This is a genomic window from Desulfosporosinus sp. HMP52, from assembly GCF_000765145.1.
Lineage (GTDB): Bacteria > Bacillota > Desulfitobacteriia > Desulfitobacteriales > Desulfitobacteriaceae > Desulfosporosinus.
Window position 1 is genome coordinate 1 of the sequence record NZ_JMGA01000021.1, and the last position, 53,466, is coordinate 53,466.

A 53,466-nucleotide genomic window follows, 5' to 3' on the forward strand; every position below is an offset into this window, starting at 1 on the left:
AATATCTACTGCTAGAATTATTTGTTTTCCATAACATACTTACTCGGAAGTGAGATGTTTTGTTGTATGAGTTAATAGGATTCTGGATCGGCTAGTTGGTTAGGTTAAATCTTTCTTAGCTTTATAATCTAAATCTAGTAAAGAAAGGTAGATAGAAGTGTTCAGAAGAAGAGAGAATAGCAGCGTTACTCCGGAAAGTGAGTCTGAATTGACTGTGATAATTGAGATTCTTGATGCAGTGAGTAATGGAGATTTGAGTAAAAGAATTAGTTCCTTCGGATCAGGAAGGTCTCAACAAGTAACGGATTTAACTCAAAAAGTAAATCAGCTTATTGATAATTATGAGTTGGCATTTAAAAACACAACTCTAGGGCTTTCAAAAATCGTTTCAGCTACCTATGAAGAATTGAAAGTTATACGCCTGCAAAATGATGGTCTTCGAGATCAGGTTGAGGAGATTAAGCAAATTACCAACGCGGTGGTTAATACGGCTCAATCTATCGAAAGTGTAGCATCTTCAATAACTGAGGAGATAACAAATTCTGCTTCTGAGGCAAAAAACAATACCTATGCTAGTGTTGAAAATGTCAAAGAACTCCTCGCCCAGATAAGTACGATAAAAACTAGTTTTAATAAACTACGTTTTGAGAATGCAGAGCAAAAGGAGTATGTATCAAAAATTGGTGAAATTACTGATATGATTGGACATATCGCTAAGCAAACCAACTTATTAGCTCTTAATGCAGCTATTGAGGCTGCCAGAGCGGGAGAATCGGGACGAGGGTTTGCGGTAGTAGCAAAGGAAGTGGGTAAACTAGCCGAGAAAACCCAACAGTCTGTAAAAAATATTGCCAGCAAAGTCCAAAACTTGACAGAACAATCGTTGTTAACAACCTCGCATATTGAAGGTCTCAGTTGTTCTACTGAAGCTGCAGCAGCAAAAGCCGCTATTATAGAAGGGTCCCTTGATGGGTTAATAAGAAGTATAGAAATTACTGAGGAACAGGTAGATAATATTGCCCCGATGACAGAGGAGCAGTCTGCTACCTTTGATGAAATTGCTGCGACGATTGATAATGTTTCAGTTAATTATTCTAAAACTGTAGAAAAGTCTGTGGAATCGGCAAAAAAACTGAGCGAAATCGGAATACTTATTGAAGCAATGCGTAAAGATAATTTGCGCTTTAAAGTTAACCTTACACCTTCAGATATCATAAATTTGGCAATTACTGATCACCAATTATGGGTTTGGCGTATTGACTCAATGATTATGAATAATGATAAGATAGATCCTCAAGAAGCAGGTGATTATAATTCCTGCAGACTTGGTAAATGGTTAAATTCAGAACAAAGGTTTTACGGTCAGATTGATAGCCAATCGATAAAAGGCCTACATACTGATTTTCATGAACAGGCCAAACTGGCTGTTAATTCTATGAACATAGGTCAAAAAAAGGATGCAGAGCAACATCTAAGTAAAATGTATGTTCTTTCTGATCAACTAATTGAAATGCTTAATAGCTGTAAATGATCTGAAATGTGGGAAGAGAACCTAAAAAGTAGGTTCTTTTTACTTTTTGGTTTGAACTCGATATTTGACCATAGTACTAATCTGGACTATTATTGAAAGAATAGATTATTGAAGTATTACAATGGAAGGAATGTAAGAATAGCTTGATTTTACCCAAAAAAGTACATGATCGGAGAGACTACTTAACCAACAAATATTGGGTCATTATTATTGCCCTCTTCTGCGCTGTTCTCTGGGGGAGTGCTTTTCCAGTCTTGAAAATAAGCTATTTGGAGTTAAAAATAGCACCGGATGATCGTTCGGCGATTATTGTATTTGCAGGGATACGATTCTTTTTAGCCGGTATTCTGATATTCCTTATAACTATGATAGCACTAGGGCAAACACCGAAAGTAAGAAAAACGATACTTCCGCAGCTTATATTATTAGGCTTACTTCAAATTAGTTTGCAATACTTTTTTTTCTATAATGGGTTAGCTCATACCACCGGCATGAAAGCTGCCATTTTATCCTCGGCAAGTACTTTTTTTGTAGTAGTCTTAGCCCACTTCGTTTATAGAGATGATCGATTAAATGTTCGCAAAGTGGTTGGCCTGATAGCGGGTTTTTTGGGGATTATATTAATTAATTCAGGTCAAAACTTTAACCTCGATTTCTCCTGGCTAGGCGAAGGATTTATGATTTTATCTGGTGTAGTAAGTGCTTTAGGTACCATCTTAGCCAAAAGAATTTCGAAAGAGGTTCATCCCTTTGTTCTGACTGGGTGGCAAATGATATTAGGTTCATCGCTTCTAATAGCAGTAGGATTGCCGGGTTTGCAACCTCAGGCCATTGTTTTTTCCAATAAAGCCCTACTTCTCCTTGGCTATTCTGCCTTTCTTTCCGCCGCAGCCTTTTCTTTATGGTATGCTATATTAAAATATAATAAAGCAGGAGAAATTAGTGTCTATAAGTTTATGACACCCGTCTCAGGCACAATTTTATCGGCCTTATTAATTCCGGGGGAACATCTGGCAGTTAATATGTTTCTGGCATTAGCCCTAGTTGCTCTCGGAATAATTGTTGTCAATTATCAAAGAAAGGTACCAGAGGAGAATCACTTACGTTAAGAACCGCCTTAAAAGGAAACCAAGGTCAGTCAAATGGGATTGGCCGGGATGGTTCTCCTGGTAGATAAACAATAAGTTCTAATAAGAATATTAGTATGTAAAAAGGTAATGTTACAAATGCTCAATTATTTAAAAGATTGGAAGATTTGACATGGGAAAGACCTTAGTATTAACAGAGAAACCCTCCGTTGGTCGTGAAATTGCGAAAATTCTTAATTGTAATCAGAAGGGTAACGGATGCTTTATCGGCCCAAAATATGTTGTGGTTTGGGCACTGGGGCATTTAGTTACTTTAGCCGATCCTGAGGCCTATGACGAAAAATACAAATCATGGAAGGTGGAAGACTTGCCTATGCTTCCGCCTAAGATGGAATTAGTGGTAATGAAAGAGACCTCCAAGCAATTTGGGGTGGTCAAGAACCTGATGAAGAGTCCTGAGATTACAGATTTGATTATTGCCACAGATGCAGGGCGAGAAGGGGAATTAGTAGCACGCTGGATTATCAAAAAAGCCGGGTGGAGAAAGCCAATCAAGCGTCTATGGATTTCCTCTCTAACCGAACGTGCTATTAAAGAAGGCTTTAATCATTTAAAACCCGGAAAAGAATATGAGTCTTTATATGCTGCGGCGGAATGCCGTGCAGAAGCTGATTGGTTAGTGGGCTTGAATGTCACTAGGGCGTTAACTTGTAAATATAACGCTCAACTTTCGGCAGGTAGAGTGCAAACTCCTACCTTAGCAATGGTTGTTGAGCGAGAAAATGAAATAAAGAAGTTTGTTCCTAAAGATTATTGGACTATTAACGCTATGGCAAAGGGATTTACACTTCAATGGCAGGATCATAAAGGCCAAACTCGTATCTTTGATGAGAATATAGCTAACCAACTATTAGCTAAAATCTCTGGCAAAGCGGGGGAAGTAGTAGAAGTAAAGAAGGAAGCAAAGAAAGAATTCCCTCCTTTGGCCTATGATCTGACGGAGCTGCAACGAGATGCCAATCGAAAATATGGATTTTCGGCTAAAACCACATCCTCTGTGATGCAGCAATTGTATGAGAATCATAAAATAGTAACCTATCCCCGAACTGATTCCCGTTATATCAGTGAAGATATCGTGTCCACTGTACCTGAGCGCTTAAAAAGTGTTGCCTTGGGGCCTTATGTTGATTTGGCCCGAAGTATTTTGCGCAATAAGCCGATTATTACAAAAAGGTTTGTGGATGGTTCTAAAGTTTCTGATCACCATGCCATTATCCCCACCGAACAGCCACCAACCTTAGCTAGACTTAGTTCGGAGGAACTGAAGATTTATGATCTAATTGTTAAACGGTTTTTAGCCGTCCTTTCTCCGGCCTTTGAATATGAACAGACACTTATAAAAGTTGCTATTAATGGAGAAGGATTTACTGCCAAAGGGAAAATTGTAAAGCTTAAAGGCTGGCAGAAGGTTTATGAAGGGCAGAGTCGTCTTGGGAATGAGTCTGACAACTCAGATGAAGAAGATGAGCAAAACCTGCCGGAAATCGCCAAAGGGGATATGTTTCAGAATTTGGTCGTTAAATTGAAATCTGGCAAAACTAAGCCTCCTGCCAGACATACTGAGGCCACCTTGCTTTCAGCCATGGAGCATCCGGGGAAATTAATTGATGATCAAAAATTGAGGGAAGCAATGGATCAAAGTCACGGCCTGGGAACTCCTGCAACCCGCGCTGAGATTATAGAAAAATTGTTTAATTCCTTTTACATGTCTCGGCAAGGTAAAGAGATAGTCCCTACCTCCAAGGGTATTCAGCTGGTAGGTCTTGTTCCTGCCGAACTGAAATCTCCGGTGCTAACTGCCAGATGGGAACAACAATTAACGGAAATAGGTAAAGGGAAAGTCCAAAGTCAGTCCTTTCTGACAGGAATTCGAGGGTATACAACTCAACTTGTATCTACAGTAATCGGCAGTTCCCAGACATTTAAGCATGATAACCTGACGAGAAACAAATGTCCGGAGTGTGGCAAGTATCTTCTGCAAGTCAAAGGAAAAAAAGGAGAGATGCTGGTCTGCCAAGATCGAGAATGCGGCTATAGGAAAGGAATCTCACAGATTTCCAATGCCCGGTGTCCCGACTGTCATAAAAAGATGGAAATTAAAGGAGAAGGAGATAGTAAGCTGTTCTCCTGTGTCTGCGGGTATCGCGAAAAGCTGTCTTCCTTTACGAAACGCAAAGAAGCTGAGAAAGGGAATCTCAATAAAAAGGATGTCAGTAAATATCTGCAAAATCAGCAGGACAGTGGATTGATAAATACAGCGCTGGCCGATGCCTTAGCTAAGCTGAAGAAATAGTGTAAGGGGGACGGTCCTTTTAACACACTTTAAAAGTGTGTTAAAAGGACCGTCCCCCTTACACATTTAAACTAGGCCATACTGTTTGAGTTTGTAGTAGAGGGTTCCCCGGGAGATGCCAAGAAGTCTTGCGGCGGCTGTCTTGTTGCCGTTAGTTTTCTCTAAGGTTATGACAATGCGTTTCATTTCTCCTGAATCATCATGGTGGAGATTACGATGGATGATCTGGGAGGCTAAGGAAGTAACCGGAGAGGGTAAATCATAATTTAAAGATAATAGTTGGGGAGGAAGATACTGGCTATTAAGCATTTTTCCTTCGGCAAGAATAGCCAGCCGTTCTATGACGTTCCTAAGTTCTCTGATGTTTCCCGGCCAATCATACTTTAAGAAATTAATCATTATCTCAGGATCAAGGATAGGGATGGGTTTCTTATATTTGATTGTGAATTCTTTAAGAAAGGATTGTAATAAATCAGGAATATCCTCTGTCCGTTGGCGTAAAGGAGGGATTTCCAGAGCAATTACGTTTAATCGATAGTACAAATCCTCGCGAAAATCTCCGCTCTTAATCATCTTATCTAAGTCACGGTTTGTTGCGGCGATAATTCGCGTATCTACAGTTATTGGCTCCGTACCTCCCACCCGATAGAAGCACTTATCTTGTAAGACCCTTAGTAACTTAACTTGAAGCTGGATTGGTAACTCTCCGATTTCATCTAAGAAAAGGGTGCCTCCATGAGCCAATTCCATTTTACCGGGTTTGCCTTTGCGTTCAGCCCCAGTAAAGGCCCCGCCCTTATAGCCAAAGAGTTCACTTTCAAAGAGAGCAATGGGAATAGCTCCACAATTTACAGCAATAAACGGTTTAGTAGCCCGGGGACTATCCTTGTGGATTGCTTGAGCAAAGAGTTCTTTGCCAACCCCGCTTTCCCCGGTGATTAGAATCGTAGCCTCACTGCCGGCAACTTTTCGAGCGATAGATATTGTACGTTGGATCGGTTGGCTTTTGCCGATTATTCGAGTGAAGGGGTCCTTGGATGGGTCAGTCTTTTGTTTAAGGTCTAACAAAAGAGAGCTGGCATTTGAGAGTTCTTCGTTGAGACGAACTACTTGAGTTATGTCTTGTTCTGCAGAAATAGCTCCGATAATCTCACCTTCCAGAATAACGGGGGATGCATTAATCTGGACATGGGTTTCGGGACGTGGTCTGTGATAGGCTTGGCGGATGGGTCTTCCTTCATCAAGAATTGATAGAGTTGCTAGGGCGGTACGTTCGAAGAAATTGGAAATAGGCTTTCCGATAATTGATTGATCAGCAATGGAATACATAGCCTGAGCTTTCGAGTTCCAATGACTGACAACCCCGTCTTGAGTAACAACCGCGATAGCTTCGTTAACGGTATCAAGAAGGGTGTCAAAAAAGGTATTAATTATCTTCCATGAGTTAAACAAGCTCTGCATTAAAAGGATTGGGGTAACAATCCCGAGTATTTCTCCACTGGTACTCCTTACAACGACTGGTCGTAAATCATGAAGATGTTCCTGACAAAAAGCGATTGTATCCATCTCGGGCTCGATTATTAGTGGAGGGATCCACTGAAGGTTATGTAATAACTGACTGGAAGGCGAGATTAAAGCGGCTTGTTCTATAGTGAGGACACCGATAACCTGACTTTCAGAGACTACAATTAAATGATGAGTACTTGCCTTCTCCAAAGCGGTTTGCAGACTTTGGTTGGCTGGAATGACCAGCACGTTTTGATCCATTACTATTGAAAGGGATAAAGATTTCATAATCACCCACTCCTCGTATCTATTAATGTACCCTAAGAAGTGTTAGTTGACTAGAGGGCGTTTAAACATTTTTGCACAAAAGTGTATAAACATTGTCTAACATTTTATTAAAAAACCCCTAAAAATCAGAAAAAAATACAATATTATTCAAGTAGTACAGCAGGGATTTTTAAGAATCTGTCAAATAATACATACAGTTATATTTCAAGAAAAAAGGGGGAAAAAAATGTTTATCAAGAAGAGCAAAGCACTGGTAGTCTTAAGTCTCATTATGTCCGCTTTAATCCTAGTGAGTGGATGTGGGGCGAGTAAGCCTGCCGAAACAGCACCTAGCGGAGGAGAGAGCAAAGAGCCGATTAAAATCGGTTTCTTGGGTGCCAAGACGGGGGATGTGGCAATCTATGGATTGAACACATTAAAAGGTTTAAACATGGCAATCGAAGAACTTAATAAAGAAGGTGTCCTTGGACGTAAAGTTCAGTTAGTCGAAGAGGACAATGCCGGTCAAAAAGACCAGGCTATTAACATTACAAACAAGTTAATTAGCCAAGATAAGGTTGTTGCTATTGTTGGTGACCCAACTACAGGGATTACTCGTGTTGCAGGACAGATTGCTAACAGCAAAAATACAGTCATCATGTCCGCTGGTTCAACAGGAACTAATGTAGTAGAAATTGGGCCTTATGTATTCCGAGATACATTGCTGGATACAATTGCTGCTCCAGCAACCATGAAATATGTAATCCAAGATAAAGGCTGGAAAAATGTAGCCTTAATTACTTCTAAGAACAATGATTACAGTGTATCTCTCTCAAAGATCTTCAGTGATGCAATTAAATCAAATGGCGGAAACATCGTAATTGAAGAATTTATTCAAGACAAAGACACTGATTTCAGCGGACAGATTACTAAAATTAAGTCGGCCAACCCTGATGTTATTGTATTCTCCGGTTACTATACTGAAGGAGCCTTGATCATGAAGAAGGCTCGTGAAGTAGGGATTAAGGCTGTAATGGTTGGAGGAGACGGACTCCAAGGGGATGACCTCATGAAGATTGGTGGAGCTGCGGTAGAAGGTTCTATCTCCTATGCAGGGTTCTCTCCGGAGCAACCAACACCTAATACAGAAAAGTTCATTAATGCTTTTAAAGCCAAATATAACAATGAATTGCCGGATCTCTTTGCTGCTCAAGGATATGATGCTTTAATGATTATCGCTAAAGCAATCAAGGATTCCGGAAGTGCTGATCCTGTGAAATTTAAGGATACTCTCGCGAAAACCAAGAACTATGATGGAGTTTCCGGGTCTATTACTTTCCAAGAAAGTCGTGAGCCAATTAAGAGCCCAGTATATTTGCTGGAAGTTAAAGATGGAAAGTTCGCCTTACTCAAGAAAGTGCCTGTAGAAGTTAAATAATCTAAGACGAGTTTGTTCCTATGAACTTAAAGAAGTAGCAGCACAAGGTCCTCTGGATCGGTGCTGCTACAAAACATTAAGAGAAATTCAGAAAAGTCCAAATAATCTACTTGTTATTTTTTAAGGAGGGCGCCGAATTTGCCGATTTTGAACAATCTGATGCAGCAACTTGTTAACGGGCTCGCCCTAGGTGGTATTTATGCCCTTATTGCCTTAGGCTACACAATGGTGTACGGAATTATTGGTATGATCAATTTTGCTTATGGTGAAATCTTTATGTTTGGTGCATACGCCGGATTAGTTTTAGCACTGACCAATTATGTCAATGTTTATACCGCCTTACTGGGGGCTACCCTTATTACAATGATACTAGGAGTTGTCATTGAGCGGGTCGCCTACAAACCTATTCGTCGTTCGTCACGACTTTCCGCACTGATTAGCGCCATTGGTGTATCAATCTTTCTTTCTTCATTTATGGTTCGAGTTAAGGGACCCAATACTAGAGGTTTCCCGACATTGTTTGAGAATAGAATCTTTGAAATTGGAAATTTTCAGATTACCATTTACCAAATTGTAATTATTGGAGTAGCAGGTCTCATGATGCTGGGCTTACATCTCTTTGTGACCTATACAAAAATGGGCAGAGCAATGCGTGCTTGTGCCCAAGACAAAGATGCCGCCAGCCTGATGGGAGTCAACATTGACCGAGTCATATCTGTTACTTTTGCAATAGGGTCCGGATTAGCCGGGACAGCTGGTGTATTAGCCGGTATTTACTTTAATGCAGTACAGCCCTATATGGGGCTTTTAGCTGGTCTTAAAGCTTTTGCTGCAGCAGTCCTTGGAGGAATTGGGAGTATCCCCGGGGCAATGATCGGGGGAATAGTTATTGGACTGACTGAGATATTGGGTATCACTGTGAACTTGTCGGAGTACAAGGATGCCTTTGCCTTTGCCATCCTAATATTAGTGCTTCTATTCAAACCATCGGGAATCATGGGGCGAAAAGCCAACAAGAAGGTTTAGGAGGGGATGGCAATGAAAAAATTATTAGATAATTGGTTAGTACAATTTTTGCTGTTCCTTTGTGTGCTCGGCTTAACTGCTTTTATTACAGATGCTATTGGAGATGTTCTGCCCCCCTATTTATTAATGATTGGTTTATTTATTGGTATCAATTTAATCATGGCCCTGGGTCTAAATCTTATCACCGGAGTAACAGGTCAGTTATCCCTCGGTCATGCTGCCTTTATGAGTATTGGAGCTTATGCTTCAGCAATTGCTACTGTAAATTATCACGTTCCCTTTCTGGGCGGAGTATTAATCGGCGGACTGGTGGCTTGCCTCTTTGGCATCGTTATTGGCTTTCCGACTTTGCGCTTAACAGGGGATTATCTAGCTATAGCTACTCTTGGCTTTGCAGAAATAGTTCGTGTTCAGTTTACTAATATGAAGATTACCAATGGTGCAATTGGTTTTCTGGGAATTCAGGGATCAACAACCTTTCCCATCGTTATGACGATTGCTGTAATTACTTTAGTACTTATGGTCTGGCTGGAAAACTCTCGTAATGGCCGGGCTATGTTAGCCATTCGGGAAGATGAGATTGCTTCATCGGCTGTAGGCATCAATACTACCTTGTATAAAATTCAGGCCTTTGCCATTGGAGCTTTTTGCGCAGGGGTGGGGGGCGCTTTGTTTGCCCACACAACTACCTTTATTCAACCTACGGATTTTGGCTTTATGAAGTCGGTTGATATTCTGAGTATTGTTGTTCTAGGTGGTTTAGGAAGTATCCCCGGAACAATTATTGGTGCTATCGTCCTTACAGCGGCACCTGAAATCTTAAGGCCTCTGGCCAATTACAGGATGATGGTTTACGGAGTATTGTTGGTCATTATCATGATCTTCCGTCCTTATGGTTTATTGGGCGGAGTAAACCTAAGGCAGGCCGTTCGTCGTGCATTTATGTTGACTAAGAAAAAACAGGCCGGACGGGAGGAATAAGGGTGAGCTTATTAACTTTGGACAACGTGACCATCCGCTTTGGAGGTCTGACTGCAGTTGATACTGTAAACCTCGAAGTAAAGCAGGGTGAAATACTGGCTTTAATTGGTCCTAATGGAGCGGGAAAAAGTACAGTATTTAACCTGATTACCAGTATATATCAGCCTACAGAAGGGAAGATTTCCCTTGATGGCAAAGCTCTAACTGGAATTCCTACCCACAAAATAGCCGATATGGGAATTACCAGGACCTTTCAAACAATACGGCTATTTCCTGAACTATCTGTCTTGGATAATGTTAAGATAGGTGCTCACTGCCGAGGGAAGGCCGGTTTATTTCATGCCTTTACCAGGTTGCCAAGTATGAAGCAGGAAGAAGCTGAAATGGAAGAAAATGCGATTAAAGCCTTGGAATTCCTGGATTTGGCGGCAAAGAGAGAGGATATGGCTAAAAATCTCTCTTATGGGGAGCAAAGGAGATTGGAGATTGCCAGAGCCTTAGTATCTAAACCGAAGATTCTTCTCTTAGATGAGCCTGCAGCTGGTATGAACCCTCAAGAAAAAGTAGTATTAATGGAAATGATTCGTAGAATCCGGGATACGGGAATCACAATATTTCTGGTTGAGCATGATATGAAGCTGGTCATGGGTATTTCAGAGAGAATTGCCGTGCTGGACTACGGTAAACTGATTGCTAAGGGTACGCCTCTTGAAGTTCGAAGCAACAAAGCTGTTATCGAAGCTTACTTGGGCTCCGGTGAATTTAAAAGCAGAATTCGGCGCTAGGGAGGGTAACCAAGATGTTGAAGTTAGAAAATATCAGTGTAAGTTATGGCGCAATTAAAGCGTTGCACAACATTTCCTTGGAAGTAAAAAGTGGTGAGATCGTTGCCTTGATTGGGGCAAATGGAGCTGGGAAGAGTACAACCCTGCGGACAATCTCGGGACTTGAAAAACCACCTAATAAGGATAGTAAGATAACCTTTAAGGATATTCAAATTCAAGGAGCTCTCCCTCATAAGATTGTAGAGATGGGTCTGTCTCATGTGCCGGAAGGACGCCGCGTATTCCCTGATATGTCTGTCTATGAGAACCTCCTGATGGGTGCTCATATTAGGAAGGGTAAGCCTGACCAAGGAGATTTTGACAGAGTATACCATCATTTTCCCAGGTTAAAGGAGAGAATCAAGCAGCTAGCCGGCACCTTATCCGGGGGGGAACAACAAATGCTGGCCATGGGAAGAGCCTTAATGGCTCGGCCGGACTTACTCTTACTTGATGAACCAAGTATGGGACTGGCACCTATGCTGGTAGAAGAGATTTTTCATATTATTGAAGATATCAATGTGGCAGGAACTACAATACTTTTAGTTGAGCAGAATGCTCACTTAGCCTTAGAGATCTCCAATCGGGCCTACGTTTTAGAGACAGGGGAAATAGTTTTGGAAGGTCTAGCCCCAGACCTGGCCCAAAATGAGGATATTCGTAAAGCGTATCTGGGCGAATAGATTTATACCTTCCTTACAAAAAGCTTGACAGAAGCTACCCCCACTTGTACAAGTGGGGGCTTTTATGTAGTCTTATGTAGTATGTGAGTTTCATTATTCTAAATAGGGAGGCAACAATAACAATGAAATTCACCCTCGAACAATCCGAGAGATATTCCCGACATATTAACCTAAGGGAGATTGGAACTAAAGGACAAGAAAAGCTATTGGAGTCAAAAATACTTATTATTGGTGCAGGGGGGCTGGGTTCACCGGCAGCAATGTATCTTGCTGCTGCCGGTATTGGAACTATTGGACTCGTTGACCCGGATTTTGTAGAGATTTCCAATTTGCAAAGGCAAATTATTCACGCTTATAAAGATATCTCTAAACCTAAAGTTACATCTGGTAAAGAAACTATTCAAGATTTGAATCATGATGTCAACGTTGTAACCTACCAAGAGTGGGCTACTTTAGACAATATTACAGATATCATAAAGGATAGAGATTATGATTTTGTAATAGATGCAACGGATAATTTTGCTGCCAAGTTTTTAATTAACGATGCTTGTGTCCGTTTGAAAAAACCCTTTTCTCATGCGGGTGTGGTAGAATATGCGGGGCAGACAATGACTTATGTACCGGGTGAAGGCCCTTGTTATCGATGTGTATTTTTAGATCCTCCACCAAGAGATGCGGTTCCCGGTAATCAAGAGGTGGGCATACTTGGGGTCATTCCCGGCATTATTGGCACTATTCAGGCCACTGAGGGAATAAAATACCTCCTTAATATAGGCGAACTCTTAACCGGAAAATTGTTAGTATTTGATGCTTTGGAAATGGACTTTAGGAAAGTAAAGGTTACCTCTCGAGAGAATTGTAGTTCTTGCGGAATATAGATGACTGTTAAAATGAGTTTGGACATTAGGGAGTTCTTCTTTATAGGGAGAACTCTTTTTCATGGGGAGAACTCTTTTATTAGTGCTAAAAATAGTACAGATATGGTAGCTGAACTAGCGGGTATCTCAATAACCTGTTTATTGGCACGAGAATTGCATATTTATTCTAACAGGATAGGACTTTCGTTTACATCGATTTTGTAACTGGGGGAGTGAATTTTTAATGCGTATCACCGAGCATCCAATTTTAGAATTTCTGCGTGGAGAAGAGATTACCTTCTTTTTTAATGGGCAGGAACTTAAAGGCTATGAAGGTGAAACTATTGCTGCTTCATTACATGCAGCTGGAATTAGAGTATTAGGCCACAGCCACACGATGAATCGGCCCCGTGGTCTCTTCTGTGCCATCGGAAATTGTTCTTCATGCCTAATGGTTGTCGATGGAGAACCCAATGTCAGAATTTGTGTAGAAAAATTAAAAGCAGGCATGAGGGTAGAAACTCAGCAGGGAAAGGGGCACCTGAAGTGAAAGAGATAGAGATCCTCATTATTGGTGGGGGACCAGCGGGTCTATGTGCTGCATCAGCTGCGGCAAACTTAGGGGCCACAGTTCTTGTCCTGGAACGAGATGGAGAACCCGGTGGCCAATTAGTTAAACAGACCCATAAGTTTTTTGGTTCCAAGAAACAGTACGCCGGTGATCGTGGCTATCAGATTGGGAACTTACTTATTGAGGAATGCAAAAAAAATCCTAACATTGAAGTCTGGACAGACACCACCGCTTTGGGAGTGTATGAAGATGGTGTGGTAACTGCAGAAAGACAAGGAAAACACTTAAAGATAGAACCGAAAAAAATTATCGTAGCTACAGGCGCTTCCGAAAAAATGATCGCCTTCCCCAATAACGATCTCCCAGGTATCTATGGGGCAGGGGCAGTCCAAACTCTGATGAATGTACATGGGATTGTCCCAGGACAACGCGTCTTGATGATTGGGGCAGGTAATATTGGACTCATAGTCTCCTACCAATTGATGCAGGCAGGGGTGGAGATCGCTGCGATTATTGAGGCCTCACCGACCATCGGTGGTTATCTTGTTCATGCTTCTAAGATTCGACGAGCCGGGGTTCCGATTTTAACCTCCCATACTATTGTGGAAGCCTATGGTCAAGAAAGTGTTGAGGGCGCAATTATCTGCAGGCTCGATGAGAACTGGCAACAGATTCCCGGCACTGAACAAGATCTTAACGTTGATGTGATCTGTCTAGCTGTTGGTTTAAGTCCCTTAACCGAGCTTTGCTTTCAAGCAGACTGCCAGTTGAAATACATAGCTGAGCTTTCCGGACATGTGCCTATTAGGAACGAGTATTTGGAAACTACTCGGACTGATCTATATGTGGCGGGGGATGTAAGTGGAGTTGAGGAAGCAAGTTCCGCTATGGTAGAGGGTCGTTTGGCCGGTATTAGTGCTGCCTATAGCTTAGGATATGGAGCAGGTGTGGCTCCCCAACTTCAAGCTGAAGCTCTTGCTGAATTAAGTGAACTTCGTTCCGGTCCCGCCGGACAAAAGACCGTGAAAGGGATTATGAAACTTATGGACAAGGGGGAAGCAGTGTGCTAAACAAGACCGGAATTCCAACAGCAGAAGATGTAAAAAAGGTTTCCCCTTCTGAGGAAAGACTTAAAAAAGGCCCTGTAGCAATCATCGAATGTTTCCAAGAGATTCCCTGTAATCCCTGTACAGAGGCCTGTAAACAAGGGGCAATTCAACCCATGGCGGATATTAATAATCTGCCTAAACTAGATTTTGACAAATGCAACGGCTGTGGACTCTGCCTTAGCCGTTGCCCAGGATTGGCAATTTTTATTGTCGATGGGTCCTATAGTGAAACAGAGGCAATTGTCAGAATCCCTTTTGAATATTTGCCGGTCCCTAAAGTTGGAGAGAAAGTGGCGGGCTTGAATAGAGCCGGTGAAGAACTTGGCAGCTTTGAAGTCGTTAAAGTTCAGTCCGGCGGCCAAAAGAATAAGACCTACACAATATCCATCGTCGTGCCCAGTGATCTGGCCATGGACGTGCGCAGTATTCGTTTAGGAGGGGTTAGACATGCAAACTAAGGAAACAATCGTCTGCCGATGTGAGGACATCACCCTAGACGAAATTAAAGCTCTGATTGAACAAGGGTATCGTACAATTGATGAAATTAAACGTGTAATTCGTGCTGGAATGGGTCCTTGCCAGGGGCGCACTTGTCGGATGATGATTGCTCAGGAATTGTCGAAGTATTACGGGATTCCTGTTGGAGAAGTTTTGATGCCTACCTTTCGGCCGACAGTGAAGCCTGTAAAACTTGGAACCTTTGCGGGGGGTGAATAAATTGCAAAAAGCAGCTGACGTTGTAATTATCGGGGGCGGAATAATTGGCTGCGCAGTAGCCTATGAACTGGCTTTGCGTGGTGTTAAAGATATTATTGTCGTTGAAAAACAGTACCTTTCTTCGGGAGCAACAGGACGGTGCGGCGCCGGAGTTCGCCAACAATGGGGAACGGAAACCAACGCTATACTTGCTCGGGATAGTGTCAGACGTTTTGAAGGTATGAATGAAGAGCTGGAATATGATAAAGATATCGAATTTAAGCAAGGCGGCTACCTTATGGTTTCCTACACTCAAAAAGAATGGAACCAGTACAAGAAAAATGTTGCAGTACAGCATAGCCTTGGAATTCCTACGAAAATGATTACTCCCCAGGAAGCCCAAGAAATCGTACCCCATCTGAATATTAACGGACTGGTCGGCGCAACCTTCTGTCACTCGGATGGTCATGCAAATCCTTTTCATGTTGTCGATGCCTATTATAAAGCTGCCAGTCGGCTGGGAGTTAAATTTGAGACTTATACCTCGGTCATCGGTATCACTCGGGAAAAAGGTAAGATTACCTCTGTTCAGACTTCAAAAGGAGATATTGCTACTTCAATGGTGATTAATGCCTGTGGTTACGCTGCCGGAACCATCTGTAAAATGGTGGATTTCGATCTTCCCCTTTATCCTCAGAGGCACCAAGCTCTGGTCACAGAACCGGTTGAACCTTGTCAGGGGCCTATGGTAATCTCCCTCCACCATCGTTTATACTGTCAGCAGACCCCCCACGGAAGTTTTATCATGGGAGTGGGTGACCCCAACGAACCCAAGGATTTTAACATAAATTCGAGTTGGGAGTTTTTGGAGGATGTAGCCCGTCAAGCCACCACAGTCTTGCCTCTATTGAAGAACCTTCGTGTTGTTCGTCAGTGGTCAGGTCTTTATGATATGAGTCCGGATGCTAATCCTATTTTAGACGAAGTACCGGAAGCGAAGGGGATGTGGGTTGCTGCTGGGTTCAGTGGTCATGGCTTTATGGTCGCCCCCCAGACAGCAGTTCTTTTGGCTCAGAAAATTCTTGGACAAGAGTGTTTTATGCCGATTGAGCGATTTGGTTTGGACCGCTTCGTAAAAGGAGAGTTGCTGCTCGAACCTGCGGTGGTCTAGGAAAGAATACTTTGACATCTAATAATACCGGAGGTGTAATACTTGAAACTCTTAGCTAAGAATGAATCCTTATGTATCGGTTGTGGAGAGTGTGAGAAAATATGCTCAAAAACCTACTTTAAGGAAGCTAATCAAGAGAAATCAGCCATACGAGTAATTGATAGTAAAATTAGCGTATGCAGTCAATGTGGCGAATGCATGGATGTATGTTCCGTCCAGGCAATTTCCAGAGATAAAAATGGTGTTGTTCGAGTTAACAAGAAAGTCTGTGTTGGTTGTTTTATGTGTGTTGGCTTCTGTCCTGAGCTGGCTATGAAAATGCAAGGGGATCTGTTAGAACCCTTTAAATGTATAGCTTGTGGCCAGTGCGCAAAAGTCTGTCCGACCCAGGCGATTTACATTTCGGAAGAAGCTTAGGAGGAAATTACATGGATGTAGAAAACTACAAATTGGAACATAAGTTTCTTAAGGAATATAACTATGATTTAAAACCTCTGGATAAAGGCTATACGGATCGAACGCTTTATATCAATGTTGGTAATCTCGACATCAAAGAAAAGCCCGTTACCCCCTTGATGAAAGATAAATTCATAGGCGGCAAGGGATTTGGCCTCTATTATTTGTGGCAAGGGGTAACGGAATCAACGAAATGGAATGATCCGGAAAACGAAATTGTTATTTCCAGCGGACCTGTCGGAGGGATTACTCAATACCCGGGTTCCGGAAAATCCTTGGTTGTTACCTTATCCCCCCTGACCAATATGCCCATTGACAGCAATGCAGGGGGATATTTCGGTCCCTTCCTTAAATTTGTCGGTTTTGATGCCATTGAACTTCAAGGAAAAGCTGAGAAAGATGTCATTATTATTATCGATGGTACAAAGGGAACTATTACCCTTGAAGAAGCAGTGGGTGAGACGATAGACACCCATATTCTTGGCGAACAGCTAACGGAAAAATATGCAGATAACGAAGAAGATAAACGAAATATTGCCGTTATTTCTACAGGAACTGCAGCTGATCATACGAATATCGGTCTTTTAAACTTTACCTTCTATGATGTCCGTCGAAAAGGAATTCGTCTCAAGCAAGCCGGCAGAGGCGGTATCGGTACTGTTTTCAGAGATAAACACATTCGAGCCGTGGTCATCAAATGCGCAGGAGTAAAGGGCAATTTAAACCATCCTGTTGACCAGCTTACCCTGAACAAAACAGGTATTAAGCTGCATAAAGAGATCCACGACCTGGATAATTCCCAGAATCAAATGCGTAAAATTGGTACAGCTAATATTATTCAAATCATGGATCAATACGATCTTTTACCAACTCATAATTATAAATTCGGTGCCCATAAAGATACTTATAAGATTGCCCCCGAGGTTTTCATCGAAAAAGTAACCCAGAATTCCCCCGACGGATGTTGGCATGGCTGTAGTATGGCCTGTGCGAAAGCAGCGGATCACTTTGAACTGAAGACTGGCCCTTATAAAGGGCAAAAAGTGACAATAGACGGTCCTGAATATGAAAATGCTGCAGGTCTAGGCTCGAATTGCGGTATCTTCGATCCGGATGCCATACTGGAATTAAACTTTTATTGTGACACTTATGGCCTGGACACTATTTCCTTTGCTACCCTTACCGCCTTTGTTATGGAATGCTATGAAAACGGTATTCTTAACAAGGAGAGAACCGGAGGCTTGGAACTGAATTTCGGTAACCAAGAAGCAGTCTTTGAACTCATTCACCAAATGTCTAAGGGAGTGGGTTTCGGCAAGATTGCCGGTCTGGGAATTCGTAAAATGAAGGCTCTCTTTGAGAAAGAATATCATGCAGATCCACAGTTCCTCTTTGACATAGGTATGGAACAAAAAGGTCTTGAATTCTCCGAGTACTTGCCAAAAGAGTCCTTAGCTCAACAAGGGGGATACGGCCTCACGAACAAAGGTCCTCAACACGATGAAGCCTGGTTAATTTTTATGGATATGGTGAATAATCAGATTCCAACCTTTGAAGATAAGGCGGAAGCCCTGCACTATTACCCAATGTTTAGAACTTGGTTTGGGTTAAACGGTCTCTGCAAATTGCCCTGGAACGATATAGCCCCTGCTAATAATAAATCGACAGACGAACCTGCTAAAATTCCGGAGCATGTTCAGAATTACGTCGACATTTACAACGCTGTTACAGGAAAGAATATTGATAAATTCGAATTGATCCGTCAATCCGAGCGGGTCTATAATTTCCAGAGAATCTTCAATATTCGAATGGGATACGGCAAACGTGTCCACGATAAACTTCCCTACAGAGCCATGGGGCCTGTGACTGTTGAAGAATACGAATCCAGACAAGAACGCTATGACAGTCAACTAAAAGAGTTTTTGGAGTATGATACAACCGGGAAAACCACTGCAGAAAAAATAAAGGTCATGAGAGAGTATCGTGAGAGCCAATATGAAAAGCTCACAGACGCAGTATATAAACGTCGGGGTTGGACGATGGATGGTGTACCAACCGTGGAAAGACTTCAAGAACTGGGAATGGATTTGCCGGAGCTTCTCGAGGTCGTGGAAAAACATCGGTAGGTGATAACTTGATTAAACTAAATAATCGAGACTGCGAATGGCATGAAGGCCTAACAGTTGAAGACCTTCTCAAGCAAAAAAACTTTACTTATCCGAGGATTGTCGTTTCAGTAAATACGAAGATTATTCAGAAGGAAGATTATGCCTCAACCGTCATAAATGACGGAGATAATGTTGAAGCCATCCACCTTATGGCAGGTGGATAAGTGTTAAAGTGTTAAAGGGACGGTCCTTTTAACACGTTTAAACAGCTTTTTTGGCTATGATGGACTTCCGGAGAGCTTATTTTCGAATCAACGTCCAGAGAAAGAACCCATAAAATCTACCTAAAGGATAGATAACTTTTATAAAAAGCGCTGGCGTTTTTCCAAACGCTAGCGCTTTTTATAAATAATTCATTGATTTTCTGTTCCATAACCTAATCAAGAAACCCGGACATTCAAAGATTAGTGCTTTATATTAAGATCTCTCTCAAACCTTAAGGGAAAAATCACCCAAGAATCTTCATATGAATGGAGGATTCTATAGATATTCTCTTGAATTACTACCTAGATAATAGGTGTTTAAATATTATTTTTAACCACGAAAAGTTTTTGAACTTAGTAAATTGCAGGGAACTTAATTTCAAGGTTTCCAGGATTTCTAAATGGGAGTGTATGAATTTGCACAAGGGCAGAATCTTTAATATTATGAAGTACTCCATCCATGATGGCCCGGGCATTAGAACGACGGTTTTTTTTAAGGGGTGTCCTCTTCAGTGTCAGTGGTGTCATAATCCTGAGGGTCAGAGATTTGATCAAGAGTTAATTTATCGACCGGATAAGTGTATCGGCTGTGGACAATGCTTGAGCATCTGTCCCAGTAAAGCAGTGGAGATTATTCAAGGCCAGGCACATTATTTTAGAGATAAGTGCCTGGCCTGTGGAGAATGCTGTAAGGTTTGCCCTACTGGGGTAAGAGAACTTGCCGCTAAAGGGATGTCAGTTAAAGATGTCCTGACTGAAATCGAGAAAGATCTAATTTTCTATGACGAATCCGGGGGAGGTGTGACCTTTTCCGGTGGTGAAGCGTTAATGCAGGCTGACTTTCTGATGGAGATACTTAAAGAGTGTCGGAAGAAAGAAATTCAGACAGCGGTAGAAACAGCCGGATTCGTAAAAATTGAAACGTTAAGAAAAATTAGTCCTTACGTGGATCTCTTTCTTTATGATTTAAAGCTAATGGACAGCAGCAAGCATCAGAACTTTACCGGGGTTCCCAACGAACTAATTCTAGACAATCTGCGCTGGTTAAGCGAGAATCATCCAAAAGTAATTGTTCGGGTTGCAATCATTCCCGGAATCAATGACGGTGAAGATGACCTTGAAAAATTAGGGGAATTCGTTTCAGGGCTAAAACGTGTCAAGGAAATTCATTGCTTACCTTACCATAAGGCGGGATTAGATAAGTATCAGAGACTAGGGCGGGAGTATGGTTTATCAGGTCTCAATTCTCCCAATGATGAAAGGATGTCCGAAATTGCTCAGAAGTTGGAGCAGTTCGGAATAGAGGTCAAAATTGGGGGATGAAGGGGACCATAAACTCATTTAGAGGAGAGAGGGCTAATTATGAATCAGAGAGTGACAAAACTAAGACAACAAAGCTTAGAAACCGAAGCATTTATTTCTGCTGAAAGAGCAGAGTTAATAACTGAATACTATCGTTCGGCAGGTAATAAATCCGTTCCGGTGCAAAGGGCCTTAGCATTCAAATATTTACTGGAGCATAAAGAGATTTGCATTAATGAAGATGAGTTAATCGTGGGAGAAAGAGGGCCGGCACCCAAGGCGACATATACATATCCTGAACTCTGCTGTCATAGTTTGGATGATCTGGACATTTTGAATTCCCGGCCTAAAATATCCTTTAAGGTCAGTCCGGAAGTTCGAAAGGCCTATGAAGAGCGGATAATCCCTTATTGGCAAAATAACTCTATGCGGGATCTGATTTTTGAGGAAATGTCTGAGGATTGGAAAGCTTCCTATGATGCTGGGATATTCACAGAGTTCATGGAGCAAAGAGCTCCGGGGCACACAGTACTTGATGATAAAATCTATCACTTAGGATTTCGGGATTTTATTGCTAAAATAGATGAGCACTTGAGTAGGCTGGATTTCTTAAATGATACTGAGGCATACAATAAGCAAGAAGAACTCAAAGCTATGGGGATCTGTGCTCAGGCGATTATCTCCTTTGCAGAACGACACGCGAAAAAAGCATTGGAACTGGCCTGCAGTGAGGCTAACCCCTTGCGAAAAAAAGAGTTAGAGAGAATTGCTGAGGTTTGCTCTCACGTTCCAGCCAATGCCCCACGGGATTTCTGGGAAGCTTTGCAAGCCTATTGGTTTGTCCATTTAGGAGTTATTACAGAACTTAATACCTGGGATGCCTTTAGTCCGGGACGGCTGGATCAACATTTATTTCCCTTCTACCAAAGAGGTATCGATGAAGGGACTTTGAATGAGGAACAGGCTCGGGAACTGCTGCAATGCTTTTGGGTGAAGTTTAATAATCAACCGGCTCCTCCTAAAGTAGGAGTTACTGCGGCGGAAAGTGGAACCTATACGGATTTTGCCAATATCAACAGCGGAGGTCTTAAAGCTGATGGCTCAAACGGTGTCAACGATGTAACCTATCTGGTCTTGGATGTCATCGATGAAATGCGTCTCTTACAACCCAGCTCGAACATTCAGTTAAGTAAGAAGAACCCGGATCGTTTCTTGAAGAGGGCAGCTCGAATTATCCGCAAAGGGTGGGGGCAACCATCATTGTTCAATGCCGATACTGTGGTAGAAGAACTTTTACGCCAGGGTAAACTAATTGAGGATGCCCGACAAGGTGGAACCAGTGGCTGCGTGGAGACGGGGGCCTTTGGTAAAGAAAGTTATATTCTTACTGGGTATTTCAATTTGCCTAAAATCTTTGAATTAGTCTTACATAATGGATTAGATCCCAGAACCGGTCAACAATTGGGTATAGAAACCGGAGATCCCAGGTCTTTTAAGGGATTCGAAGAGTTATTCGCTGCCTTTAAGAAGCAGCTGCATTACTTTATGGACATCAAGGTCAAAGGAAGCAATATTATCGAACGACTTTATGCCACGTATATGCCGTCGCCTTTTCTTTCACTGTTAATTGATGATTGTATAGCTAAAGGAAAGGATTATAATGACGGGGGTGCTCGCTATAATACCAACTATGTACAGGGAGTGGGCTTAGGGAGCTTGACAGATATCTTATCTGGTATAAAATATCATGTCTTCGACCATAAGAATCTTACCATGGATCAGCTTCTTGACGCGCTTAACGCCAATTTCTTAGGACATGAAGCAGTAAGGCAGCTTCTGGTTAACAAGACCCCTCACTTTGGTAATGATCAGGACTATGCTGATGATGTAATGGTGGATATTTTTAATGCTTACTATAGTGAAGTTAATGGCAGGCCGAATACTAAGGGGGGCTTTTATCGGATTAATATGTTGCCGACAACTTGCCATGTTTATTTTGGTTCGGTAATTGGCGCTTCTGCGGAAGGTCGTAGATCTGGGGAACCTCTGTCGGAGGGAATCTCTCCCGTTCAGGGAATGGATCTGATGGGACCAACGGCGGTCATTAAATCAGCAGCTAAACTGGATCATGCTCGAACCGGAGGTACTCTGTTAAACCTGAAGTTCACTCCGCAGGTTCTTGAGGGAGAAGAGGGGCTGAACAAATTAGCGCAGTTGGTTCGCTCGTATTTCAAATTAGGCGGTCATCATATCCAATTTAACGTAGTCAGTGCCAAGACCTTGCGAGCTGCCCAAGCTGAACCGGAAAAATACCGAGATCTGATTGTCCGGGTGGCTGGGTACAGTGACTATTTCTGCGATTTGAGCGAGGCCTTGCAGGAAGAGATTATTACCCGGACAGAACACACCGAATTTTAGTTGAGAACTAGGAGTAAGTACATCTGCTTGGTATAGCAGTTTTTCTATAAAAAATAATAATTTCTTCAGTCCAATCTAACAATACAATCTCTTAAGGCCGGTTTCCTCGAAGATGAGGAAACCGGCGTTTTGTTTTGCCGTAACTATTTTGTAACTATTATTAATTTCTTTGTAACTAACCTCTGAGTTATTTAGTGTATTGTAAAAGCATAGCGAATAAACGGTTTTATTAAGCTGGGGACAAGAGCTACAGGTTTATTGGAAATTAATTTGCCTCCGAGTCAAAAAAAGCTCTTATTCAAAGGCAAATAGTTTAAAATAGATGTGCGGGACCTTTATCCTGTAATAGTCGTACACGGAGTGGTTAGATGAAGGATGAAAAAGTAAAGGTATTAGTCGTAGAAGATGAGGAATCAATCCGACGTTTTATTACCCTTAACCTTAGCGCTGCGGGTTATTTAGTGGAGCACACTGCTTCCGGAGAGGAAGCCCTTAAGATTTTGAAAATCTTTGATCCCCAAGTAGTTGTACTCGATCTAATGCTTCCAGGTATCAGCGGACTGGAGGTCTGTCAAAAAATTCGCGAGACGATGCAAGAGACGTTTGTAATTATGCTGACTGCAAAGGGTCAGGATACGGATAAAATCCTCGGTTTAGAATTAGGGGCTGATGACTATATGGTTAAGCCCTTTAACCCTTTAGAGTTGATAGCTCGGGTAAAGGCTATTTTGCGCAGAGGCCTTAGATATAAAGAGCCTAGAGAAATTTATAATTGTCGGGAATTGCGCTTAAATATTACTGCCAACAAATTATTCAAAAATAAGCAGGAGATTGAGCTGACCCCTATTGAATTTGCACTCTTAAAAATATTCATGGAGAATCCGGGGAGGGCCCTCAAACGGGAAGAAATGCTGAATACTGTTTGGGGTGATGATTACTTTGGGGATACTAAGACCTTGGATGTCCACATTAGGCGTTTGCGGGAAAAAATTGAGGACAACCCTTCCCAACCTGAATATATCAAGACAGTTTGGGGCTCGGGTTATCGATGGCAGCAGGACTCTTAAGATGAAAGGCATAAGAGCAAGGCTGACCGCTAATTTTATGATTATTATTATCATTACTGTGACAATTCTCGAGGTGCTCTTGATTTATACAGTTCGGCAAAACTACTATGGAAGTCTTGAAGGAAGTCTCACAAATCAGATTAAGATTTCCTCTGATTTGTATGCCAAGTACTTCTCGGACACCTCCCTTCAAGAAAATGTTCTCTACAATGTAGACGCTTTCTGGAACCAGAGTAATGCTGAAGTGGAAATCGTGGATCAAAATGGCAATATAGTTATGGACTCCTTAGGAGTAATTCCAGCGGGAAATGTGGCAGTTAATGATATCCAGGATGCGTTGAACGGAAAAATAGGAAAGTGGATAGGCAAACTGAATGGACAAAAGGTCATGGCAGTGTCCTACCCTTTAAAGTCTAATGATCAGATAGTGGGGGCTTTACGCTTTATCACTTCCTTAAGTTCTGTAGATCAGGATATTAAAAATACTGCCTATATCTTTATTTCAATTGGCCTAGCTGTAATCTTTTTTGCTGGTTTGATTAGCATCTTCTTGGCCAATACCATTATCGATCCGTTGCAAGAAGTTACAGCAACTGCTCAAGAGATGGCGGCGGGTAATTTTCAGGCACGCACTCAAAAAAAACGTGAAGATGAGATTGGCAAGCTATCCGATACGTTAAACTATATGGCGGATGAGATTGTGAAAAAAGAACAACTAAAAAATGATTTTGTCTCATCTGTCTCTCATGAACTGCGTACTCCTTTAACCTCAATCATGGGATGGGCTATTACTCTACAAAATGAACAGTTTCAACAGAAGGAGATGCTGGCAGACGGTTTGGGGATTATTGCTAAAGAGAGTGAGCGGCTTACTTTAATGGTTGATGAACTCTTGGATTTCTCGGAGTTTGTATCCAGCCGGGTAAAGCTGCAAAAAGAAGAAATCGATTTAACTGCTCTTATGGAACATATTAAAAAACAATTAACTCCAAGGGCAGTCAGAGAAGATATCAATTTTAACGTCCATTGTTCTCCTAATCTTCCCAGCTTATATTCGGATATTAATCGTCTAAAACAGGTGTTTATTAACATTTTAGATAACGCCTTTAATTTCACATCTGCCGGTGGACGAGTTGATTTCTCTGCCGTTATGCAAAAGGAAAATCTATTGTTTACCATAGCTGATACCGGTTGTGGAATAGCTCTTGAGGAGCTGCCTATGGTCAAAGAGAAGTTTTACAAGGGGAAAAGCTCTCGCTCGAAAAACGGAATAGGCCTGTCAATCTGTGAGGAAATCGTCAATCTAATGGGTGGAAATTTAGAGATTAGCAGTGTACTTAAGCAAGGGACAAAGGTGCTTATCACTTTGCCTAAAGAGGAGAAGGTCTATGCGAAGGGTGTATAAAATCTTACTTGTAATCTTTTTGCTTTTATCGTTAAGTGGGTGTGCCGATCTTTCTTGGACAACAGCGGGAAAAATTGTGCCTCCGGTTCATACTATGTGTCCCTTAGAGGGACAGTGGTTGGTCATCCAGGAGATGGAAACCGACGAAAAACCTGAAGAGGATAATCTAGGTTGGGAGGGCAAGAACATTCAATTATCAGGGAATTTTGCCTTGATGGGTGACTATGTCTGGAACCGCCCAGAATTTAAAATAAAGAGAGTTAATTCTACTAATTATTTAGTAACCAAATATCTCAACTTACCCAATGAGCTCATGCCGGAAAACAAAGATGTAGAAGTTATTACTGTATCCTCTGAAGAAAATTTTATTGGTGAATTCATGAGAATAGATGAGCAAAGGCTGATTGCCTTTGTTCAAAGTAACGTCTTGTACCTGAAGAAGGTCTCGGATCAAGTGGAAAGTGATTTAGTAGCTGTTGATCAAAATGACTTTATAGCGAACCAACAGAGCAATCCGGGATCGTCCGGGGTATTGTTAGGACTTAAACTGCCAAAAGAATCAAATGCTGAGGATATTGTAGCAAATGGCGAATTCACCTATCAGACTCTCTGGCTGGCCATCGATAATATGAAGCTACATCCTATATTAAAAGGAAACAATGTCTTCTTCCCGCGTAGTAGCGGCTTTTGGGAACTTCAGATACGTCCGGGGCTGGATGAACTAAGCTTGGAAGAGAGGTTATCTGCTCATGATGTCTCGACAAAGATCTTAGATTCCCAACTAAAGACTATGATTAGCCGGGGAGAGGCAAAGAAAAGTTCAGGCAAAAAGGTCATTGAGTATGTGGGAAATGACTTTGTCGTTGTGGAAAACAATTTGGGGGTGAATCATCTGCAGGTGCTGCCCGTGGATAAAATCTCAACCTCTGAGGGAATCAAGGTGTCTGACCTTTTGGGAGACAACGGATCAGCGGCCTATAGCAATGCGCGGGCCCAAGCCCGCCGGTCTCTCTATAAAAACCCAAATATTAAATCAATTGATGACCTGAGTGTGGAGCAGAATTTTGGGCTGATCCGAAAAAATGGGCATTGGTATCTGAGAGGAAGAATTAACTATTATTTACAAAAATCAAGTGAGCCTAGTTATCTGGATTTTAATGTGAATGTAGTTCCCCCTGGGAAATTGATTATGTATGACACTCTCTGTCTCAGCTGGCAGTATATTAAAGACAAGGTTCCCGATGCAGTTGATGCCTTTACATCCCCTAATCGGGATATGGCTCTGGTGGTGACCAAGACTAAGCTGTTAGCTTTTTCAATCACTGCCGGTCAACTGGTTAATGAGCCTTTGGCAAAAATTGACTTACCGTACGGGGCTTCCGTTATAATGGCTGAGTGGGCAACAGACTTTTACGTGGATAATTGGGAAAAGGCGTTTCTGGCCAATGGGGCTGAAGTTATGGAAAATGAATGACAAATCTGAGAGAGAATAATATCAATTGTAAAATAATTATTAATAGAGTAGAATATTAATTAATAAACATTTCAGAATGGTTTGCATTTGATATTATATCTGTCCCTAGTAATAGGCAAGTTGGAAGGAAGAAGGTTATATAATTGATAAAATATGGGTCGTTTGATGCCCCTACGGATTACTACTGTGAACATCTTACTGGGATTGATGAGCAAATTTGTGAACTTCTTGCCAAACGAAAGGAGCTTTCTAATAATAAGCCCGGATTTCCTGGAATGGAGTTGATTAATGCTTGGTGTGAAAGGTACGCACTTAACAAACCTATGTTATTAAGCTTATTCGGAATTATGTACAATGAGCCAATTCCCGTGTTACAGGAACAAATCGAGCCAGACGAATTCCTCAGATTTGTACCCATCCTGAAGAGTGTTCAATTGGATGATTTTTTTTATGCAGTAACTTACATGAAACAATATAAGAATGCAAGTGTAGTATCTGTAGAAATTGAGTTGGACAGTATAGAAGAAAATGTAAGAATTGGACATGCCGGACTAGAATTGTTTATCTCGCCAGACTATCAATGCCGACCTAGTAGAGGAGGAGGGGATAATAAAGGAATGCAGCATTCCTTTATAGTGACTCCATCACTCCCAGATGATGTGACTAACATGGAATTTAAACTGACGGTTCGACCCCATAATTATCATCCGAAGGTTGTGGCTCTAGCTAAATCACCTGTTACGATAAAGTAGAAATTCCTATAATCAAATTCATCTTTAATTATAGTAGGGTTAGAACTTTGCTATTCCGTGTTTCTATACAGGTGAAAATTTAGAGTAGAGGAGGGGAAACGGATTGAAACGTCAAATCACTAAAGGGAACTTCGCCTTAATCAGTAAGGAACTAGGTTACTTTGAAAGTTCTGGCTTAATCACAGAGGAACAAAAGCTAGGAATCTTAGAGACATATGATGTCAAAAGTGGCCCAAACTTTATTCGAGTAGTAGTTACCATCGGTGCCATTTTAGTGGGACTGGGAATATTAAGTTTTATCGCCAGCAATTGGGATGGAATTACTCATTTTGTTAAGCTACTAATCATCTTTGGAGTTTTTTGTGGGGTAAACCTAGCGGGGTATCAGTTGACTGAGACCAATCCTAGAACAGGCAGGAGCTTAATCTACCTGGGCACACTTGTTTATGGAGCGGGTATCTTTCTGATTGGACAGATGTACAATTTCGGAGGGGACTTTCCCACCGCATTTTTGCTTTGGTCCGTAGGTGTCCTGCCTATAGCCTTCCAGCAAAAGGATAAGTACCTAATGCTTTTTGCAAACTTGCTATTTTTGGTCTATCTTCTCGGTTCCTTTGAACAAGGATTCCCTTATGCGGGCTGGCTGGGGGTTCCAATTGTGTATCTTGCTTTGTACTACTTTGATAAATCCAGACAGTTGTTATTTGTGGCTAATTTGATAAGCTTAAGCTTTATTTTTCGAATGGCCTTAAGCTATGACCTGGATGGTTTATATGTTGCCCTGCTCTTTTTCTGCATAGGTCTGGTTATGTACGGGGTAAAGCACACCTTTGAGCAGGATGTTTTCCGTGTTCAAGGTCATATTCTTTTTGGGGTTACCGGTGTAATTTTAACCATCCCTGAGTTGTGGGATGTTCTGGTTAATGCCCAATCGACTCGTCTGGTAAGTATCCTCTTCGCCCTGGCTTTTGTGGCTCTGCTGTTTTTCTTAATCCGCAAGGGCAGTTTGATTAGTTTGGTCTTTGTATGTATTACGATCTTTAGATATTATACGGATACCTTTGCGTTTTTACCAAAATCCTTGTTTTTTATTGTCGGAGGTCTGCTCTTACTAGCCTTTGGTTTCTATTTTGAACGGATGAAAACAAAAGGGGGTAATTTGGCATGACCAAAAGGAAAACGTTCCTTCTTGCAGTAGCGATCCCCTTGTTCATCCTCTTAGCAATGACTATTAAACCTCAAGCAACTGTGCTCTTTGGGGAAGAGATTGTTCTGGAAACTAAGGCTTACGACCCGACAGATCTTTTTCGGGGAGACTATGTGGCCATTAACTTTGCTATCTCTGATGTTCCAAAGTCTAAAGTTTCCTTACCAATCGATAAGGTCTATAATAAAACCCTTTATGTAAACCTCAAGCAAGAGGGTAGGTATTATGTGATTGACCAGGTGAGTGAAACAAAACCAAAACAAGGAGTTTACCTAAAAGGCAAATTTCAGGATTCCTTTAATGAAACTAATTCCTACCGTGTCGACTACAGCCTGGATAAGTATTTTGTGGAACAAGGGAGTGGAAAGGATCTAGAGCTAGAATCCTTTAAGGGAGGACTTGAGGGAAGGGTAAAGGTGCTCGGCGGTTATGGGGTTTTGACGGGAATTGCACCGCGTTGAGATTATGTATAATGACGAAAAAGGACTGCTGCCATGTTGGCGGCAGTCCTTTTTCGTCATTATACATTGGGGTCTGAGTAGTATGAAAATAGGGTCCCTTGGGTTGGGCAGCTTCTCCCACATCCGTGAACTCAACACTCCGAGGCTCGCCCACACTCTTCCGCGGGAGCTTCGCCAAACCTCAGGGTAATACCTGAGGTGAACCGTGGCTGCGCTTCCCCGCGAAAGATTTGTGGGCCTTACTGCCTCTCCGTGTGATTCGTTCACTTCTGTTGGGAGAAGCTGCCTTTGGGAGAAATCGGGAGGAGCATTTTCTGCAAAGCGGATCTCTTATACTGAATACTGTATTATCTTTCCAAAAGTCTAGACATTTTAGTATTACTGTAATATATTTCATATAACTAAATTAATATAGGAATTAGAGGGATTTTATGGAGAATATTTATGAGCGAATTCGGAGCCTGCGTGTCAGCATGAATATGACACTTAAAGACTTAAGTGAAAAAACAGGACTTTCCGTAAGTTTTCTTTCTCAAGTAGAACGAGGAAACAGCTCACTGGCTATCACATCCCTGCAAAAGATTGCGGATGTATTTAAAGTTTCTATGTCCTCTTTTTTTGAAAATACTGTCACTAACAGCTTTTTTACACCCGTTGAGGAGCGCAAGCCTTTTCAGATTGAACGATCAAATTCGATCTTTACCCGCTTAGGAGGTAACTTTTCCGGAAAGGTTTTGGAGCCGATTCATATAGTATTAGCCCCGCACCAAGGGCAGGAGGTTGTTTTTAATCACCCCGGTGAAGAGTTCTACTATGTGTTGAAGGGGAAAGTCCTAATGCAGGTTGGAGACAAAGAATACGAAATGAACGAGGGCGATACGATTCATTTTCCTTCTCTTCTAGATCATACCTGGCATAATCAAACAGATGAACCAGTTCATATGATTGCTGTACTTACCCCCATTATTTTTCATGAGTAATCGTGTTTATATAGGGTTATATAGAGAGTTATATAGGTTTAACTAAGATCTTAAGGGTTTAAAATAATTAATTTAACTTAACTTAACTTGAAATGTTAGGAGAAAGCTCTTCAATGAAAATTATAACAAACGCAGATATTAAAGCAGCTGATCGAAGTGATGTGATCATGAAAACTCTGTTCGGTGCAGACGCGCTTAAGGATGCCCAGGTGACTATGGGAACAGTGGTATTTCCACCGGGAGCAAGAGTACCGGCTGAAGGCGTAGGAGTGCATGCTGAGCATGAATACTCGTTTATAATGCGTGGGTCTATTTTAACCGTGAGTGGAGGCAAAGAATGCCGGGTATCGGAAGGTCAAGCATCTTTAATCCCAGCGGGTGAGGAACATTGGGCCTTAAACGATGGAACAGAGAACTGTGAAATAGTCTGGTTCTTAGTGAAACAATCTTAATCTCAATTGGTTAACAGTGATTTAAAGACAATATCGAAGAATGACTAGGAGGGCACACGAATCTATGGGTAGTTATACAGCTAGAATCCAAAAAATCCAGGCAATCATGAAATCTCAAAACACTGACTATATGGTATTTGCCCCTACATCACAATTATTTTATTTAACAGGATTAAAGACCACAGCTGATGAAAGGCTGCAAGTTTTTTTAGTGCCGGCTGAGGGCAAACCGGTAATGATCATGCCGGATATGTATCGAGAAGCAGCAGAGAACCTGGAAGAGAAGAATTTTGACTTAGTGACCTGGTCTGATGAAACAGATCCGGTGGATTTATTGCTGACCCTAATTAAGAAGGAGTCAGCCATAGCAGCAATTGATGAAAGAATGTGGGCAGGACACTTCTTGAGTCTAAGAAGAGCTTTTATTGGGTTTGAGTTCATTGGGGTCTCAAATCTAATGCGGGAAATCAGAATGTTTAAAGACCAATACGAGATGAGTCAACTAGCAAAAGCCGGGGGCTTAACAGATAAGGTTATGGCGGAAGTACGTATGGTTATTCAACCGGGTATTTCTGAAAAAGAGTTAGCCTTTTTTGTGGAATCAAAGCTGAAGGAATATGGAGCGGAAGAGCTTTCCTTTAAACCCATTGTTGCCTCAGGGCCTAACACCTCCTCTCCTCACCACTATACCGGGGATAGAAAGTTACAGATGGGGGATTTAGTGGTATTAGATTTCGGAGGACTCTTCCAAGGATACTGCTCAGATATGACTCGAACCTTCTCTGTGGGTAAGGCCTCCGCAGAGGTCAAAAAAGTGTTTAATGCTGTAAAGGATGCCAACGAAGCCGGCTTTTTGGCGGTTCAGCAAGGGATTGCCTGTGAGAAAGTCGATGAGGCTGCTCGGGAAGTCATTTCTCGAGCCGGATATGGAGAATACTTTATTCACAGGACCGGACATGGCATAGGGCTGGATATCCACGAAGATCCCTATATAGTTAAGGGCAATCAAGAAATCCTCAAAACGGGTATGACTTTCAGCATTGAACCGGGTATTTATCTACCGGGTAAATTTGGGGTTCGTATTGAAGATATTGTTGGACTAACGGAAAACGGGCCGGTGCGTTTTAATAATTTTTCACGCGAACTTATCGAGACCTAAGAGCCTTATGTTCTAATAGTCAGAAGTTAACTTTCAAGTTCATCTATAGTTGAATTATTTCACAAGTTTCTGAAACCTAAGATAAGATAAATCTTTATGGAGACATGAATATGAGTGATGATATCGGACAGGACGATTTACTAAGAATTAATAACTTAAATGTGCAATTTAGAACTTCCGAAGGTGTGTTTAGGGCCGTTCGGGATGTGAGTATTTCAGTACGGTCAGGTGAAACGCTGGGCATTGTTGGGGAGAGTGGAAGCGGCAAAAGCGTTACCGCTCTATCAATTATGAACCTAGTACCTAATCCCCCTGGAGAGACATCAGGAGAGATAATTTTCAACCAGCAAAACCTCAGGGAATTATCGACCGAAGAAGTTCGCAAGATCCGAGGGAATGAGATAGCCATGATATTTCAGGAACCTATGACTTCTTTAAACCCTATTCACACTTGTGGCAAGCAGATCATGGAACCCCTCTTGCTGCATAAAGGCTTTAGCAAAAAAGAAGCCAAGGCTCGTGCCTTGGAACTCTTGAAGCTGGTGGGTATTCCAATTCCGGAGCAAAGGTTTAAAGAGTACCCTCATCAATTATCCGGTGGAATGCGGCAGAGGGTCATGATTGCCATGGCTCTAGCCTGTCGACCTAAACTACTTTTGGCGGATGAACCAACAACAGCTCTAGATGTAACCATTCAGGCTCAAATTATGGAGTTGTTAAAAAATCTTCGCAAGGAAATTGACTCGGCCATTATCATGATTACCCATGATTTGGGGATAATTACGGAAATGTGTGATCGTGTCGTAGTCATGTATGCCGGTCAGGTGGTAGAGTCCGGCCCCCTTAAAGAATTGATCAGAGAGCCGCTGCACCCCTATACCGAGGGATTATTAAGGTCTATTCCTACTATTACCAAAGAGAAGCAGCGCTTACATACGATTGAAGGCACAGTGCCCAGCCCCTTCGAAATGCCCTTCGGGTGCAGTTTTCAACCCAGGTGTAACTATTCAACGTCAAATTGCTCAGAGCAGGCTCCTGATTTAATCCATGTATCCCCAGATCGCGCTGTCAGATGCTGGCATCATGTCAATGAATTAGGCAAAGACTAGGAGAGTGGAACATGGAAGATAATGTGCTTCTGCAGGTGCAGAACTTAAAAATGTATTTTCAGAGCGAAAGCAGCTTTTCTTTTAATAAAAAGTATATTAAAGCTGTAGATGATGTTTCATTTGAATTGTTTAAAGGGGAAACCTTTGGTTTAGTGGGAGAATCCGGGTGCGGCAAAAGTACTCTTGGACGCACCATACTTGGCCTTTATAAACCAATTGCCGGCAAGGTGATTTTTGAGGGAGAGGACATAGTCTCCTTGAAAAATAACCGGATGAAAGACATGCGAAAAAAGATGCAGCTGATTTTTCAGGATCCCAGCGCATCCTTAAATCCCAGAAAGACCATTGAGGATATTTTAAATGAGCCTTTTCACATTCATAAAGTTGGCTCAAAGGTTGAGCGAAAAGCTAAAATCAAAGAATTAATGAATCGAGTAGGATTATCCGAGTACCACTTGAGCCGTTATCCCCATGAAATGTCGGGAGGGCAAAAGCAAAGGGTGGGGATTGCCCGGGCTTTAACCTTGAACCCTAAGCTGATAATCTGCGATGAGCCAGTCTCTGCTTTAGATGTTTCGATTCAAGCACAGGTTATTAATCTATTGGAAGATCTCCAAAGAGAGTATGACCTGACCTATTTATTTATCTCCCATAACCTAAGTGTGGTTCATCATATCTGCAATCGTGTTGGAGTTATGTATCTGGGAAAACTTGTTGAAACCGGCAGTCATGCGGATATCTATCATAACACTCAACATCCCTATGCCAAAGCTTTGATCTCGGCAATTCCCAATAGTGATCCGGATCAGCAAAAGGAACGGATCTTGCTAAAAGGGGATGTGCCAAGTCCTGCTAATCCTCCATCTGGGTGTCGCTTTCATACTAGGTGCCCTGAGGTGACAGACTTATGTAGTCAAGCTGAGCCTCTGCTAAAGGAGGTGTTTCCGGGTCATTTTGTAGCTTGCCATGGAGTTGAATAATCTAAAAGGAGGGATATTCGAACTTTAATGTTACTCGTACTTACTTGAAGGTGATGGTTGTTACCCAAAATAAGATTTGAAAGGGGAGGAAAATTGTGAGAAAGAACCTTAGAGTTTTAGTAGCTCTACTGACCTGTGTGTTGCTCTTTGTTGTAGGATGTGGCGGCAGTAAGGATGCTGCAACTAAGCCTGAAGCCTCGGATGGTACTAAACAGTTGATAATGGCCCTGGATCCTGATTATGAAACCTTTGATCCTGGTCTAGCCTATGAGGTATATGCTTTATTAGTCTTGCATCCCGTTTATGATACCTTAATGCAGTTTGAGGATAATCTGGATGCCCCTATTGATGGTATTGCGGAAAGCCATGAGGTCAGCAAGGATGGTCTAACCTATACCTTTAAGCTGCATAAGGGAGTAAAGTTTGCCAGCGGCAATCCTCTCTCTTCTCAAGATGTTAAGTGGAGTGTGGAGAGATCCATTAACCTAAAAGGTAATGGTGCCTTCTTAACGGATGGAATTAAATCCATAGAAACTCCGGATCCGGACACCGTTGTTTTTAACCTGAAGGAGCAAGACGCATCCTTCTTAACTAAATTGACCTATAATGCCTTTGGAGTTATTGACAGCAAATTGGCCATGGAGAATGGGGCAACCAATGCCCCAGACGCCAGCACCTCCGATAAGGCCAAACTGTGGTTTGATACCCACTCTGCCGGATCAGGTCCTTACGTGATTGAATCTTATACGCCTAAAGTGGAAGTGGTCTTAGCTCGGAATAAGAATTATTGGGGAGAAGCTCCCTATTACGATAAGGTTGTTCTAAAAGCAATTTCTGATCCCGGAACCCAATTGATGATGCTGGAAAAAGGGGATATTGATATTGCCTTTAATTTAGGACCTGAACATGTCAAACAAATCCAAGATAAGCCGGGGATTGAAATTAAGAAAGCCCAATCAATGACCCTAACCTTTTTATTGATGAACCGGGATCCTAAAATTGGCGGCCCGATTGCTAACCCGGATGTACAGAAAGCAATTCGCTTGGCTTTAGACTATCAAGGAATGCAGACAATAGCCGGTGAGGGTTCGATTACACCTGTAGCACCCTTCCAAGTGGGATTTCTAGGAACTTTGCCTCCACGAGATCCCAAAACTGCTCAAGATATCGAGAAGGCAAAAGAGTTAATGAAAAAAGCCGGTTATGAAAAAGGATTTAAGACTACCTTGGAAGTAGCTACTTTGGCTGTTGAAGGTATGGATTTACCAACCTTGGCGCAAAAGATCCAGAACGATTTGCTGCAAATAGGTATTGAAACAGAAATTAAAACCTCTGATATTATGGTGGCTCTCGATCCTTATCGTAAAGGTACCCAGGCTCTGTCCCTGTGGTATTGGGGTCCTGACTATCCGGATCCGAACACCCAATTAGCGTTTTTACCCGGTAATCCAGTAGGTCTGCGTGCTAATTGGACAGCTGCAATGAATCCGAAATTAGTAGAATTGGGCAAGAAAGCTGCGGTAGAGGTAGATAAAGCTGCCCGAGTCAAGAACCTTGAAGATATTCAAAAAATAATGGACGAAGATAGTGCCTTTGATGTCTTGCTCCAGCATGCTCGTCATTACGCAACCCGTGATAACATTAAAGGAACCGACTATATTGATCTCTACAAAATAAATTTAAAAAATGTTTCAGCAAAATAGTAACCTAGAGGGCAGATGCGTTTCAGCATCTGCCCTCCCTAGAAGTTAGTTTGATTGAACAGGCCTGAAGGGGGTGAATATCGTTGGGACTTCTTAAGTATATAGCAAGAAGATTGTTTTTCTTAGTGTTTCTGGTTATAGGAGTTTCGCTGGTTGTCTTTGTCATTTCTCACTCAGTGCCCAGTGACCCTGTTTTGGCCAATTTAAGTCAGAGAAATATTGATAACCCAGAAATGGTGGAGGCTTTTAAAGCCAAGTGGGGGATGGATAAACCCTTATACACTCAATATTTTATTTATGTCGGTAATTTGGTTCAGGGAGATTTAGGTACCTCTATCAGAACCCAGCGTCCGGTACTGGATGATTTGAAAGACTATTTTCCAGCTACTATTGAATTAGCTATTTTCTCAATTATTATTGCCATTGTTTTTGGTATGCTATTTGGAATAATTTCGGCCATTAAGCGCAACAGCGCAATGGATCAACTGATTAGGGGTATTTCTGTTTTAGGAGTATCTGTCCCTAGTTTTTGGTTGGGACTTATGTTCTTACTGCTGTTTTATGTACATTTTGGGATAGCCCCAGGCCCCGGGCGAATAAGTCCATATCTGAAACCACCCGTTGAAGTGACTCACCTTTATGTTATTGACGCTCTTCTGGCGGGAAATTGGAGTCTGGCCAGGGATGCTTTATGGCATTTGCTTTTACCCGGGTTGGTCTTGGGTTCTTTTACTATGGGCTTGATTACCCGTACAACTCGCTCCAGTCTGCTGGAAGTTATGTCCTTAGATTTCATTCGTACGGCTAGGGCAAAAGGTCTGACGGAAAAAATGATCATAATGCGTCATGCCTTGGGAAATGCTTTAATTCCTGTTGTTACTGTTATTGGTATAGGGTTTGGCAACCTTTTGGGAGGTATGGTGTTAGTAGAAACGATATTTGCCTGGCCTGGTATCGGGCAATATGCCTATAAGGCAGCAGGGAATTTGGATTTTCCTGCTATCATCGGGGTATCAATCTTGATTTCCATTAACTATGTTGTGATTAATTTGCTCGTCGACATTCTTTATGGAATTCTTGACCCCAGAGTGAGGTATCATTAATATGCTGCTGCGAATCATGAAAAACAACTTTCTGTTTTCGATAGGTATAATCGTATGTTCCTTGTGGATTGTAATTGCTCTGATGGCTCCTTTGATTACCCCTTATAGCTATTTGGCCCAAGATCTGGCCCATCGTTTTCAAGCTCCCAGCAGTCTTCATTGGTTTGGAACGGACAGCATCGGACGAGACGTTTTTAGCCGTGTATTGATGGGCAGTCGCATCTCTCTGATTGCCGGACTGGCTACTATTATCCTGGCATCCATTGTTGGAATGATTTATGGCGGTATTGCCGGCTATATTGGTGGACTAGCCGATGAAATCATGATGAGAATCTCAGAAATGGTTATGGCCTTTCCTGGAATTATTTTAGCTATGACCATTGCTGCTGCTTTAGGCCCCAGCCTGTATAATACTTTGTTGGCAATGGTGATCATTTGGTGGCCTAACTATGCTCGAGTAATGCGCAGTATGGTTATCGCCAACAAAGAGAATGAATATGTTGAAGCGGCAAAATCCCTGGGTGCCTCCCATTTTAGAATATTTTTCAATGAGATTTTGCCTAATAGTGTTGGCCCGGTCTTAGTCTTAGCTACCCTGGATTTTGGTAATGCAATTCTTCTTTTTTCGGGTTTGAGCTTTTTAGGGTTAGGTTCTCCACCCCCCACTCCGGAATGGGGAGCAATGGTTGCAGACGGGGTATTGAATTTTAACTATTGGTGGATTGGGACTTTTCCTGGCTTAGCGATTCTGACCATGGCTGTTGGAACGAATTTCATAGGGGACAGCTTAAGAGACTTTCTGGATCCTAGGTTGAGAAAGGAGCTTTAGCCCCTATAGGAAGTCGTTGTCAGGAGTTGAGGAGAGTGTAAAATTAACGACGGAGATGGTTAATTTTACACTCTTTTTATTAGGTTCTTACCCTATGAGGTACCAAATCCAAATAAAAGTAATATATAGAAGGAAATTCGGTTTTTATCGCTGAATTGAGAGAAATTACAAGTTTAAGTATATTATTTGGCTAAATTGTGTGATATATTAGGCATAAAGACCTATTGGCATAGCACTTAGGTCATAAAAATATCGTAATTCTGCGATAATGGCAAACTCAGTGAGAGCTGGGGACGCAAAGCCACGGGTCTTACACGTGTGTGAAGACAGCCGGGTTATCGAATAGATGAAAGGTTTCGCTGAATTATTTCAGCGTTTTTTTGTTTTTAGGAGGAATTGGTTTTGATAACTTATTTAGAACCTTTATCAACTACGATATTCCAAATTGGAGAGCTTTCTTCCCTTGATTTGTTTGATAAACAAGGAATACTTTTGTTGTCTAAAGGCAAGCCCATTACACCAAATATTCTAGAACTTCTCCAGAAACGCAAGATCTATACCTTAAAATATGAGCTGAATAAATCTCAAGGCTGTAATAAAACCTACAAATTTGATGAATCTGAATACCAGGATATAGTAGGTAAACTAAGGGAAGTAATTGAGGATATGTGTTTGTTTAGTGTCGATCATTTGCATAAGACCTTATCTGTTGTAGACAAAATTATCCATGAACTTGAAGGAGCCGATCAAGTATACATAGATCTAAATAAGTTTCGTCAGTTTGATGACGATACCTACATACACTCCGTAAATGTTGCAATTTTGGCAACACTTATTGGCTTGCAAATGGGTTTTACCGGACAAACCCTAAGAGATTTAACCCTAGGAGCTTTATTACATGATATCGGAAAAGGCTCAATACCTTCCGAGATTCTTAACAAGCCCTCAGAATTGACGTCTAAGGAATTGGAGATCATCAAGAAGCATCCCCTTATCGGAGAGGAGATGCTTAAAGAGGCTAATTTATCCGCTGAGGTGCTTTCAATTATTAGACACCACCATGAGCGCTGGAATGGCAATGGTTATCCCGATGGAGTAAGTCAGCAGGCCATTACCTTAAGTGCACAACTAGTTGCTGTTTCTGATGTCTTTGATGCTCTGATTGGTGATCGCCCCTATAGAAAAGGGCTGCCTCCCTATTATGCCTTAGAATTAATCATTGCCGGTTCAGGTGAAGAATTTAATGATAATATAGTAAAAAGCTTTCTTCAATGTTTAGTACTTTATCCCCAAGGCTCAATAGTCACCTTAAACACCGGAGAGGTGGGCACAGTAATCAAGGTTCAAAAGAACTACCCCAGTCGTCCGATCATTAAAATCTTGTTTGATAAGTATGGCAATTTCATAGATAGCGATAGGACATGTGATTTAGCAAATGATTTGACAAAGTTTATTGCATCGATAGATTTCAGGTATGTTCCATGACTCTTAGGTCAGCAGAATTAGCATAGCTAGAAAGAGCAGGAAAGCTCGAATTCTAGGGTGAATTGAGTAATAAAGTGAGGCTATTGGTTTTATAATCCAGTAGCCTCACTTTCATTTTCGCCAGGAGTTCCTTTAATTGTTTCCGAACCAAAATGAAGTCTTAAAACAACCGTTTGGCAATGGTGATTTTTTCGATCTCTTTGGCACCTTCGTAAATTTCTAATATTTTAGCGTCGCGATAAAAACGTTGAATATCATATTCATCGATATAACCGTAGCCTCCATGCATTTGTAAAGCTTTGTCAGTAACCCAGACTGCGGTTTCCCCGGAATAAAATTTGGCCATGGCATTAAGGGCGGGATCCAGCTGTCCATTATCCGCCTTCCAAGCGGCCTTATAAATTATGTTGCGGGCTAATTCTATCCGGGTTGCCATCTCAGCCAGTTGGAACTGAATGGCTTGGTTGGCAGCCAGAGGGACACCAAAGGTTTTGCGTTCTTGAACATATTTCAAGGCTAAATCTAAGGCCCCTTGAGCTAAACCAAGCCCTTGAGAGGCAACCATAATGCGGGTCTGATCAAAGAAGTGCATTAGTTGGTAAAAGCCATTACCTTCTTTACCGACAAGATTGGCTTGAGGAACTCGGACATCTTCGAAGGTGATTTCAGCTGTATCCGAGGCTCGAATTCCCATCTTGCCGTGGATTTTCATCCGCGTAATCCCTGGGCTGTTGGCATCAACAATTATTAAGCTGTGGCGCTGAGTTTTTTTCGGTGAATCAGGGTTTGTGACGCATAGTGCCACCATATAGTCGCAAATTGTTCCGTTGGTAATAAAGGTTTTGCTGCCATTAATGATATAGTCTGAGCCATCCTTAACGGCTCGAGTTGAGGTTCCCGCCACATCGCTCCCGGCGTTTGGCTCGGTATAGGCCCCGGCGAAAATTGCCTTCCCGGCAGGAAGTAAGGGGAGATAGGTTTTTTTCTGCTCTTCGCTGCCATAATTTATAATGTTTTCTGCACCGAAAGTTGCTGCAACCGCGGCTAGGCCAAGGCCTAAATCTATCCGAGATAGTTGTTCTGTGATCAAAGCTGTTTCCATCCAGCCTCCTCCGGGGCCGCCATATTCCTCAGGTATAGCAATTCCCACCAGCCCGGCTTCACAAGCCTTTTGCCAGATTTCCCGAGGGTATTTTTCCTCGCGATCACATTCTTGGGCGAAGGGTGGAAATTCTTTCAGAGCAAATTTGTAGGCGAGGCTTTGAAAGGCTTGTTGTTCTTCAGATAGTTCAAAATCCACGTGATTGACCTCCTTTTCTTTTCAGAATATTGCAATTTTAATGCCAGTATGCCTAAGCGCTATTTCCCTGATTTCTGAATGAATAATTCCCAATCAAGGTGTGCAGTGTGTTGTCAACTGTCCGTCATTCAGGACAACTGCGAATTGGCAAAGGACAAGGGGCAAGCTGATAGAGTTAGTCGTTCACTTGAAATAAGGGCTTTGATCTTGATTGGCACAGTAATTGCAGTGTTCAGCACGTTAATAACAGAAAATTCAAATATATTATATTTAAGATGTTTGCTCCACGTTAAAGAATAGGGACGAGAGGACACAGTGAATAAGAAGGGTGGTAAAAACAGTGAGAGAAGCAGTGATCATTGAAGCGGTGAGAACCCCCATAGGTCGAAGAAAGGGATTATTGAGCAGCCTTCGTTCGGAGGATTTGGCAGGTATGGTGTTGAGAGAAGTTGTGAAGCGGGCAGGAGTGGATTCGGCTTTAGTCGAGGATGTGGTTATGGGCTGTGTCACTCAAGTTGGGGAGCAAGGTTTTTGTATCGGAAGGCAGGCAGCATTGATTGCTGATTATCCCTTACATGTACCCGGGGTGACAATTGATCGTCAGTGTGGTTCGAGTCAACAGGCTGTCCATTTTGCTGCTCAAGCAATTTTAGCGGGAGATATGGATATTGTTGTGGCAGCAGGTGTGGAAAATATGTCGCGAGTTCCTATGGGCTCTAATGTTAAAGGGACGAATCTATCCCAAGAGCTTACCTCGCGCTATGAGATTATTAATCAAGGTCTCTCTACGGAACGAATTGCCCAAAAATGGGGGATTAGCCGCCAACAAATGGATGAGTTTTCTTTAGAAAGCCATAGCAAGGCAGTTATGGCCCAAGAAGCAGGCCGGTTTGAGCGGGAGATAATGCCTGTCAAAGTGCTTTTACCTGATGGCAGCGAGAAGATCTTTAACACAGATGAGGGCCCTAGGCGGGATACAAGCTTAGAGAAACTGGCCGGTTTGAAATCTCCTTTTTTAGAAAATGGGCAAGTTACCGCCGGCAATGCCAGCCAGATTTCAGATGGAGCAGCAGCAGTACTTGTCATGTCTCGGGAAAAAGCTTTGGAGTTAGGCCTAAAGCCTCGTTTCAGGATTTTGGCCAGAAGTGTGGTAGGATCCGATCCGACTCTAATGCTGACAGGCCCCATTCCGGCTACAGCAAAGGTACTAGCCAAAGCCGGTCTCAGCCTCTCGGACATTGATATCTTCGAGGTAAATGAAGCATTTGCTGCAATTCCTTTAGCTTGGCTGATAGACACGGGAGCTAATCCGCAGAAACTTAATCCCAATGGAGGAGCTATCGCCCTAGGTCATCCACTGGGAGCCAGCGGAGCACGCCTTATGACCACCTTGATCCACGAACTGGAACGAACAGGGGGACGCTATGGGCTACAGACCATGTGTGAGGGACATGGTATGGCCAATGCCACAATTATTGAGCGATTAGATTGAGGTTTTGATAAAGAATAAAGGAAGGTGAGTTATTTATGAATATGAAACAAGTTGTGGCTTTTGTCACGGGAGGTGCTTCCGGCCTAGGTGAAGCAACAGTTCGACGAGTTGTCAATGATGGAGGCAAGGCTATGATTCTCGACCTTGCGGAAGAGCGAGGAGAAAAGTTGGCCTCTGAATTGGGGGGCAATGCTCTATTTCAGAAAATGGATGTCAGCAATCCTGAGAGTGTGGAAATGGCCTTGGCTAAGACTGTTGAGATGTTTGGCTCCATAAATGTCGTGGTAAATTGTGCAGGAATTGCAACTGCTGAAAAGGTCATCAGTAAGAGGGGAACTCATACTTTAGAAAGTTTCGCTAAAACTCTGCAGGTAAATTTGATAGGAAGCTTTAATGTCATTCGGCTGGCTGCGGCCCAGATGGTAGGCAATGAACCTAACCCAGGGGGGGAGAGGGGTGTGATGATCTGCACGGCTTCCGTAGCCGCCTATGAAGGACAAATCGGGCAGGCTGCTTACAGTGCTTCGAAGGGAGGAATTGTTGGAATGACCTTGCCCATAGCCCGAGAAATGGCTGCTCATGGTATTCGTGTCATGACCATTGCTCCGGGTCTTTTTGAAACTCCCATGTTTGATTCTTTGCCCGAGGATGCGCGAAAATCCCTGGGTTCCATGATCCCCTTCCCCTCTAGATTAGGCTATCCTGAAGAATATGCACTCCTGGTGCGAAGCATCTTGGAGAATCCGATGCTCAATGGGACGACGATTCGTCTGGACGGAGCTATACGCATGCAGCCTAAATAGATATATGGAACTTCTTTTCAGAGAAAGAGCTAATAGGCTCTTTTAGGAGCGAAGTGAGGAGTGGAGAATAGATGGACATCTATTCAGCAGACCATAAGATATTTCGGCAAGCCTTTGTGAAATTTGTAGAAAAAGAACTTTCTCCCCATATCGACGAATGGGAAGAAAACCAAGAGATCCCTCGTTGGGTTTGGCAGCGGATGGGGGAACTGGGATATCTCTGTCCCTGGCTGGAAGAGAAATATGGCGGCTCAGGAACGGACTTTGGGTTTTCGGCCATCATTAATCAAGAACTAGCCAGGGCAGGGGTTGGTATAGGGATTGGCCTGCATAGCGATATTGTCGCTCCCTATATTTGGGCCTATGGTACGGAACAGCAAAAGTCCGAGTGGCTGCCGGCCTGTGCCCGGGGGGAGAAAATATTAGCTCTTGCCATGACTGAACCTCAAGCTGGATCAGATCTTCAAGGAATCAAGGCTACCGCAGTGCGGGAGGGCGATCAGTATATTATTAATGGGTCGAAGACTTTTATTAGTAATGGGATTTTTGCAGATCTGATTATTGTTGCAGTCAAAACAGAAAGTCCAGGACTTAAGAACCCCAAGACAATCAGCCTTATTGTTGTGGAAGACGGAACACCTGGATTTACTAAAGGAAAAAAGCTTCAAAAGCTGGGTATGCATAGTCAAGATACGGCAGAGCTTTATTTTGAAAATTGCCGAGTTCCGGTAAGCAATCGCTTAGGGGAGGCAGGTGAGGGGTTTTCATATCTTATGGAGAAGCTTCAACAGGAGCGCTTAATCGCCAGCCTTTGCTCCCAAGGCTTGGCCGAGAGAATGCTAGAAGACGCTATAAACTATGTCAAGACAAGAGAGGCTTTCGGCCAATCTATCGGGAAATTCCAACACAACTCCTTTAAAATTGCCGAGATGGCTACTGAGGTAGAGCTTGGAAGAGTGTTTGTGGATAATCTTGTTGCAGATCATATGGCGGGGCAAGAGGTTGTTGCCAGGGTCTCTATGGCCAAATACTGGATCGCCGAGATGGCTAATCGTGTGGCTTATAACTGTCTTCAACTTTATGGTGGGTATGGCTATATGGAAGAGTACCCTATAGCTCGGCATTACAGAGATGTGAGAGTGCATACGATTTATGCAGGGACTTCTGAGATAATGAAACTGATTATTGCTCGAAAACTGGGACTTTGAGTTGGTAGTATTGGAAAATATGGCAATGAGAATTATCCTTCTAATAGGTATAAAGGAGTGGGATCAGGCTCAATGTATCAGCTTTTAAAAGGAGTGCGAATTCTTGATTTAACAAGATTGTTGCCGGGAGGGTATGCCACTCAATTGCTGGCTGATTTGGGTGCGGAGGTTCTGAAAGTTGAAGATCCTTGGCAAGGGGACTATCTGCGCTGGATGAAGCCTTTCATCCCCGGGACGAAGGAAAGTGCCCTCTATTGGTCACTAAATAGAAATAAGAAAAGCCTTAGGTTGAATCTGAAAAGTTCAGCAGGGCGGGAAGCTTTTTGTCGTCTCCTTAGTAAGTATGACATCCTTCTCGAAGGGTTTCGACCCGGTGTAATGGAGAGTTTGGGTCTCGGCTATCAAGACCTTAAAAAAATGAATCCAGCACTAATCCTCTGCTCCATATCGGGTTATGGACAGAATGGCCCTTATACCAGACGCTCCGGGCACGATATCAATTATTTGGCTCTGAGCGGGGCGTTAGGCCTGACAGGGACAGCTGAAGGCCCTCCCGTTCCACCGGCAGTCCAAGTGGCGGATATAGGGGGTGGAGCCCTCATGGCAGTCGCAGGAATACTCAGTGCTTATATCGCCCGTCAGGCAACAGGCCGAGGACAACATATTGATATCTCTATGTTGGATGGAGCTGTATCCTGGCTAACGATGCTCTATGCTCAACAGGCGGCAGAAGATCCCCCGGTGAGGCGAGGGAAAGGTATGTTAAATGGTGGGGAAGTCTGTTATGGGGTCTATGAGACAAGAGACCGTCGCTTTATGAGTCTGGGTGCCTTAGAACCTAAGTTTTGGCAAGCATTCTGTCAGGCAGTTGGTCGACCAGACCTGGAAAGCAAGCAATTTGATCAGGATCCCCATGTTTTCGGTGAAGTGCAAAGAATATTTAAAAGCAAGTCTCAGGTTGAATGGGTCAGTTTCTTACGAGACAAGGATGTGTGCTGTGAACCGGTTCTCGAGTTAGCAGAGGCTCGCCTGCATCCACAATTAAAAGCCAGAAATTCCTTTCGTTTAATTTTTCATCCTAATGGGAGGCCTGTAGAATGTGTGAGTAATCCTCTTAGATTTCCGGAAGAGCAAGAATTTCAGGATCATGCCCCTCCCGGCTGGGGAGAGCAGACTCTGGGGATTTTAAGAGAATCGGGATTTACGGAAGAGGAGATTCAAAGCTTAATATAGCGCCTGGTTATGAAGAGCCGTAGGATCGGCTCTTTTTAACGTATCAGACAAACCACAATCACTCTGCTGCCACAGAGTGTTTCTCCCTATACATCAAATGTAAAATATTTCATAATATATTGACATATGTTGATTAATGGCAATAAGATAAGTGCAAACCTACTGCAACTAAAAAGTAACCAATGGGACTATTGTTAACCTTATTGGGGGGGATTCCAACGAAAGCGGATATCTTAGGGGGTACGAATTATATGTTGAATGTTCTGAAAATGAAGGAATAAGCCTTGCCTGGAGAGAATACAAGGAGGGTACAACCAGGTTCAGGACATCTGCAGTAATTTGTTATAAGATTTTTTGGCGAGAGGTGAGCCTAATGCTGATGCGTGATATGATGACCAGCGATGTGCCGAGCCTTCATCTGAAAGATAGTCTAAGGCAAGGAGTAGAATTTTTGCGCTGGACTAAGCTTGATGCTCTGCCGGTAGTCGATGAAGCGGGTCTTCTGATTGGGATCTTTACTAAAGCAAATGTATTAGATGCCTTCTTAGCCGGGGCGGATACATCGGAAGTGATTGAAGGACACTTTAATACTCAAGTTGTGACTGTTGGAGTTGACGCTCCCTACCAGGAGGTTGAACAACGGGCGAAACAAAGCTCGGTGGGCACAGGTGTGGTCGTGGACAAAGAAGGAAAAGTACTGGGGATTTTTACGAAGGTAGACATGATCCTGGCCTTATTTAAAGAAGCAGAAAAGCTTGCCACAAAGCTGAACACAGTCTATCAAGCTATGCCTAACGGAATTATTGTCGTGGATCGACATAACTGTATTCAACGGATAAACCCCTCGGGAGAGAAGATACTTAAACTTAAAGAGCCTATCCAGGGACTCAAATTAACCAATGCCTTTCCGGGCTTAGATCTGAGGGATGTAATTCTAAAGTCGCAACATCTCGTAGGAGTACAAACGGAAATGAATCAGGTTAAGGTATTATGTAATATTAGTCCTATAGGGGATTTGGCAGGGGCAGTCATCGTATTCCAAGCTCTGACGGATTTTGACCAAGTTGCTATGGAGCTGGATGCCACGAAGCGTTTGTATGAGACACTGCTGACAGTCACTAACATTGCTTATGAAGCAATATTTGTTGTAGACGACCAGGGGAAAATTACTTTAGTTAATGAAGCAGCCTGCCAGTTTTTTGGCAAGAGAGAAAAGGAGCTGCTGGAACAGCCTGTTGAACAGGTGATGGAGAATACTCGATTAATGAGAACCTTAAAAACAGGCATGGCGGAGACTAATGAAATTCAAGTTATAAATGGCCGGCCTTACATAGTTTCCCGTATGCCGATTGTGCGTCAAGGAAAGATCATCGGAGCAGTGGGGAAAATAATTTTTCAAAAACTGGAGGAAGTTAAGGATGTTGCGCAGAGGTTAGCTCAAATGGATCATGAGCTAAATTTCTATAAAAAACAGGTAGGGTCGACAAGGCTGCCTGTTACCTTCAATCAGATCGTGACAGTTAGTCAAGACCTGCGCCGTTTGAAGAATGAGGCTCAAATTGCTGCTCGAGGAAACTCTACGATATTACTGACGGGAGAAAGTGGCACTGGTAAAGAACTTTTTGCGGAAGCTATCCACCAGGCCAGCCCTTATCGAAATGGTCCCTATGTTAAGGTGAATTGCGCGGCAGTTCCAGAGAATCTTTTGGAGTCTGAATTCTTCGGGTATGCCCATGGAGCCTTTACTGGGGCTCAAAAGGGAGGTAAGTTGGGAAAGTTTGCAACTGCTAACGGTGGGACACTCTTTTTGGATGAGATTGGAGATATGTCTCTAAATCTTCAGAGCAAGCTCCTAAGGGTCCTCGAGGATCGCAGCTTTGAGCCTATCGGGAGTAACGAAGCTGTGAAAGTTGATATAAGAATTATTACAGCGACCAACAAGGACCTTCTGCAGAAGGTCAGAAGTGGTGAATTTCGCAGCGATCTGTATTACCGTCTAAATGTAATTTCTTTTCGACTCATTCCTATTAGAGATCGGACCGAAGATATTATTCCTCTTGCCCATGTATTTTTAGAGCGGCTAAATCAAGATTTCGACAAACAAATCTCAGGGGTTACTCCCGAGGTGCAAAAAACTCTTGTTAATCATCGTTGGCCGGGGAATGTCCGGGAATTAAAAAATGTGATTGAACGGGCAGTGAATTTTGCCTCCGGAGAGTTGTTGGAATTAACGGATCTGCCTTTTTACTTAAGGGAAGAAAAACAAGAAGATGCATTTCCCTTAAAGAAGGAATGGAACTTAGAGAGTGTCCACGAACATTTGGATAAGGAAACATTGGAACAAGCTCTTCTTAAAATGAACGGCAATAAATCTGAGGTGGCCAGACTCTTAGGAATTTCCCGCTCCTGGCTCTATGAAAAACTAAGGCGTTATGATATTAGTCCACGCTAAACTATACTAAGATAGGCTAGGAATTAATTATCCCATGTGACTACATTATCTTTACTCCAAGCACACAACTTCTTAAAATTCAATTCACAAATTTTCCATATTGAGTGGATATCATAAGAGTGTACCGATTCTGGAGTTACATACTTAAGATCGGAACCTATTATGAAGGAGGAATTGTATGAAAAAGAAACTTGTTGTTGGAGTTCTAAGTGCAGTCTTGTTAGCAGGGGGGGCCACAGCAGTTTTTGCTGCAACAGATTCAGCTAAGCTCGCTGAAATTAAGAGCTTAACTCAGCAAATGTTTGAAATCCGGAAGCAAATTGTCGACAAAGAACTGGAAGCTGGGCTCATGACAGCTGAACAGGCAGAGACCATGAAGGAATTCATTGACAAACGACAAGAAGCAAGTGACAATGCCTTAGCAGAAGGTAAAGTTTTTGGTCCGGGTATGGGGGGCAAACATCTTGAAATGCGTGATAAAATCATGAATTTCAAAAATGGGGAACCTATGACTGACGAACAACTTGCGGCCTGGAGTGAAGCTGCTCAAGCTCGTTTAACTGCTCAAATTGAGGCCGTGAAAAGTAACGGCAAATTGACAGAGGAACAGATCAAGACTTGGAGTGATGCTGCCCAAGCTCAATTGGAGGTGCAGAAAGAAGCCTTGAAAAATGGCACATTTGTACCGGGTGAAATGGGAATGATGGGTAAGCGTGGAGGTCATGACGGACGGATGTGGGGCGGAAAGAAAGCACCTGATTCCAGCTCCGCTCCTGAATCTTCAACCTCAGCTACTGTCCAGTGATTGTACAGTATCCAATCAAATAGCCTATTAGCTAAGTGAAGTTAAAACTGGGGGTATCGTAACAACGTTATGTAAGTACGATACTCCCAGTTATCTATTATTGTCCTATTTACAAAAGACTTGTGAGAAATAATTGTATAAATTAAAAAACCTTCCCAGACGAAAGTCTGAGAAGGTTTAAATTAACTAATTGGTGTGATTACCAATTGCTGCGTGTACGTGGTTGGTAGCAATCGCGGCAATAAACTGGCTTGTCACCTGATGGTTGGAAAGGAACAGTTGTTTCTTTTCCGCAAGTTGCGCAGATAGCTGGGAACATTTCACGTTGTTGACGGCCATAACCGCCGCCACCGCCATTGTTTCTGTTCTGAGCTTTTTTAGCTGCACGGCACTCAGGGCAACGTCCTGGTTCGTTAGTGAATCCTTTTTCTGCATAAAACTCTTGTTCTGATGCAGTGAATTCGAAATCCCGTCCACAGTCTTTGCAATTCAATACTTTGTCATTAAACATAATAAAAAAACCTCCAAATAATTATTACCCGCGCTTCATGGCAAGTTCACCAACTTCTTCCCGGAAACTTAGGTAATAGGAGAAGGTTTGCTTAAATCCACTAGTTTTTACGAGCTTTGTTTAGTATACCAAAAATTGAGCAGAAGTCAAATAGTAAAATTCAAAATCACACTATTTTTCTAAAAATTTTTTGAAAATTAGCTGTACATTTCCTCGCGCATAGCTTGAACATCCGTATTTTCCAGATACTCATCAAAGGTTAATTGACGATCAATCAATCCTTTAGGGGTTATTTCAATGATGCGAGTGGCAATAGTTTGGACAAACTGATGATCCTGGGATACGAATAAAATATTGCTGTCAATGTTAGTCAATGAATTGTTGAGGGCCGTGATGGATTCCATGTCTAAATGGTTAGTCGGTTCATCAAAGATAAGAACGTTTGAACCGCTGAGCATCATGCGTGAGAGCATACAGCGGACTTTTTCTCCTCCAGATAAGACACTGGCCTTTTTCAAAGATTCATCTCCGGAAAACAGCATTCTGCCCAGGAACCCACGGACAAAAGATTCATCAGGATCTTTGGAGAATTGTCTTAACCAATCCACTAAGTTAAGATCTGTTTCAAAATATGATGAGTTATCCAATGGCAGATAAGCTTGGGTTGTGGTAATTCCCCAGCTGAATTCCCCACTGTCAGGTGTGATCTCACCCATAAGAACCTTGAACAAGGTAGTTTTAGCTACACCATTGGGGCCGACAAAGGCAATCTTATCTCCCTTGTTAACAAGGAAGGAGATGTTGTCGAGTACTTTTTCTCCTTCAATAGTAACTGTTAAATTCTTGACATCTAAAATATTATTGCCGGCTTCTCTGTCCGGGGTGAAAGCAATGTATGGGTATTTACGAGAGGATGGTTTGATATCATCTAAGGTTAACTTTTCAAGTTGCTTTTTACGGGAGGTTGCTTGCTTGGCTTTAGAGGCGTTTGAACTGAAGCGCTGAATAAACCTCTGCAGTTCCTCAATTTTATCTTCTTTCTTCTTGTTGGATTCTCGCATTAATCTCAGAGCTAATTGACTGGATTCATACCAAAAATCATAGTTTCCAACATAAAGTTGGATTTTACCGAAATCAATGTCGGCAATATGGGTACAGACTTTGTTTAAGAAATGTCGGTCGTGAGAGACAACGATGACGGTATTCTCGTAATTATAGAGGAAGTTTTCCAGCCAGTTAATGGATTGGAGATCGAGATGGTTGGTAGGCTCATCGAGCAACAGAATGTTGGGATTGCCAAAAAGAGCTTGGGCCAGTAAAACGCGAACCTTTTCATTACCACTAAGTTCCTTCATTTTACTGCTTTGCAGCTCTTTATTGATGCCTAACCCCATTAATAATTCCGAGGCTTCAGACTCTGCTTGCCAACCATTCAGTTCTGCGAAATCCCCTTCCAAAATGGAAGCTCGTATTCCGTCTTCTTCAGAAAAATCAGGTTTGGCATAGAGGGCATCCTTCTCTTCCATGATCTGATATAATTTTGTATGTCCCATAATAACTGTTGTTAGTACTTCAAATTCTTCAAATTCAAAGTGATCTTGCTTTAAAACTCCAATACGTTCCCCAGGTGTTATTATAACTTCACCGCTGGTAGAATCTATTTCTCCGGAAAGAATCTTCAAGAAAGTAGATTTTCCGGCGCCGTTAGCTCCAATCAAGCCATAACAGTTTCCGGGAAGGAATTTTACGTTAACATCTTCAAATAATGCCCGTTTACCGAATCTTAACGTCAACCCACTGGTACTAATCATTATTAATCGTTCCTTTTTATTAAATTTGTCTTTACTTAAGAATATAGTATATCATTTAATTACAATAAGGTATAGGTGAAGAAAAGGTTAAAGGAAATATGTGGGTAATAGAAAAAGGGAGCAAAAATATAACTAAGCCCTCTTTCCTTAAAGGCAGAGGGCTAGTTTAAGTGCTAGATCTTTATACACATTTCCGAATGGATAAATGCTATTATTATAATTAAAATGAACTAGTGAACAGAATGCCCCTCAACTTCGTTTAACAAGTTTCTTAGAATCAGAATTCCTTGCATTGTCCTTGGGAAACCAGCGCTGGGGGCCACCAGGAGAATGGCATGCTCAATTTCCTCTTTAGTACAGCCGCTGCGTATTGCTTTTAAAATGTGTGTCCTTAGAGCTCTGGGGTACTGACACTCAGTTGAAAGTGCTATTTTGATCAACCAGCATGTCTTTTCATCTAATGGGCCGCCATCTTTATGGATTAACTGACCGTATTTCTCATAGGCATCATAAATTTGCCCATGTTGTTCGGTGAAGTATTTTAAGTTGATTTCAGTGCTGTCAAGGTTGTCAAAGTAATCGTCCATTGATATACCTCCTTTCTGAGATGTTTACATTATCATCCAATTTAAAGATTTTTATGCATTTTATAAAGTTGAACAAGGAGATTTTGGTGGGACTTTCCCAGCAGCAAAGTAGAATAAGGAACACTCACTTATTAAAGTGAGTGTCTCGGGATTTACAAGCATATAGGTCTCGATTATTGAAATGGAGTGTTTTTTATTATGAAGAAAATGGAGATCGAACTAAAAAAAGATATCAGAGAACAACTAGTTGAGGATCTTAAGCGATATTTCTCCAAGGAGAGAGATGAGGAAATTGGCAATTTAGGTGCCGAACTTCTGCTAGATTATATTCTCGATAACATTGGCCCCTATATTTATAATATAGGGATTGCAGATTCTTATAAGTACATGAATGAAAGGGTTGAGGATTTGTTGGGCCTGGAGAAACGCTCTCGTTAGTGATCCTATGTATTCAAGGTCTCCCGTCCCGCAATCCAATCCACAAATTGTCTTGCCGTTCTTGCGGAACGACCGTTATACCATAGGGCCCACTGGAGAGCTTCTTTGTGTAAGCGCTCCTTGTCAATGTTTAGGTTTCTGTTGGCGGCAATCCCTTCGACTATTTTGAGATAACGGTTTTGATCGGGGGAAGAGAAGACGACGTTTATCCCAAAACGATCGGCCAGGGAAAGCTTTTCCTGCATGCTATCCCCGGCATGGACTTCTTCATTATGATTACCTGAATGTAAGCCAGCCCGTTCGCTAAAATACTCCTTAACCAGATGCCTGCGGTTGGAGGTGGCATAGATTAGAATGTTGGGGGTTTTGCTTTCCAGACCTCCCTCCAGCACAGCCTTAAGAGAAGTGTAGTTTTCCTCGTTATCCCCAAAGACTAAGTCATCAATAAAGATAATGAACTTTTGAGACCTATTCTTCAGATGTCGAATAATCAGTGGAAAATCTGCCAGGTAGGCCTTAGGAACCTCCACCATGCGCAGCCCTTGGGTATGGTAGTGATTGAGAATGGCCTTGACTGTGGAAGATTTTCCGGTACCCCTATCCCCATAAAGGAGAACATTGTTAGATGGAACACCCTGCAAAAATTGCAGGGTGTTCTCAATCACGCGAGAACGCTCGCTTTGGTAATCAATCAGATCATTTAATGTAATTGGATCCGGACTTTCTATTCCCTTTAGATAGCCTTGGCCATTAGTTTTTTCCCAGACAAAGGCGATATAACGGGCGAATACCCCACTGCCATTATGTTGGTAGAATTGTTTAAGCTCCTCCAGACAGTCAGACCAGTGTTTAGAACGGTAAAAAATCTCTTTGATTTGCTGAATATGAAGGGGAGATTGGGCAGCATGACCCTCAGATATCCACTCAGGGAGTTTCTCGACGTGAGAATTATAGGCAGGATTATCTAAACGCTGATTAATTTCTGCTTTGAGCTGTTTTGATTCAAGATTTGCCAGAAGCTGCAGTTCCTGCAAATCTTGTACGACTGTTTTTTCGATAGCGGAGGTTTCCGGAGTCTGCTCTGATTGAAGTTTTGAGGTGAATAGATTCTCAGCAAAGATGATTTTATCAGTAATGTATTCCTTTAGGGATATAGTCCCGCTTTTGGCTAATTCAAAGTAGAAATCGTTATATAAGTTAATAACTTCTCTCAGCTCTATAGATTCTGGAGTTAAGCTGATAAGTAAGGCTCTAAGCCGACTTATCACATCATCTTCCAATAATCCTCTGTAGATAGCCAGTGAGTCAAGTGCCAGTAGTACAGTTGATAGATTATCAATTCGCAGATTTTCCTGCTCAGAAACAGGAATACCAGGTTTTGTTTGTGTCATCGTCATAGCGCCTCCCAAAAGTATCCATAATATCATCAACATATCCTCGGATATAATTAATTATCTTACTACAAACTTCAGCGGATAACTACTCTGAAAAAACCTTCCTGACAGGGGATACTGACAGAGGACGGTTCTGTCGGGCTCTGAGGCGGAGCGCGTCTTAGCTGAGTTAACCCGTGCGAAGACAGTGTCTTCGTTGCACGCGTCTGCGAGTTCCGCCACTGGCTCGCTGGACGGTTCGCGAGCGCGTCCGAACCTCTGGGCTTTACTGCATGTGAACCTGCGGCGCGCTACGGGGACGCGAACCGTCGGCCCTCGCCTTAGCGCGGCTCCACTGACGCAACCGCTTCGCAGAAAAGCGCTCCTCCAGCCAGCTTGTTGGGAGTGTAAGCAGAACTTTAGGGATTCTCGTAAGGCTTCGCGGAATCTTAAGCGTGCTTGGCGGTTTTTACCATCTGCTGGTGCCGTGGTAGAGGCATGGAGAGCTACACAGAAAAACACCTAAAACACTCTTAAGAATAATAGACCCGAAAGACAGGGCGGCTTCGATCCACAGGAGTGAACCCATTGCATGGAGAGGCGGTAAAGCCGACAAGCTTGGGTGGGGAAGCGGAGCCA

General features: G+C 42.4%; 47 protein-coding genes and 1 riboswitch. Of the genes, 41 read left to right on the plus strand and 6 right to left on the minus strand.

Features of this window, described 5'->3' with window-relative positions; all coding sequences use genetic code 11:
- Positions 1-157: 157 nt before the first annotated feature.
- The 3 genes from DP73_RS09690 to DP73_RS09700 all read left to right on the plus strand — a co-directional run bounded on the left by DP73_RS09690 (position 158) and on the right by DP73_RS09700 (position 4,972).
- Positions 158-1,531, plus strand: a complete 1,374-nt coding sequence (locus tag DP73_RS09690; protein WP_034599164.1) for a methyl-accepting chemotaxis protein — start codon at positions 158-160, stop codon at positions 1,529-1,531.
- Between the two features lie 143 nt (positions 1,532-1,674).
- Positions 1,675-2,640 (plus strand): DMT family transporter, encoded by a 966-nt coding sequence (locus tag DP73_RS09695; RefSeq protein WP_034599165.1) that lies wholly within the window; start codon positions 1,675-1,677, stop codon positions 2,638-2,640.
- 151 nt (positions 2,641-2,791) lie between these two features.
- The gene (locus DP73_RS09700) at positions 2,792-4,972 is read left to right on the plus strand and encodes a DNA topoisomerase III (RefSeq protein WP_034599166.1); all 2,181 of its coding nucleotides are present in this window, start codon (positions 2,792-2,794) and stop codon (positions 4,970-4,972) included.
- A gap of 66 nt (positions 4,973-5,038) precedes the next feature.
- Here the strand turns inward: DP73_RS09700 and DP73_RS09705 are convergent, their stop codons facing one another.
- Positions 5,039-6,766: a sigma-54-dependent Fis family transcriptional regulator gene (locus tag DP73_RS09705; RefSeq protein ID WP_034599167.1), complete on the minus strand. Its 1,728-nt coding sequence runs from the start codon at positions 6,764-6,766 to the stop codon at positions 5,039-5,041.
- A 226-nt stretch (positions 6,767-6,992) separates the two neighbouring features.
- On the opposite strand from DP73_RS09705, the gene DP73_RS09710 reads away from it, so the two are divergent.
- The 31 genes from DP73_RS09710 (at position 6,993) to DP73_RS09860 (ending at position 38,814) form a co-directional block, all read left to right on the plus strand.
- Positions 6,993-8,183, plus strand: a complete 1,191-nt coding sequence (locus tag DP73_RS09710; RefSeq protein ID WP_081963003.1) for an ABC transporter substrate-binding protein — start codon at positions 6,993-6,995, stop codon at positions 8,181-8,183.
- A gap of 138 nt (positions 8,184-8,321) precedes the next feature.
- Positions 8,322-9,209 carry a branched-chain amino acid ABC transporter permease gene (locus tag DP73_RS09715; protein ID WP_014903891.1) on the plus strand — a complete coding sequence of 296 codons (888 nt, stop codon included), beginning with the start codon at positions 8,322-8,324 and terminating at the stop codon, positions 9,207-9,209.
- A gap of 12 nt (positions 9,210-9,221) precedes the next feature.
- Positions 9,222-10,190 (plus strand): branched-chain amino acid ABC transporter permease, encoded by a 969-nt coding sequence (locus tag DP73_RS09720; protein WP_034599168.1) that lies wholly within the window; start codon positions 9,222-9,224, stop codon positions 10,188-10,190.
- 2 nt (positions 10,191-10,192) lie between these two features.
- The gene (locus tag DP73_RS09725) at positions 10,193-10,975 is read left to right on the plus strand and encodes an ABC transporter ATP-binding protein (protein ID WP_034599169.1); all 783 of its coding nucleotides are present in this window, start codon (positions 10,193-10,195) and stop codon (positions 10,973-10,975) included.
- Positions 10,976-10,989: 14 nt separating this feature from the next.
- The gene (locus tag DP73_RS09730; protein ID WP_034599170.1) at positions 10,990-11,697 is read left to right on the plus strand and encodes an ABC transporter ATP-binding protein; all 708 of its coding nucleotides are present in this window, start codon (positions 10,990-10,992) and stop codon (positions 11,695-11,697) included.
- A gap of 122 nt (positions 11,698-11,819) precedes the next feature.
- Entirely contained in the window at positions 11,820-12,575 is a 756-nt protein-coding gene (locus tag DP73_RS09735; RefSeq protein WP_034599217.1) for a HesA/MoeB/ThiF family protein, read from the plus strand.
- A gap of 223 nt (positions 12,576-12,798) precedes the next feature.
- A complete protein-coding gene (locus tag DP73_RS09740; RefSeq protein ID WP_034599171.1) occupies positions 12,799-13,104 on the plus strand; it encodes a (2Fe-2S)-binding protein in 306 nt (101 codons plus the stop codon).
- A complete protein-coding gene (locus tag DP73_RS09745; protein WP_034599172.1) occupies positions 13,101-14,195 on the plus strand; it encodes an FAD-dependent oxidoreductase in 1,095 nt (364 codons plus the stop codon). Before DP73_RS09740 ends, DP73_RS09745 begins: the two co-directional genes overlap by 4 nt.
- The gene (locus DP73_RS09750) at positions 14,189-14,692 is read left to right on the plus strand and encodes a 4Fe-4S binding protein (RefSeq protein WP_034599173.1); all 504 of its coding nucleotides are present in this window, start codon (positions 14,189-14,191) and stop codon (positions 14,690-14,692) included. Before DP73_RS09745 ends, DP73_RS09750 begins: the two co-directional genes overlap by 7 nt.
- Complete coding sequence (locus tag DP73_RS09755) at positions 14,682-14,951, plus strand: (2Fe-2S)-binding protein (protein WP_034599174.1); 270 nt, start codon at positions 14,682-14,684, stop codon at positions 14,949-14,951. Before DP73_RS09750 ends, DP73_RS09755 begins: the two co-directional genes overlap by 11 nt.
- Position 14,952: 1 nt before the next feature.
- On the plus strand, positions 14,953-16,101 hold the full coding sequence (locus DP73_RS09760; RefSeq protein ID WP_034599175.1) for an FAD-binding oxidoreductase: 1,149 nt from the start codon (positions 14,953-14,955) through the stop codon (positions 16,099-16,101).
- A 42-nt stretch (positions 16,102-16,143) separates the two neighbouring features.
- Entirely contained in the window at positions 16,144-16,518 is a 375-nt protein-coding gene (locus DP73_RS09765) for a 4Fe-4S binding protein (protein ID WP_034599176.1), read from the plus strand.
- A gap of 11 nt (positions 16,519-16,529) precedes the next feature.
- Complete coding sequence (locus DP73_RS09770; protein WP_034599177.1) at positions 16,530-18,683, plus strand: aldehyde ferredoxin oxidoreductase C-terminal domain-containing protein; 2,154 nt, start codon at positions 16,530-16,532, stop codon at positions 18,681-18,683.
- Positions 18,684-18,691: 8 nt separating this feature from the next.
- Entirely contained in the window at positions 18,692-18,889 is a 198-nt protein-coding gene (gene thiS / locus DP73_RS09775; RefSeq protein ID WP_034599178.1) for a sulfur carrier protein ThiS, read from the plus strand.
- Between the two features lie 450 nt (positions 18,890-19,339).
- Positions 19,340-20,251 carry a glycyl-radical enzyme activating protein gene (locus DP73_RS09780; RefSeq protein WP_052090536.1) on the plus strand — a complete coding sequence of 304 codons (912 nt, stop codon included), beginning with the start codon at positions 19,340-19,342 and terminating at the stop codon, positions 20,249-20,251.
- Between the two features lie 39 nt (positions 20,252-20,290).
- Positions 20,291-22,648 (plus strand): trans-4-hydroxy-L-proline dehydratase, encoded by a 2,358-nt coding sequence (gene hypD, locus DP73_RS09785; RefSeq protein WP_034599181.1) that lies wholly within the window; start codon positions 20,291-20,293, stop codon positions 22,646-22,648.
- Positions 22,649-23,016: 368 nt separating this feature from the next.
- Positions 23,017-23,715 carry a response regulator transcription factor gene (locus DP73_RS09790; protein WP_034599183.1) on the plus strand — a complete coding sequence of 233 codons (699 nt, stop codon included), beginning with the start codon at positions 23,017-23,019 and terminating at the stop codon, positions 23,713-23,715.
- Between the two features lies 1 nt (position 23,716).
- A complete protein-coding gene (locus DP73_RS09795) occupies positions 23,717-25,120 on the plus strand; it encodes a HAMP domain-containing sensor histidine kinase (RefSeq protein WP_034599184.1) in 1,404 nt (467 codons plus the stop codon).
- Positions 25,104-26,594, plus strand: a complete 1,491-nt coding sequence (locus DP73_RS09800; RefSeq protein WP_034599186.1) for a hypothetical protein — start codon at positions 25,104-25,106, stop codon at positions 26,592-26,594. The genes DP73_RS09795 and DP73_RS09800 overlap by 17 nt, the downstream gene beginning before the upstream one ends.
- 143 nt (positions 26,595-26,737) lie before the next feature.
- Positions 26,738-27,346, plus strand: coding sequence for a hypothetical protein (locus tag DP73_RS09805; protein WP_052090531.1), 609 nt, complete (start codon positions 26,738-26,740; stop codon positions 27,344-27,346).
- Between the two features lie 103 nt (positions 27,347-27,449).
- Positions 27,450-28,514 (plus strand): DUF2157 domain-containing protein, encoded by a 1,065-nt coding sequence (locus tag DP73_RS09810; RefSeq protein ID WP_034599187.1) that lies wholly within the window; start codon positions 27,450-27,452, stop codon positions 28,512-28,514.
- Complete coding sequence (locus DP73_RS09815; RefSeq protein WP_034599188.1) at positions 28,511-29,014, plus strand: GDYXXLXY domain-containing protein; 504 nt, start codon at positions 28,511-28,513, stop codon at positions 29,012-29,014. The genes DP73_RS09810 and DP73_RS09815 overlap by 4 nt, the downstream gene beginning before the upstream one ends.
- 431 nt (positions 29,015-29,445) lie before the next feature.
- Positions 29,446-29,994 carry an XRE family transcriptional regulator gene (locus DP73_RS09820; RefSeq protein WP_034599190.1) on the plus strand — a complete coding sequence of 183 codons (549 nt, stop codon included), beginning with the start codon at positions 29,446-29,448 and terminating at the stop codon, positions 29,992-29,994.
- A 113-nt stretch (positions 29,995-30,107) separates the two neighbouring features.
- The gene (locus DP73_RS09825; protein ID WP_034599191.1) at positions 30,108-30,446 is read left to right on the plus strand and encodes a cupin domain-containing protein; all 339 of its coding nucleotides are present in this window, start codon (positions 30,108-30,110) and stop codon (positions 30,444-30,446) included.
- A gap of 64 nt (positions 30,447-30,510) precedes the next feature.
- The gene (locus DP73_RS09830; protein ID WP_034599192.1) at positions 30,511-31,605 is read left to right on the plus strand and encodes a Xaa-Pro peptidase family protein; all 1,095 of its coding nucleotides are present in this window, start codon (positions 30,511-30,513) and stop codon (positions 31,603-31,605) included.
- Positions 31,606-31,715: 110 nt separating this feature from the next.
- Positions 31,716-32,714: an ABC transporter ATP-binding protein gene (locus DP73_RS09835; protein WP_081963006.1), complete on the plus strand. Its 999-nt coding sequence runs from the start codon at positions 31,716-31,718 to the stop codon at positions 32,712-32,714.
- Positions 32,715-32,725: 11 nt separating this feature from the next.
- On the plus strand, positions 32,726-33,694 hold the full coding sequence (locus DP73_RS09840; protein ID WP_034599193.1) for a dipeptide ABC transporter ATP-binding protein: 969 nt from the start codon (positions 32,726-32,728) through the stop codon (positions 33,692-33,694).
- Positions 33,695-33,789: 95 nt separating this feature from the next.
- Complete coding sequence (locus DP73_RS09845; RefSeq protein ID WP_034599194.1) at positions 33,790-35,397, plus strand: ABC transporter substrate-binding protein; 1,608 nt, start codon at positions 33,790-33,792, stop codon at positions 35,395-35,397.
- Between the two features lie 83 nt (positions 35,398-35,480).
- Complete coding sequence (locus DP73_RS09850) at positions 35,481-36,500, plus strand: ABC transporter permease (RefSeq protein ID WP_034599195.1); 1,020 nt, start codon at positions 35,481-35,483, stop codon at positions 36,498-36,500.
- Position 36,501: 1 nt separating this feature from the next.
- Positions 36,502-37,329 carry an ABC transporter permease gene (locus tag DP73_RS09855; RefSeq protein ID WP_034599197.1) on the plus strand — a complete coding sequence of 276 codons (828 nt, stop codon included), beginning with the start codon at positions 36,502-36,504 and terminating at the stop codon, positions 37,327-37,329.
- A gap of 260 nt (positions 37,330-37,589) precedes the next feature.
- A riboswitch (cyclic di-GMP riboswitch) is annotated at positions 37,590-37,672 on the plus strand.
- Between the two features lie 59 nt (positions 37,673-37,731).
- Entirely contained in the window at positions 37,732-38,814 is a 1,083-nt protein-coding gene (locus tag DP73_RS09860) for an HD-GYP domain-containing protein (protein WP_242865732.1), read from the plus strand.
- A 160-nt stretch (positions 38,815-38,974) separates the two neighbouring features.
- Here the strand turns inward: DP73_RS09860 and DP73_RS09865 are convergent, their stop codons facing one another.
- Positions 38,975-40,114 carry an acyl-CoA dehydrogenase family protein gene (locus tag DP73_RS09865; protein ID WP_034599200.1) on the minus strand — a complete coding sequence of 380 codons (1,140 nt, stop codon included), beginning with the start codon at positions 40,112-40,114 and terminating at the stop codon, positions 38,975-38,977.
- A gap of 340 nt (positions 40,115-40,454) precedes the next feature.
- On the opposite strand from DP73_RS09865, the gene DP73_RS09870 reads away from it, so the two are divergent.
- From DP73_RS09870 to DP73_RS09895, 6 genes are all read left to right on the plus strand, one after another.
- Positions 40,455-41,606 carry a thiolase family protein gene (locus DP73_RS09870; protein ID WP_034599202.1) on the plus strand — a complete coding sequence of 384 codons (1,152 nt, stop codon included), beginning with the start codon at positions 40,455-40,457 and terminating at the stop codon, positions 41,604-41,606.
- Positions 41,607-41,641: 35 nt separating this feature from the next.
- Positions 41,642-42,409 (plus strand): 3-hydroxyacyl-CoA dehydrogenase, encoded by a 768-nt coding sequence (locus tag DP73_RS09875; protein ID WP_034599203.1) that lies wholly within the window; start codon positions 41,642-41,644, stop codon positions 42,407-42,409.
- 71 nt (positions 42,410-42,480) lie between these two features.
- A complete protein-coding gene (locus DP73_RS09880; protein WP_034599204.1) occupies positions 42,481-43,617 on the plus strand; it encodes an acyl-CoA dehydrogenase family protein in 1,137 nt (378 codons plus the stop codon).
- A 72-nt stretch (positions 43,618-43,689) separates the two neighbouring features.
- Positions 43,690-44,850 carry a CaiB/BaiF CoA-transferase family protein gene (locus DP73_RS09885; RefSeq protein WP_034599205.1) on the plus strand — a complete coding sequence of 387 codons (1,161 nt, stop codon included), beginning with the start codon at positions 43,690-43,692 and terminating at the stop codon, positions 44,848-44,850.
- 373 nt (positions 44,851-45,223) lie between these two features.
- The gene (locus DP73_RS09890; RefSeq protein ID WP_034599206.1) at positions 45,224-47,302 is read left to right on the plus strand and encodes a sigma-54-dependent Fis family transcriptional regulator; all 2,079 of its coding nucleotides are present in this window, start codon (positions 45,224-45,226) and stop codon (positions 47,300-47,302) included.
- Between the two features lie 178 nt (positions 47,303-47,480).
- A complete protein-coding gene (locus DP73_RS09895) occupies positions 47,481-48,107 on the plus strand; it encodes a DUF2680 domain-containing protein (protein ID WP_034599208.1) in 627 nt (208 codons plus the stop codon).
- A 199-nt stretch (positions 48,108-48,306) separates the two neighbouring features.
- Here DP73_RS09895 and DP73_RS09900 read toward each other — a convergent pair whose 3' ends face one another.
- The 3 genes from DP73_RS09900 to DP73_RS09910 form a co-directional block, all read right to left on the minus strand.
- Complete coding sequence (locus tag DP73_RS09900) at positions 48,307-48,618, minus strand: zinc-ribbon domain containing protein (RefSeq protein WP_081963007.1); 312 nt, start codon at positions 48,616-48,618, stop codon at positions 48,307-48,309.
- 197 nt (positions 48,619-48,815) lie between these two features.
- The gene (locus tag DP73_RS09905; protein WP_034599211.1) at positions 48,816-50,429 is read right to left on the minus strand and encodes an ATP-binding cassette domain-containing protein; all 1,614 of its coding nucleotides are present in this window, start codon (positions 50,427-50,429) and stop codon (positions 48,816-48,818) included.
- Positions 50,430-50,659: 230 nt separating this feature from the next.
- The gene (locus tag DP73_RS09910; protein WP_034599212.1) at positions 50,660-51,016 is read right to left on the minus strand and encodes a carboxymuconolactone decarboxylase family protein; all 357 of its coding nucleotides are present in this window, start codon (positions 51,014-51,016) and stop codon (positions 50,660-50,662) included.
- A 198-nt stretch (positions 51,017-51,214) separates the two neighbouring features.
- Between DP73_RS09910 and DP73_RS09915 the strand changes: the two genes are divergently transcribed.
- Entirely contained in the window at positions 51,215-51,454 is a 240-nt protein-coding gene (locus tag DP73_RS09915; RefSeq protein WP_034599213.1) for a DUF2164 domain-containing protein, read from the plus strand.
- A gap of 5 nt (positions 51,455-51,459) precedes the next feature.
- Here the strand turns inward: DP73_RS09915 and DP73_RS09920 are convergent, their stop codons facing one another.
- Positions 51,460-52,845, minus strand: coding sequence for an ATP-binding protein (locus DP73_RS09920; protein ID WP_205623379.1), 1,386 nt, complete (start codon positions 52,843-52,845; stop codon positions 51,460-51,462).
- Between the last annotated feature and the right edge of the window lie 621 nt (positions 52,846-53,466).

Excerpts from the sequence above, each read along its gene's own strand:
- DP73_RS09700 (WP_034599166.1), top strand. The coding sequence starts at position 2,792 with ATGGGAAAGACCTTAGTATTAACAGAGAAACCCTCCGTTGGTCGTGAA.
- DP73_RS09705 (WP_034599167.1), bottom strand. The coding sequence starts at position 6,766 with ATGAAATCTTTATCCCTTTCAATAGTAATGGATCAAAACGTGCTGGTC.
- DP73_RS09710 (WP_081963003.1), top strand. The coding sequence starts at position 6,993 with ATGTTTATCAAGAAGAGCAAAGCACTGGTAGTCTTAAGTCTCATTATG.
- DP73_RS09720 (WP_034599168.1), top strand. The coding sequence starts at position 9,222 with ATGAAAAAATTATTAGATAATTGGTTAGTACAATTTTTGCTGTTCCTT.
- DP73_RS09730 (WP_034599170.1), top strand. The coding sequence starts at position 10,990 with ATGTTGAAGTTAGAAAATATCAGTGTAAGTTATGGCGCAATTAAAGCG.
- DP73_RS09735 (WP_034599217.1), top strand. The coding sequence starts at position 11,820 with ATGAAATTCACCCTCGAACAATCCGAGAGATATTCCCGACATATTAAC.
- DP73_RS09740 (WP_034599171.1), top strand. The coding sequence starts at position 12,799 with ATGCGTATCACCGAGCATCCAATTTTAGAATTTCTGCGTGGAGAAGAG.
- DP73_RS09755 (WP_034599174.1), top strand. The coding sequence starts at position 14,682 with ATGCAAACTAAGGAAACAATCGTCTGCCGATGTGAGGACATCACCCTA.
- DP73_RS09770 (WP_034599177.1), top strand. The coding sequence starts at position 16,530 with ATGGATGTAGAAAACTACAAATTGGAACATAAGTTTCTTAAGGAATAT.
- DP73_RS09780 (WP_052090536.1), top strand. The coding sequence starts at position 19,340 with ATGAATTTGCACAAGGGCAGAATCTTTAATATTATGAAGTACTCCATC.
- hypD (WP_034599181.1), top strand. The coding sequence starts at position 20,291 with ATGAATCAGAGAGTGACAAAACTAAGACAACAAAGCTTAGAAACCGAA.
- DP73_RS09790 (WP_034599183.1), top strand. The coding sequence starts at position 23,017 with ATGAAGGATGAAAAAGTAAAGGTATTAGTCGTAGAAGATGAGGAATCA.
- DP73_RS09795 (WP_034599184.1), top strand. The coding sequence starts at position 23,717 with ATGAAAGGCATAAGAGCAAGGCTGACCGCTAATTTTATGATTATTATT.
- DP73_RS09800 (WP_034599186.1), top strand. The coding sequence starts at position 25,104 with ATGCGAAGGGTGTATAAAATCTTACTTGTAATCTTTTTGCTTTTATCG.
- DP73_RS09815 (WP_034599188.1), top strand. The coding sequence starts at position 28,511 with ATGACCAAAAGGAAAACGTTCCTTCTTGCAGTAGCGATCCCCTTGTTC.
- DP73_RS09820 (WP_034599190.1), top strand. The coding sequence starts at position 29,446 with ATGGAGAATATTTATGAGCGAATTCGGAGCCTGCGTGTCAGCATGAAT.
- DP73_RS09825 (WP_034599191.1), top strand. The coding sequence starts at position 30,108 with ATGAAAATTATAACAAACGCAGATATTAAAGCAGCTGATCGAAGTGAT.
- DP73_RS09830 (WP_034599192.1), top strand. The coding sequence starts at position 30,511 with ATGGGTAGTTATACAGCTAGAATCCAAAAAATCCAGGCAATCATGAAA.
- DP73_RS09835 (WP_081963006.1), top strand. The coding sequence starts at position 31,716 with ATGAGTGATGATATCGGACAGGACGATTTACTAAGAATTAATAACTTA.
- DP73_RS09840 (WP_034599193.1), top strand. The coding sequence starts at position 32,726 with ATGGAAGATAATGTGCTTCTGCAGGTGCAGAACTTAAAAATGTATTTT.
- DP73_RS09855 (WP_034599197.1), top strand. The coding sequence starts at position 36,502 with ATGCTGCTGCGAATCATGAAAAACAACTTTCTGTTTTCGATAGGTATA.
- DP73_RS09875 (WP_034599203.1), top strand. The coding sequence starts at position 41,642 with ATGAATATGAAACAAGTTGTGGCTTTTGTCACGGGAGGTGCTTCCGGC.
- DP73_RS09880 (WP_034599204.1), top strand. The coding sequence starts at position 42,481 with ATGGACATCTATTCAGCAGACCATAAGATATTTCGGCAAGCCTTTGTG.
- DP73_RS09885 (WP_034599205.1), top strand. The coding sequence starts at position 43,690 with ATGTATCAGCTTTTAAAAGGAGTGCGAATTCTTGATTTAACAAGATTG.
- DP73_RS09890 (WP_034599206.1), top strand. The coding sequence starts at position 45,224 with ATGCTGATGCGTGATATGATGACCAGCGATGTGCCGAGCCTTCATCTG.
- DP73_RS09895 (WP_034599208.1), top strand. The coding sequence starts at position 47,481 with ATGAAAAAGAAACTTGTTGTTGGAGTTCTAAGTGCAGTCTTGTTAGCA.
- DP73_RS09900 (WP_081963007.1), bottom strand. The coding sequence starts at position 48,618 with ATGTTTAATGACAAAGTATTGAATTGCAAAGACTGTGGACGGGATTTC.
- DP73_RS09905 (WP_034599211.1), bottom strand. The coding sequence starts at position 50,429 with ATGATTAGTACCAGTGGGTTGACGTTAAGATTCGGTAAACGGGCATTA.
- DP73_RS09910 (WP_034599212.1), bottom strand. The coding sequence starts at position 51,016 with ATGGACGATTACTTTGACAACCTTGACAGCACTGAAATCAACTTAAAA.
- DP73_RS09915 (WP_034599213.1), top strand. The coding sequence starts at position 51,215 with ATGAAGAAAATGGAGATCGAACTAAAAAAAGATATCAGAGAACAACTA.
- DP73_RS09920 (WP_205623379.1), bottom strand. The coding sequence starts at position 52,845 with ATGACACAAACAAAACCTGGTATTCCTGTTTCTGAGCAGGAAAATCTG.